48 protein-coding genes (2 of these 48 only partly in view) are annotated in these 57,671 nt (G+C 32.8%); 20 read left to right on the forward strand and 28 right to left on the reverse strand.

Translation table 11 applies throughout. From position 1 onward, the window contains the following. Positions 1–1,090: the 3' portion of a translational GTPase TypA gene (gene typA / locus DK441_RS17110; protein ID WP_109851777.1), read on the forward strand. It extends 710 nt beyond the left edge of the window; only the last 1,090 of its 1,800 coding nucleotides appear in the window; its start codon lies off the left edge, out of view; the stop codon is at positions 1,088–1,090. Positions 1,091–1,502: 412 nt separating this feature from the next. Further along, the gene (locus DK441_RS17115; RefSeq protein WP_109851778.1) at positions 1,503–1,844 is read left to right on the forward strand and encodes a tRNA-binding protein; all 342 of its coding nucleotides are present in this window, start codon (positions 1,503–1,505) and stop codon (positions 1,842–1,844) included. A 98-nt stretch (positions 1,845–1,942) separates the two neighbouring features. Here the strand turns inward: DK441_RS17115 and DK441_RS17120 are convergent, their stop codons facing one another. Further along, positions 1,943–2,626, reverse strand: coding sequence for a cell division ATP-binding protein FtsE (locus tag DK441_RS17120; protein WP_024768942.1), 684 nt, complete (start codon positions 2,624–2,626; stop codon positions 1,943–1,945). A 411-nt stretch (positions 2,627–3,037) separates the two neighbouring features. On the opposite strand from DK441_RS17120, the gene DK441_RS17125 reads away from it, so the two are divergent. The 5 genes from DK441_RS17125 to DK441_RS17145 all read left to right on the forward strand — a co-directional run bounded on the left by DK441_RS17125 (position 3,038) and on the right by DK441_RS17145 (position 11,343). Beyond that, positions 3,038–6,055, forward strand: coding sequence for a tetratricopeptide repeat protein (locus DK441_RS17125; protein ID WP_109851779.1), 3,018 nt, complete (start codon positions 3,038–3,040; stop codon positions 6,053–6,055). A gap of 29 nt (positions 6,056–6,084) precedes the next feature. Continuing rightward, positions 6,085–7,863 carry a TonB-dependent receptor gene (locus DK441_RS17130; protein ID WP_235015785.1) on the forward strand — a complete coding sequence of 593 codons (1,779 nt, stop codon included), beginning with the start codon at positions 6,085–6,087 and terminating at the stop codon, positions 7,861–7,863. A 182-nt stretch (positions 7,864–8,045) separates the two neighbouring features. Next, positions 8,046–8,858 (forward strand): M23 family metallopeptidase, encoded by an 813-nt coding sequence (locus tag DK441_RS17135; RefSeq protein WP_109851781.1) that lies wholly within the window; start codon positions 8,046–8,048, stop codon positions 8,856–8,858. Between the two features lie 171 nt (positions 8,859–9,029). After that, positions 9,030–9,386: a hypothetical protein gene (locus DK441_RS17140; protein WP_109851782.1), complete on the forward strand. Its 357-nt coding sequence runs from the start codon at positions 9,030–9,032 to the stop codon at positions 9,384–9,386. A gap of 163 nt (positions 9,387–9,549) precedes the next feature. After that, complete coding sequence (locus tag DK441_RS17145; RefSeq protein WP_109851783.1) at positions 9,550–11,343, forward strand: DUF885 family protein; 1,794 nt, start codon at positions 9,550–9,552, stop codon at positions 11,341–11,343. A gap of 97 nt (positions 11,344–11,440) precedes the next feature. Here DK441_RS17145 and DK441_RS17150 read toward each other — a convergent pair whose 3' ends face one another. Both DK441_RS17150 and DK441_RS17155 read right to left on the reverse strand, forming a co-directional pair. Then, the gene (locus DK441_RS17150) at positions 11,441–12,541 is read right to left on the reverse strand and encodes a hypothetical protein (protein ID WP_109851784.1); all 1,101 of its coding nucleotides are present in this window, start codon (positions 12,539–12,541) and stop codon (positions 11,441–11,443) included. Positions 12,542–12,714: 173 nt separating this feature from the next. Continuing rightward, positions 12,715–13,914 (reverse strand): hypothetical protein, encoded by a 1,200-nt coding sequence (locus DK441_RS17155; protein ID WP_109851785.1) that lies wholly within the window; start codon positions 13,912–13,914, stop codon positions 12,715–12,717. A 232-nt stretch (positions 13,915–14,146) separates the two neighbouring features. On the opposite strand from DK441_RS17155, the gene DK441_RS17160 reads away from it, so the two are divergent. The 3 genes from DK441_RS17160 to DK441_RS17170 all read left to right on the forward strand — a co-directional run bounded on the left by DK441_RS17160 (position 14,147) and on the right by DK441_RS17170 (position 17,186). After that, positions 14,147–15,190, forward strand: a complete 1,044-nt coding sequence (locus tag DK441_RS17160; protein ID WP_109851786.1) for a sensor histidine kinase — start codon at positions 14,147–14,149, stop codon at positions 15,188–15,190. A 42-nt stretch (positions 15,191–15,232) separates the two neighbouring features. Further along, positions 15,233–16,006 (forward strand): LytTR family DNA-binding domain-containing protein, encoded by a 774-nt coding sequence (locus tag DK441_RS17165; RefSeq protein ID WP_109851787.1) that lies wholly within the window; start codon positions 15,233–15,235, stop codon positions 16,004–16,006. Between the two features lie 64 nt (positions 16,007–16,070). Beyond that, positions 16,071–17,186, forward strand: coding sequence for an AraC family transcriptional regulator (locus DK441_RS17170; protein ID WP_109851788.1), 1,116 nt, complete (start codon positions 16,071–16,073; stop codon positions 17,184–17,186). A gap of 12 nt (positions 17,187–17,198) precedes the next feature. On the opposite strand, the gene DK441_RS17175 is transcribed toward DK441_RS17170, so the two are convergent. From DK441_RS17175 to DK441_RS17185, 3 genes are read right to left on the reverse strand one after another with little or no spacing between them, the layout of a single operon-like run. Continuing rightward, the gene (locus tag DK441_RS17175; protein WP_109851789.1) at positions 17,199–19,424 is read right to left on the reverse strand and encodes a carbohydrate binding family 9 domain-containing protein; all 2,226 of its coding nucleotides are present in this window, start codon (positions 19,422–19,424) and stop codon (positions 17,199–17,201) included. A 28-nt stretch (positions 19,425–19,452) separates the two neighbouring features. Further along, entirely contained in the window at positions 19,453–19,956 is a 504-nt protein-coding gene (locus tag DK441_RS17180) for an ankyrin repeat domain-containing protein (RefSeq protein WP_109851790.1), read from the reverse strand. Positions 19,957–19,980: 24 nt separating this feature from the next. Next, the gene (locus DK441_RS17185) at positions 19,981–20,982 is read right to left on the reverse strand and encodes an SMP-30/gluconolactonase/LRE family protein (RefSeq protein ID WP_109851791.1); all 1,002 of its coding nucleotides are present in this window, start codon (positions 20,980–20,982) and stop codon (positions 19,981–19,983) included. 235 nt (positions 20,983–21,217) lie between these two features. Between DK441_RS17185 and DK441_RS17190 the strand changes: the two genes are divergently transcribed. Beyond that, positions 21,218–22,234, forward strand: coding sequence for a sensor histidine kinase (locus DK441_RS17190; protein WP_109851792.1), 1,017 nt, complete (start codon positions 21,218–21,220; stop codon positions 22,232–22,234). A 31-nt stretch (positions 22,235–22,265) separates the two neighbouring features. Then, positions 22,266–22,961, forward strand: coding sequence for a LytTR family DNA-binding domain-containing protein (locus DK441_RS17195; RefSeq protein WP_109851793.1), 696 nt, complete (start codon positions 22,266–22,268; stop codon positions 22,959–22,961). Between the two features lie 17 nt (positions 22,962–22,978). Here DK441_RS17195 and epsC read toward each other — a convergent pair whose 3' ends face one another. The 5 genes from epsC to DK441_RS17220 form a co-directional block, all read right to left on the reverse strand. Continuing rightward, the gene (epsC, locus tag DK441_RS17200; protein WP_109851794.1) at positions 22,979–23,716 is read right to left on the reverse strand and encodes a serine O-acetyltransferase EpsC; all 738 of its coding nucleotides are present in this window, start codon (positions 23,714–23,716) and stop codon (positions 22,979–22,981) included. Between the two features lie 10 nt (positions 23,717–23,726). Continuing rightward, positions 23,727–24,140, reverse strand: coding sequence for a DoxX family protein (locus DK441_RS17205; RefSeq protein WP_109851795.1), 414 nt, complete (start codon positions 24,138–24,140; stop codon positions 23,727–23,729). Between the two features lie 4 nt (positions 24,141–24,144). Then, on the reverse strand, positions 24,145–24,891 hold the full coding sequence (locus tag DK441_RS17210) for a DUF6503 family protein (RefSeq protein ID WP_109851796.1): 747 nt from the start codon (positions 24,889–24,891) through the stop codon (positions 24,145–24,147). Positions 24,892–24,933: 42 nt separating this feature from the next. Beyond that, entirely contained in the window at positions 24,934–26,310 is a 1,377-nt protein-coding gene (locus tag DK441_RS17215; protein WP_160112145.1) for a nuclear transport factor 2 family protein, read from the reverse strand. Between the two features lie 72 nt (positions 26,311–26,382). Continuing rightward, positions 26,383–27,213, reverse strand: a complete 831-nt coding sequence (locus DK441_RS17220) for a bifunctional 2-polyprenyl-6-hydroxyphenol methylase/3-demethylubiquinol 3-O-methyltransferase UbiG (RefSeq protein ID WP_109851798.1) — start codon at positions 27,211–27,213, stop codon at positions 26,383–26,385. Positions 27,214–27,516: 303 nt separating this feature from the next. On the opposite strand from DK441_RS17220, the gene DK441_RS17225 reads away from it, so the two are divergent. Further along, positions 27,517–29,139 (forward strand): amidohydrolase, encoded by a 1,623-nt coding sequence (locus DK441_RS17225; RefSeq protein WP_109851799.1) that lies wholly within the window; start codon positions 27,517–27,519, stop codon positions 29,137–29,139. On the opposite strand, the gene DK441_RS17230 is transcribed toward DK441_RS17225, so the two are convergent. Next, a complete protein-coding gene (locus tag DK441_RS17230) occupies positions 29,136–29,807 on the reverse strand; it encodes an RNA polymerase sigma factor (protein ID WP_109851800.1) in 672 nt (223 codons plus the stop codon). The genes DK441_RS17225 and DK441_RS17230 overlap by 4 nt on opposite strands. 112 nt (positions 29,808–29,919) lie before the next feature. Between DK441_RS17230 and DK441_RS17235 the strand changes: the two genes are divergently transcribed. Continuing rightward, positions 29,920–30,294 (forward strand): hypothetical protein, encoded by a 375-nt coding sequence (locus DK441_RS17235; RefSeq protein WP_109853550.1) that lies wholly within the window; start codon positions 29,920–29,922, stop codon positions 30,292–30,294. Between the two features lie 103 nt (positions 30,295–30,397). Here the strand turns inward: DK441_RS17235 and DK441_RS17240 are convergent, their stop codons facing one another. Then, on the reverse strand, positions 30,398–31,168 hold the full coding sequence (locus DK441_RS17240) for a hypothetical protein (RefSeq protein WP_109851801.1): 771 nt from the start codon (positions 31,166–31,168) through the stop codon (positions 30,398–30,400). Positions 31,169–31,612: 444 nt separating this feature from the next. Between DK441_RS17240 and lodA the strand changes: the two genes are divergently transcribed. Genes lodA through DK441_RS17255 form a run of 3 tightly spaced genes read left to right on the forward strand, consistent with a single transcriptional unit; the run spans position 31,613 to position 36,472 of the window. Beyond that, positions 31,613–33,661 (forward strand): CTQ-dependent lysine 6-oxidase LodA, encoded by a 2,049-nt coding sequence (lodA, locus tag DK441_RS17245; RefSeq protein WP_109851802.1) that lies wholly within the window; start codon positions 31,613–31,615, stop codon positions 33,659–33,661. Continuing rightward, a complete protein-coding gene (gene lodB, locus DK441_RS17250) occupies positions 33,624–34,805 on the forward strand; it encodes a lysine-epsilon-oxidase maturase LodB (protein ID WP_109851803.1) in 1,182 nt (393 codons plus the stop codon). The genes lodA and lodB overlap by 38 nt, the downstream gene beginning before the upstream one ends. Further along, on the forward strand, positions 34,805–36,472 hold the full coding sequence (locus tag DK441_RS17255; protein WP_109851804.1) for an FAD-dependent oxidoreductase: 1,668 nt from the start codon (positions 34,805–34,807) through the stop codon (positions 36,470–36,472). The genes lodB and DK441_RS17255 overlap by 1 nt, the downstream gene beginning before the upstream one ends. 189 nt (positions 36,473–36,661) lie before the next feature. On the opposite strand, the gene DK441_RS17260 is transcribed toward DK441_RS17255, so the two are convergent. Continuing rightward, on the reverse strand, positions 36,662–37,372 hold the full coding sequence (locus tag DK441_RS17260; RefSeq protein WP_109851805.1) for a bifunctional 2-polyprenyl-6-hydroxyphenol methylase/3-demethylubiquinol 3-O-methyltransferase UbiG: 711 nt from the start codon (positions 37,370–37,372) through the stop codon (positions 36,662–36,664). Positions 37,373–37,442: 70 nt separating this feature from the next. On the opposite strand from DK441_RS17260, the gene DK441_RS17265 reads away from it, so the two are divergent. Further along, positions 37,443–37,937, forward strand: coding sequence for a YkgJ family cysteine cluster protein (locus DK441_RS17265; protein ID WP_109851806.1), 495 nt, complete (start codon positions 37,443–37,445; stop codon positions 37,935–37,937). Positions 37,938–38,032: 95 nt separating this feature from the next. On the opposite strand, the gene DK441_RS17270 is transcribed toward DK441_RS17265, so the two are convergent. Continuing rightward, complete coding sequence (locus DK441_RS17270; protein WP_025666636.1) at positions 38,033–38,713, reverse strand: Lipl32 family lipoprotein; 681 nt, start codon at positions 38,711–38,713, stop codon at positions 38,033–38,035. Positions 38,714–39,112: 399 nt separating this feature from the next. On the opposite strand from DK441_RS17270, the gene DK441_RS17275 reads away from it, so the two are divergent. Beyond that, positions 39,113–39,496 (forward strand): YkgJ family cysteine cluster protein, encoded by a 384-nt coding sequence (locus DK441_RS17275; RefSeq protein ID WP_109851807.1) that lies wholly within the window; start codon positions 39,113–39,115, stop codon positions 39,494–39,496. 140 nt (positions 39,497–39,636) lie between these two features. On the opposite strand, the gene DK441_RS17280 is transcribed toward DK441_RS17275, so the two are convergent. From DK441_RS17280 to DK441_RS17340, 13 genes are all read right to left on the reverse strand, one after another. Further along, a complete protein-coding gene (locus DK441_RS17280; RefSeq protein WP_160112146.1) occupies positions 39,637–40,893 on the reverse strand; it encodes a hypothetical protein in 1,257 nt (418 codons plus the stop codon). A 309-nt stretch (positions 40,894–41,202) separates the two neighbouring features. Then, positions 41,203–41,850, reverse strand: coding sequence for a hypothetical protein (locus DK441_RS17285; protein ID WP_160112147.1), 648 nt, complete (start codon positions 41,848–41,850; stop codon positions 41,203–41,205). 8 nt (positions 41,851–41,858) lie between these two features. Further along, the gene (locus DK441_RS17290; protein ID WP_109851810.1) at positions 41,859–46,637 is read right to left on the reverse strand and encodes a hypothetical protein; all 4,779 of its coding nucleotides are present in this window, start codon (positions 46,635–46,637) and stop codon (positions 41,859–41,861) included. A 213-nt stretch (positions 46,638–46,850) separates the two neighbouring features. Further along, positions 46,851–47,288, reverse strand: coding sequence for a hypothetical protein (locus DK441_RS17295; protein WP_109851811.1), 438 nt, complete (start codon positions 47,286–47,288; stop codon positions 46,851–46,853). A gap of 170 nt (positions 47,289–47,458) precedes the next feature. Next, positions 47,459–48,346 (reverse strand): hypothetical protein, encoded by an 888-nt coding sequence (locus tag DK441_RS17300; RefSeq protein WP_109851812.1) that lies wholly within the window; start codon positions 48,344–48,346, stop codon positions 47,459–47,461. Continuing rightward, positions 48,300–49,370: a DUF6620 family protein gene (locus tag DK441_RS17305; protein ID WP_109851813.1), complete on the reverse strand. Its 1,071-nt coding sequence runs from the start codon at positions 49,368–49,370 to the stop codon at positions 48,300–48,302. Before DK441_RS17305 ends, DK441_RS17300 begins: the two co-directional genes overlap by 47 nt. Before the next feature lie 32 nt (positions 49,371–49,402). Beyond that, positions 49,403–50,440 (reverse strand): SPFH domain-containing protein, encoded by a 1,038-nt coding sequence (locus DK441_RS17310; RefSeq protein WP_109851814.1) that lies wholly within the window; start codon positions 50,438–50,440, stop codon positions 49,403–49,405. 21 nt (positions 50,441–50,461) lie between these two features. Further along, positions 50,462–51,226 carry a hypothetical protein gene (locus DK441_RS17315; RefSeq protein ID WP_109851815.1) on the reverse strand — a complete coding sequence of 255 codons (765 nt, stop codon included), beginning with the start codon at positions 51,224–51,226 and terminating at the stop codon, positions 50,462–50,464. Positions 51,227–51,251: 25 nt separating this feature from the next. Continuing rightward, on the reverse strand, positions 51,252–51,455 hold the full coding sequence (locus DK441_RS17320) for a hypothetical protein (RefSeq protein WP_025666644.1): 204 nt from the start codon (positions 51,453–51,455) through the stop codon (positions 51,252–51,254). Between the two features lie 110 nt (positions 51,456–51,565). Next, entirely contained in the window at positions 51,566–52,249 is a 684-nt protein-coding gene (locus tag DK441_RS17325; protein ID WP_109851816.1) for a Lipl32 family lipoprotein, read from the reverse strand. A 41-nt stretch (positions 52,250–52,290) separates the two neighbouring features. Beyond that, a complete protein-coding gene (locus tag DK441_RS17330; RefSeq protein ID WP_109851817.1) occupies positions 52,291–52,905 on the reverse strand; it encodes a hypothetical protein in 615 nt (204 codons plus the stop codon). Positions 52,906–52,935: 30 nt separating this feature from the next. Then, positions 52,936–53,280 (reverse strand): zinc-ribbon domain-containing protein, encoded by a 345-nt coding sequence (locus DK441_RS17335; protein ID WP_109851818.1) that lies wholly within the window; start codon positions 53,278–53,280, stop codon positions 52,936–52,938. An 85-nt stretch (positions 53,281–53,365) separates the two neighbouring features. After that, positions 53,366–53,788, reverse strand: a complete 423-nt coding sequence (locus DK441_RS17340) for a hypothetical protein (protein WP_109851819.1) — start codon at positions 53,786–53,788, stop codon at positions 53,366–53,368. Positions 53,789–54,049: 261 nt separating this feature from the next. Between DK441_RS17340 and DK441_RS17345 the strand changes: the two genes are divergently transcribed. Continuing rightward, positions 54,050–57,671 carry the 5' portion of a gliding motility-associated C-terminal domain-containing protein gene (locus DK441_RS17345; RefSeq protein ID WP_109851820.1) on the forward strand. The gene runs 1,841 nt beyond the window's last position, so only the first 3,622 of its 5,463 coding nucleotides appear in the window; its start codon is at positions 54,050–54,052; its stop codon lies off the right edge, out of view.

A 57,671-nucleotide genomic window follows, 5' to 3' on the forward strand; every position in this document is an offset into this window, starting at 1 on the left:
GGTAAAACGAGACGGAACAATAAAAAAATCTAAAATAAAAGAACTTCACACTTTTGAAGGCCTTGGAAGAATGAAGGTAGAAAAAGTAGAAGCTGGTGATATTTGTGCACTGGTAGGACTTGAAGGTTTTGAAATTGGAGATACTGTAGCAGATATAGAAAATCCCGAAGGATTAAAGACTATTGCTATCGACGAACCTACGATGAGTATGTTGTTTACAATTAATGATTCTCCTTTCTTTGGAAAAGACGGAAAATTTGTAACATCCAGACATATTAAAGAAAGATTAGCAAAAGAACTAGAGAAAAATTTAGCGCTTAGAGTTAATGATACAGATAGTGCAGATAAGTTTTTGGTATTCGGACGAGGTGTACTGCATTTATCAGTATTGATTGAAACCATGCGTCGTGAAGGATATGAATTACAGATAGGACAACCACAAGTAATCATTAAAGAAATAGATGGTACTAAATGTGAACCAATCGAAGAATTAACTATTGATTTACCTGAGCATGTATCAGGAAAAGCTGTAGAAATGGTAACTATGCGTAAAGGAGAAATGCTTAGTATGGAAGCCAAAGGAGATCGTATGGTATGTGAATTTATGATACCATCTAGAGGAATTATTGGTTTACGTAATCAATTATTGACAGCAACTGCAGGTGAAGCAATTATGGCGCACCGTTTTAAAGAATATCAGCCACTTAAAGGAGATATTCCTGGGCGTATTAATGGTTCATTAGTTTCTATGGAAAAAGGTTCTGCAATACCATATTCTATTGATAAGTTACAGGATAGAGGGAAATTCTTTGTAGATCCGGGAGAAGATATTTATGAAGGACAGGTGATTGGAGAAAATTCCAGAGGTGATGATATGACGGTTAATATCACCAAAACAAAGAAATTATCAAATGTACGTTCTTCTGGAGCAGATGATAAGGCTAAAATTGTACCAGCAATCAAGTTTTCATTAGAAGAAGCTTTAGAATATATCCAAAAAGATGAATACGTAGAAGTTACTCCTAACTTTTTGAGGTTACGTAAAATTTACTTAACCGAAGTTGAACGTAAACGAAATAAAATTGTTTAAACTCTTTTAAGGTATACATATAAAAATAAAAAACCCCCGAGAACCTCTTGGGGGTTTTTTATTACAGTAAGTCAAAACTATAACTGGTATTAAAAATAAAATCCCGAGTTAACTCGGGATTTATCGTCGATATTTTGGGGTATGCATTGGGGTATTTGGGGCTAATTCTATATTTTGGGGCAAATTATTGTATACAATATTTTGTTTGTATAGTACAAATGTAAGAATAATTCCTGTAACTACGCTTGTAAAAAACAACAAAATATCGGTAAAATACAATTAATTACGATCAAATACGCAAAAAACATTGTTTTGATACGGTTTTTACTGCTCTTTTGAAGGATCGATACTTAAAGTGTTATTTTTTAACAGAACTTCAATACTTTTAAGAAATAATTTGAAGTAAAAAATAATGGATCGAGATTTAGAATGGAAAGAATTTATGAATGTAGATATGCGAGTGGGCACTATAATACATGTAGAAATTTTTAAAGAAGCACGAAATCCAGCCTATAAAATGATTGTTGATTTTGGCGAATTGGGAGAACGAAAAACCTCTGCGCAGATCACGAAACTCTACCAACAACCCGAAGAACTCATAGGAAAACAAGTCATAGCAGTAGTTAATTTTCCGCCAAAACAAATTGCTAATATAATGAGTGAATGCTTAGTCCTAGGTGCAGTAGGAGAAGATAAAGAAGTAACTTTGTTAAGTCCTGATTTAAAGGTTGAAAATGGATTACGAGTTGGGTAGTCACTCTAGGTAAATGTATTCTTCTTAATGTTTATGTAGAAAACAGATAACAAAATCAACTTGAAACTCTAGATTTATTAAAACATATAGATCTCTTTTTACCCTTTTCTTTGTACCACTTCGAATACCTTATTTCCATCACATTTTAATGTTTTAGAAGGATATTTAAGCAATAATGCATAATCGTGAGTTGCCATAAGTATAGTATTACCATTTTTATTGATATCCCGTAGAACTTCCATAACTTCGACAGATGTTTGCGGGTCCAGGTTTCCGGTAGGCTCATCGGCTAATATTAGCTCAGGATCATTAAGTAATGCTCTGGCAATAGCAATACGTTGTTGTTCTCCTCCTGATAATTGATATGGATATTTAAAATCCTTGGTTTTCATACCTACTTTATCCAATACATCATCAATTTTACTGTCCATACCTTTTTCATCTGTCCACCCTGTAGCTTTAAGGACAAATAAAAGGTTACCTTTTACAGTTCTGTCATTAAGCAATTTAAAATCCTGAAATACAATACCTAATTTTCTGCGTAAAAAAGGAATTTGATTTTCTTGCAGGGTAGGTAAATCAAAGTCAACAATACTCCCTTCACCTTCTAACAAAGGAAGATCCCCGTACAACGTTTTCATGAAACTACTTTTACCTGTACCAGTTTTACCAATAAGATATACAAAATCCCCCTTATTTACTTCTACATTGACATCAGAAAGAATTAAGCTTTCGCGTTGATAAATTGAAGCATTTTTGAGGCTTAATACCGTATTAGACATAGTTTATGATTCTGAATTAATATACTTTGGTAAAAGTAAAAAGTTTTCTGTTAAAAAAATCAGGTATGGAAATAGTTTTTAATAGAATTCATCTAAAACTTTCACTCTAATTAAAAAAGTTTAAACAAGTTCCTTCACTTTAAACAAATAACAGAGTTTCATAATAAATATTTTAATTTCTAGAAACCCAATACTTCAAATTGAAGCTAAAACTATCAATTTTATTGATCTGTTTCTGGCAAATTATGCAAAAAGTAAAGTTTTAATATTCATAAAGTATTCACAATTCTAAATTTACTATGTAATTATATCTAAAATATTTCGTTATTAAAATGAAGATTAGGGTATCTTTAACACAAAATTTATTCGCGGGAAACGATATTTACTTTTTAGATTGTAATACTTACTTAAATGAACAAATACATCACCTCGATGCTTTTTGTGATTGTTCTGTCTACATATATGTCTGCACAGCAATCCGCAATTTACACCAATGAATTAGTACTGTATAATCAGGCTCTCGAATTGTATAATAATAAACAATTTCTGGCCGCTCAAAACCTATTTGATAAGGTTAAAGATGCCTCTACAGATGAAAATATTGATGCTGATTGTACTTATTATATTGCAAATTGTGCAGTATGGTTAAATCAAAAAGGAGCAGATCAACTTTTAGAAGATTTTGTAGTACAATACCCTACAAGTATTAAGCGTAATGCAGCATACCTTGATGCAGCAACATACTATTTTGATAATGGTAAGTATGCATACGCACGTAAATGGTATGACAAAGTTGATGAAGGTAATTTAGGCCGAGCAGAAAAGGAGAAATATAATTTTAATAATGGGTATGCCTATTTCAAAATTCAACGATTTAACGAAGCGAAGAAATTTTTAAATCGCGTAGAAGATTCTCCAGAGTATAGCGCTAAAGCAAAATACTATCTCGGATTTATAGCCTACGAAGGAGATAATTATAAAGAGGCTGATAAATTGTTTGATGAAGTAAAAGATCTTGATCAATACAATAAGAATTTATCGTATTTCCAGAGTGACATGAATTTCAAATCAGGAAATTTCGAAGAAGCAATTAATGAAGGATTGGTACAATTACCTAAATCGAAACGTTCAGAAAGATCAGAGTTAAATAAAATTATAGGAGAGAGTTATTTTAACCTTGGTCAGTATGATAAAGCAATTCCATATCTTAAAGAGTATAAAGGACGAAAAGGCAAATGGAACAATACAGATTACTATTTATTGGGTTATGCGTATTATAAACAAGGAGCGTATGAGAATGCAATTTCAGAATTTAATAAAATTGTAGATGGGCGTAATGCTACTGCCCAAAATGCATATTATCACCTGGCAGAATCTTATCTTAAAACAGATCAAAAACAGCAAGCACTAAATGCTTTTAAAAATGCTTCAGAAATGGATTTTGAAGCTAAAATCAAGGAAGATGCTACCTATAACTATGCAAAATTGAGCTATGAAATAGGAAACTCTTTCGAGAGTGCTCCAAAAGTTTTGCTATCCTATTTAGATCAATACCCTAACACAGAATTTGAAGAAGAGATCAAAGAACTACTGATCAGTTCGTATATCACATCAAAGAATTATAAAGAAGCGATGGATCTGCTCGAAGGAAGTAGAAACTTTGCAGATAAAGAAGTATATCAAAAAGTAGCTTTTTACCGTGGGATAGAATTGTATTCTGAAAATGATTATCCAGAAGCAATAGTCTATTTTGATAAATCTCTAAAAGAACAAGTAGATCCTGCATTTACAGCAAAAGCTATATACTGGAAAGCCGAAAGTGATTACTTACTAAACAATTTTGATGATGCTTTAATTGGATTTAAACAATTTCAAGGCAGTACAGGAGCGTCATCGACTAGTGAGTATGAACATATAGATTATAATTTGGGGTATACTTATTTCAAGCTGAAACAATATCCCCAGGCGGCTCAATATTTTGAAACGTTCTCTAAAAGTAACCAAGCCGATGAAGCAAGACAAACAGATACCTATCTAAGATTAGGAGATAGCCATTTTATTTCTAGTAAATACTGGCCGGCAATGGAAGCCTATAACCTGGCAATTAAAAAGAATGGACCAGATTCTGATTATGCACATTATCAAAAAGCAATTAGTTATGGCTTTGTAAATAAGCATAATAAAAAAATCCAAGACCTAGAAATGTTCTTAAAAATGTACCCAAGATCCACATATCGGGATGATGCTATGTTTGCTCTTGGCGATGTGTATGTTTCCGAAAATAAAACACAGCGAGGTATTGATGCTTATGATCGTCTAATTAGAGATGTACCCAGAAGTTCATATGTGCCAAAAGCATTGCTAAAGCAAGGACTAATTTATTATAATGGAAATCAAGGAGACAGAGCTTTGTCTAAATTTAAAAAGGTAGTTGCAGAATATCCCGGTACTGATGAAGCAATCCAGGCTGTGAACACTGCAAGATTAATCTACGTAGATTTAGGAAGAACAAATGAGTATGCTAGTTGGGTAAAAGGATTAAGTTTTGTAGATGTTAGTGATGCCGATCTGGATAATACGGCTTTTGAAGCTGCAGAAAAACAGTTTGTAGAAAATAATGATAATGGTGCGATTAGCGGTTTTGAGAAATACCTCAGTGAATTCCCTAATGGTTTGCACGCTCTTAAAAGTCATTTTCACCTGGCGCAGCTGTATTTCAAGAAAGGAAATAAAGATGCAACAATCCCACATTACGAATTTGTATTGCAACAGGATAGAACCGAGTTTACAGAACAAGCACTGGCAAGACTCTCACAAGTATATCTGGAGAATCGTAAATATGAAAAAGCAATCCCAGTGTTAGAACGTTTAGAAAGTGATGCCGATTATCCACAAAATATTATTTTTGCACAATCTAATTTGATGAAGTCTTATTATCAATTGTTGAATTATCAAAAAACTATCGAATATGCTGATAAGGTTTTGGCGAATCCAAAAATTCAAAATGATGTAAAAAGTGATGCTAAGATTTTTACTGCCCGCGCAGCATTTAAGACTGTAGATATGCAACGTGCAAAGAGAGCATATGCCGAGGTACAAAAAATTGCTACAGGAGAATTGGCTGCCGAAGCATTATACTATAATGCATATTTTAAAAACCTAGATGGAAACTACAAGGTTTCTAATGAAACCATTCAAAAATTGTCTAAAGATTTTCCCGGATATCGATTATATGGTTCTAAAGGACTGGTACTTATGGCCAAAAACTTTTACGGACTTAAAGATGCGTATCAAGCCACATATATTTTGGAAAGTGTAACTAAAAATTTTACCGATTTTCCCGAGGTAATCGATGAAGCACAAACCGAACTAAGAAAAATCAAAGCCGAAGAGGCAAAAACAAATTCATCCATCCAAACCGAACAGTAATAATCAGTTAGTAAAACGAGTTGTATTGTATGTTTACATATTTTAAGAAATTGAATAGACCTCACAGGTCTTCAAGACCTATGAGGTCTAGAGTGTTACTTTTTGTGTCAATTTTTATAATTGGAATAAAGGGCGTTGCCCAGGAAAAAGAAAATGAAACCCTGGATACAGAACGTGTGGTTATTGTAAAAGCATACACACCAACAATTAGTGATGCATTTAAAGTAAAATCTACTCCCGTTCTTAATGATTCTGTGACACAGCAGAAAAAGCAAATACGATATAGTATTTTTTCAGTACCAGTAGCATCTACATACACACCTGCAAAAGGAAGAGCCGCCAATATCGATAGACCAAAACCCATAGATATCTATGATAACTATGCTACACTAGGATTTGGGAATTTTACATCGGTTCTTGCAGAGTTTTACAGTAATTTTCAACTTAACCGATCAGATAATATTGGATTGTATTTGCACCATAACTCATCACAAGGAGGTATAGAAGAAGTGCAATTAGATGATAAATTTTATAATACCTTTTTAGATCTTAATTATACATCTCGTACAAGAGATTATACATATGGGATAGAAGTAGGAGCAGAACACCAATTATATAATTGGTATGGATTACCAGATATTCCTTCATTAACACAAGAACAGATTAATGCAATTGATCCACAACAGAGTTATTTTGGAGCAAAACTAGGAGGGAAACTTCAATTTGATGATCTGTATTTTAAGAAAGCTGTGTTAAACTATAGATATTTTGGTGATGCTTTAAGCTCTGTAGAACACCATGTGATAGCAAAACCTACTTTTGAGTTCGAAATAGGAGATAACCTAATCACAACTAATTTTATTGCAGATTATTTAAAAGGAAGTTTCGATCGTGATCTTGCGTTCCAAACGCCTAACGAATATGGTATTTTAAATGTTGGAGTTAACCCAAGTCTTGTGATATTAAGAGATAATCTTACTGTAAATCTTGGGGCAGCAGTATATTATAGTATTGATACAGAAAATAGTGATAATGATTTCTTTATTTATCCCAAAGTAACTGCTTCCTATAGATTATTAGAAGAAGCTGTTATTGCTTATGGTGGACTTGAAGGTGATTTACAACAAAATACATACCGGGATGCGGTACAAAAAAATCCTTTTGTATCTCCTACTTTGGTCATAGAACCTACAAACATGTTGTATGATGCGTATATAGGATTAAAAGGAAAAATATCTGATGTAGTGAGTTATAACTTTAGAGGAAGTTATATTTCAGAAGATGAAAAACCTTTATTTGTTAATAATGTTAGACCAACATTACAACGAGAAGGGTTTGATTACGGAAACTCATTCTCGTATCGCTATGACGATGTTAATACCTTAATAGGGTATGGAGAGTTAAATTTTGAAATTAGCAAAAAATTTAAGCTAGGAGCTTCTGGAGAATATTTTAATTATAGCTCAGAAGACGAACAAGAAGCATGGAACCTCCCTGAACTAAAAGCTTCAGTACTTATGGATTACCAAATCAATAAAAAATGGTACATAGGTGCACAGTTGTTTTATGTTGGTGAACGAAAAGATATTAATAATCAAGTCGTTTCTTTACCTACAGTTCCAGAATCTATTGTAACTCTGGATTCTTATTTTGACGCTAATGTAAATTTGGGATATCGATTAAGTGATAAACTATCTTTCTTCATTAAAGGAAACAATCTGGCAGGAGATAATTATGAACGTTGGGTAAATTTCCCGGTTCAGGATATACAAGTTTTAGGAGGAGTTATGTATAAATTTAACTACTAAATTTAACCTAGAATTAGATAAATTTAAAATTTTTGGTACCTTATAGTAATAAAAAAACCAATTGTTTATTCATATATTGGATATATTGATTTGGTTTTTTTATCAATGATATCTGGTTAATCGGTTGATTAACATATTGCTATCGGTATAGTTTTTGTAGTTGTTTAGATAAAATAAAACTTATGAAAGGTACTTTACTTCTTATTTTTTACCTGTTTTCTATAGGTATGTTTTCCCAGGATAATTTTAAACTCTATTATGAAGAAACAGAAAATGGGTTTAAGATTTTGGCAGATAATGATGAATATACTCCGGTATCTGCAAAAATAGATTTCAGGTTAGAAAACCTAACATCTACTAATGGTAGTGATAAAGTTTTTGTAGTACCGGCAAAAACAAAAAGACATACGATTACAGATCTAAAGGTAATTGATAGAAAAAAACGCATAAAACTGGGATACGAATCTATCTATAATCATGGGGATCATAACCAAAAAAAATACGATACCAGTTTTAAATATTACTTACCTTTTAAAAAAGGAGAAGAATATTGGTTATCTCAGGGATATAACGGAGCTACTTCTCACCAAAATGAAAATGCATTAGATTTTAAAATGCCTGTAGGAACTAAGGTTTATGCAGCACGAGAAGGAGTAGTTGTAGATATCGAAGAAAGTTTTAGTAAAAGTTGCACTTCTGCAGATTGTGCCAAGTATAATAATTTTATTCTTATTTATCATAGCGATGGTACTTTTGCCGAGTATACCCATATTAAAAAAAATGGAGCACAGGTAAACATCGGTGATCAGGTAAAGATAGGTCAATTTATTGGGTATAGCGGTGATGTTGGTTGGGCTACAGGGCCACATTTACACTTCATTGTATTTTTTCAAAGACTAAAAGAAAGAATTACCTTAAAAACGAAATTCCTAACCGGAAACGGAAAACAGGCTATTGCACTTAAAGAAAAAGAAAAGTATCGCAGAGAATATTAATGTACTTTTGATAGATTCTAAATATATTATACCGGTAAATAGGGTATAAAACATCCCTGTTTTCAGTACCCTAATTTTCATCGTTTACGGTGTTTTGTACCTGCTTAAACGGCTATATCTTGCACAGTATTAAGAACAGTTTTATTATAACTTTTAATACTAGATATACAGATGAAAAAGATTAATATACATACATATATTGTTATATTTATTTTACTATATGTTTTAGCAGCAATATGCAGTTTAATTGGGTACGCCAACAATGAAGGAACACTTGTTTTGACTCCTACAACAGAATTTTTACTAAAATTACATTCGATAATTAACCTTCCTACAACTACTATAGGATATGCTACATTAGGTAAAGGAATTTATGCTGTAGTAGGGAGATTAATCCTTAATGTATTGTTGTATTCTCTTGTAGTTGAGCGTTTTGTTTTTTGCCTAATAGCCCTGAAAAGAAGTGTTTTAAAAGCAAAATTTGTAACTAAAAAAAGCAAACAAGCTATTTTACTTATAGAAAAATAAGCCTACCAAAACCGTATCAAAAACCCAATACATCATTGACCTCGCAGGTTTCGAAAACCTGCGAGGTCACTTTTGTTTAGAGAAGTTACTACATTGTTAAGATGTATTTCTTTTCGTGCTAATTTTCCTATCTTCCATTCCTAAATCAAAAATATACCATATCATGATCAAAAAGATGCTTTCTATAGCTTGTTTTGCTATGATTTTTACAGCTTGTAAAAATGAAGCTACTACTACCAAAGAACCTGTAGAAAAGGTAGATGTAAGTGCCAAATTTAATGAGATGCTAGATAATTATTATGAAGAAGGTTTACAGCTCAATCCGGTACAAGCTACCTTTGCCGGTGATAATAGATTTAATGATCAATTTCCTAACCCTCTTGCAGAGGAAACAGTAAATAAAACTAAAGCTTATTTTAAAAAATACAAGGAGCAATTGGGGCAATTTGATGATGCTACATTATCAGAAAGCGAGAAGATGACTAAGGCAATTCTTAATTGGGAATGTGATATGAACTTAGAAAGCTTTAATTTTAAACAAGACTATTTTCCTATTGATCAAATGTGGTCTATTAACCTTGTTGCGGGGCAATTGGCGAGTGGTGCTAGTGCACAACCTTTTAAGACTGTCCAAGATTATAATAATTGGCTAAAACGTCTGGAAGGATATATAGATTGGATGACATCTGCCGAAGCAAAAATGAAAGAAGGTATGGCTGCAGGATATGTGTTACCAAAATCGTTGATCGTAAAAGTGCTTCCGCAATTAGAAGCATTAACAGTTGAAGACTTAGATCAACATCTTTTCTATACTCCTGCTAAGAATTTTCCAGAGGATTTTTCTGATGAAGATAAAAAACAATTAACAGAAGCCTATAGCAAAATGGTTTCCGAAAAAATTATTCCTACCTATAAAAGTCTTCATAAATTTATGAGTACAGATTATATGGAAGCAGGTAGAGCCAGTTCTGGAATCGAAGGTATTCCTGGTGGAAAAGAATTTTATCAATATCAAATCAAGTTGTACACAACAACAACTATGACAGCCGATGAGATTCATAAGCTGGGACTTTCTGAAGTTGCCAGAATCTCTTCTGAAATGGAAAAAATAAAAGAACAAGTAGGATTTAAAGGAGATCTAAAATCATTCTTTGATCATGTGCGTAGCAAAAAAGAATTGATGCCATTTACAGAACCACAACAAGTGATCGACAATTTTAATGCAATCCATGATCGCATGAAACCACAGATTGAAAAACTGTTTGATGTAAAACCAAAAACACCATTTGAAGTACGTAGAACAGAAGCTTTTCGTGAGAACTCTGCTAGTGCAGAATATAATCCAGGATCATTAGATGGTACTCGCCCTGGGATTTTTTATACTCCAATTCCAGAAGTAACCAAGTATAATACCTATAGTGATGAGTCGTTGTTTTTACACGAAGCCATACCAGGGCATCATTATCAGATTTCGTTAACTCAAGAAAGTGGAGAATTGCCAAAGTTTAGAAAAACATTATGGTACAGTGGTTATGGAGAAGGTTGGGCATTATATAGTGAATCTTTGGGTAAGGAACTAGGCTTATACACAGATCCATATCAGTATTTCGGAATGTTGGGAGCAGAGATGCATCGTGCTATTCGCCTTGTTGTAGATACAGGATTACATTCTAAGGGATGGACACGTGAGCAGGCAATTCAATATTCATTAGATAACGAAGCAGAATCAGAAGCAGGAATTACTTCAGAAATCGAACGGTATATGGCTAATCCAGGTCAGGCATTATCATATAAAATCGGACAATTAAAAATAAGAGAGCTTCGTGCCAAAGCCGAGGCAGAACTGGGAGATAAGTTTGATATTCGCCAGTTTCATAATCAAGTGTTAGAAACTGGATGTGTACCATTGGCATTGCTAGAAAATAAAATCAATACATGGATTGCCAGTAATAAATAACAAGTCGGTAAAACGATATTCTAATCCATAAAATAAAGACGCACATAAAGTTTATGTGCGTCTTTATTTTATGTAAGGACCTTACAACTACTCTAACTTACTTTATTAAACTTGTTTTACTTTCAAAGCCCTGATCCTTGACTTGATTTATTTTGATGTCAATAAAATCGTACTTATATAAATCAGTACCTTGAATAAATGTTGATTGTTTAAAAACAGAGATTTCATTTATTTTCCCCCAATCTTTAAAAATAACAGTCACCAAATCTCCTTTTTCATTCGTATTGATATCAAAACCTAACGGAAGAAAGGAATTGAAAGCGTAATAAAAGTTAACAGGTCTATTAGCGTTATCCTTAAATTGAATATGAAATGCAGTTTGATTCTGAAATTTGGTAAACCCTTTTAAGACAGGATTGGTATATCGAGTTTCGGGTTTAAGGCTTAACCAATGTAATTCATGACCTTGTACAAATATTTGCATTTCAGTATTTAAAGACTCTGTAAGTGATTGTGTATTTACGTCATAATACCATGAGGTGTTTTTTCCATGTTTTATAATACTATGGTCCTTGTTATTAACTTGTTCCATTCTCCCATCGGTTTCTCTAGATAGTATAAGAGTTTTAAAAGAATTCTTGGGGCCTTTACAATCTGCTAGAGCATAGATAGAAGCTATATCAGAGTCGCCAGAAATACCCAAATTGGTTCTTACTTGACTCAAAACTATTTCTGCAGTAGTATGCGCATCGGCCTCGGTATTGGCAGTGCTAATGATTTTCCATTCGTTATTGATTTTTTTTAGAACACTTTGCCAGGAAACTACCCAATATACAGGCTCATCTCCTAAAACCCCTTTTACCGTTACCGATCCAATATAACTGGCCATAGTACCATCATCAGATATTTCAATAATAGGATCATCACGTTTAACCAGTTGGTGAAATTCCATAGTATCCAAATATGATTGAGTACCCGAAATCCTATCCGATTTTTTTATTCGTTGTACACTACCTTTTCTAACATCATACCATTCTTCTGCATTAGGTTGATAAAACTGGTTAGCATCTTTGTTAAAATGAGCTTGTTCTACCAGATCCATTAATGACTGGATTTTTTGCTTTTCAGCTTCAATGTCAACTGATTTTTGACATGATAAAAAAGAAAGCACTAATAATACAGCAGTTATTTTATTCATAATATTGTGATTAAAGTATCCCGAAAATAGTTCTCTTACATTCTTAAAAGTAACAATTCCTTGTATAGGTAATTAATAAAGGTTTGTTAAGGAAAATTTTATAAATTCGATAAATAAGAGGAAATTTTACAATATTAGAAGTAATTTACAGAATAAAATATAGTGTCAAAGTATCAAAAACCCTTAAACGCTTCAGCATTTTGTACCAGAACAAGAACATCATATCTAAAGATGGTTTTCTTAAAGGCATCAGAAAAATTAGCATAAGCAAGAGGTCTTAAGGAAGCTAAATCCAGAACATAATATTTTTTGGTTATAGTTGGTATAACCTTTTGAATTTCTTCTGGAAAATCTTTGATATTATCAAATGGCACTACAGGAATAGGTGAAAATGGATTTCCCATAGCAGCTTTTCCAGTTATACCCATCACCATATAATGCAACGAATGCATTTTGTTGGTAATAGCCAATTCACTAGCCATATTAGAAATATCATAAACATTAGTTCGATTTAACCCTTTTGCCGCATGATTGGCTCCTAGTTTAAAGATTACTTTTGGAGTAGTATTATCGACTTTTGCTGTGTTGTAATAGTTTAAAAAATTGCGTTTCATTAATTGACTTCGCGTATTATTATTTTTATAATACTCTTTGGTGATCATATTATAGGCATATATTTCCTTAGTTTTCCAGAGTTGTTTTAAAATTTCGATTTCTTTGGCATCAGTAGCTAGTTCTAGTAACGATTTGTGTAAAGCTTCATCATATTTAAAAATGTAAGTCGCTCCGTACTTTTTATTAGCTATAGCATATCGGTAACTTTCATCGGCTTCCTTTTTTAATTCCTTTAGTTTTTCTTTTAAAGGTGTATTATCTGTAGTAGAAATAATATAATCAAAATTAAGGCGAAACTGAACCATAAAAGTCTGATCAACTCCCCAGAGCGTTCCTTTCTTTTTAATTACATTGGTAAACAGATCATAATCATCCTCATTATTATAAAAAGGAATAGCGAAAGGAAACTCCTGATGTAATTTTTTTGCATTACCTATAGGGTCATTAGAAGAGGCTATGGTAGTTATTTTTTCTGCAGCTATAGCATCTGTCTCTATACAGAGTGTATGATAACCAAAAGGTTGAGCTATATCGTATATTGTGTTTGTAAAAAGCCCTGCTTCTTTAATGCCATGCTGCTCTCCTACAAATACAAATTGACTGTTTTGTAATCGCTGTTTTGTGAAGGATAAAAATGTATCATTTTTGAGATTCTCTATCTGAAAACTGTACTTTGATAAATCAATTTTATCCTGTGAGTATATGAATGCAGTAGATAAAAAGGTAATACTTAGAATTAAAGAAAATATAGTTTTCATTGCATATTATTTTGAGATTGATACCTCAAAAATACTTCGTTTGTATTGTATTTTTTTGAAGAATATCATGAACCCTAATATTATACTCTCGAACTTATTTTTTTAAAGGATAAACTATGCAATATAGGATATGAACATGACGATACGATTATGAAAAGGTAGAGTAAATCTGCTTTCGTAAAATAGATTTTGCCTTCAATTGCCTATTTTTATTAGTGTAAAAAGATTCGATATGAATATAGAAACACCTAAAATATCACTGGGATGGCGACTTGTTATCGTTTTTATTGTGGGGATGGTTATGTTTAGCATTATAGCAATTGCATCAAAATTTAGAGAAGCTCCTAAAGTAAATCTACTTTTTTTATTGTTATGGATGTCTATTATTTACTTAAGTTTTGAAGTAATTCATCGGCTTCAGAAAAAGTTGGTGGAAAAGAACCTAAATTCTATTTGGATCTTTTTTGGGAGTAGTATTGGAGGAACAGCTATCTATACGATCTTTTTTTATTTTTATAAATGGTTAGACTATTTAATCCTGGGTAGTGAACCTCCTATGATACAACATGTGATATTTTCTGCTTTGACCGGGCTGGCAATTTGTATGATCTTCGGCCTTATTTTGCTAACATTTAACTGGAAAAATCAGTACTACATTTCTCATATACAAAATGAACAATTTAAAAAAGAAATTATAAAGGCAAATTTATCAATTCTTAAAAACCAACTTGACCCACATTTCATGTTCAATAACTTTAATACGTTATATTACTTAATTGATGAGGATGGTGAACTGGCACAAAGATTTCTGAAAAATATAGCTTCGGTATATAGGTATATTCTCCAAAATAATGAAAAGGCAATCATACCTATATCGCGTGAATACGAGATGGCACGACAATATCTTTTACTTATCGAACAACGCTATAAGACTGCTCTAAAAGTACATGATGTAGTAGATTCAGCATTTTTTGAATATAAAAGCGTTCCTCCATTAGTGTTACAACAACTTATTGAAAATGCCGTAAAACATAATAGAATAGATGAACGATCACCGTTACACATTCACTTTGAAGTAACAGCAAACTACTTTACAGTAAAAAATAATAATAATCCTAAACGTACAGCTGGTACTACCGGCACTGGATTAGAAAATATCACAAAACGATATGATTTCCTAACCGAGAATAAGGTGATTATTTCGAATACCAAAGATGAGTTTAGAGTGTCTATACCTTTACTACCAACAACCAATGAAACAAACAGCGATGTTTAAATTTTTTCATTTAGTATCAATAGATTATAAAAAAATAAACGTGTGAAAATTAAAACTATCATATTAGAAGATGAAGCAACTGCCAGAGATCATCTCATAAAGCTAATTGCTAGGATCAGTACAGATATTTCTGTTATTGCTTCAATTTCTACAGTAACAGAAAGTATAGATTGGTTTCGGTCCAATGAACATCCGGATCTACTTTTTATGGATATTCACTTATCCGACGGGATCTCTTTCGATATATTGAAAGAAGTTACCATCGATGCTCCTATTATTTTTATTACCGCTTATGATGAATATGCCATCCGAGCCTTTAAAACAACAGGAATCGATTATTTGCTAAAACCTATCAATAAAGAAGATTTACAAAATGCATTACAAAAATTCTTTAAAAGCCGAGTCAAAGAAGCAGATGAATGGATGATTAGAAATATAGATTTACTTCAACGTATACAAAAAGAAGAAAAACCTGAGTATAAGGAACGTTTTTTACTAAAATCGGGAAATAATATGACTCCGGTTAAGATAAGTGATATAGCATATTTCTATCGAGACGAACTAGTTTTTGCAAAACTTCTAGACGGAAAATTATTTCCTTTGGATGATTCTTTAAATCAATTACAAGCGATGATTAATCCTAAAGAATTTATTCGATTAAATAGACAACTTTTAGTAAACATAAATGCCATAAAGAAATTAACCCCTTCAAAACCCGGTCAATTATCGGTACTGTTAACTCCAGAATATCATGATGAGATTTATTTGAGTCCAGAACGGTCGAGGTGGTTAAAACTTATCCTTGATGGAAAATAGGAGATAAACATGATAAAACTTTTCTTTTTATGAGGATAAAAAAAGAAAAAGCTATTTTTATATAATGTATCATTGGAATGAGATTTTTATTGGTATCCAGCTATGTATTACAATTCAATTAGTAGTAGTAGGCTCTTTAAATGTATTTACAAAAAATACAAAAAATGTTTTCCTGGGTATATACTGCCTTCTTGTGGCTAATGCCCATATAGCCCTTATTTTTAGTGATTTCTTCAAAAAAGAACCTTATATGTATGCTTTTTTTGGAGGATGGAAAGGATATTTTTATGGGCCCGTTTTATACCTTTATTTAAAATCGTTAAGTAAAAAATGGAACCATAAAAAAGAATGGATTCATTTAATACTTCCATTTGCTTTATTTGGATTGTCTCTTTATCGTTATTTTTTTATAAGCCAGGAAGATTCAATGATTGTAAGGTTAAAAGCGGTGGGATATTTTTTCTATTGGAGCTTGTTAATTTCTTATTTCATTTTAGGGATAAAAGAATTTAAACAGCATATAAGAATAAACTTAAAAGAAAAATCAAAAGTTAGATTTCAAAGTTTTTATACCATAGTAAATACTCATTTACTGTTTACCATTATACCAGGATTCATATTATTTCTTAGTATATATACCGATGTTAGCATCATTGAGAACTTAACAGAAGCCGTTGTATTACCTTATTATGAATATTGGGCTGTTCCTATATATATGCTTCTTTTTATATTCTTACTCTTTTATGGGATTACAGAATTACAATGGGTGAAAAAATATTTCCTGATGGCTTCTATACATCAACCTGTGAATGACTTTCAAAAAAACGCAGATGTTTTTATGCATATTAAAGAATTTTTCTCTGCCAACGAGGTGTTTAAAAACCCAAACCTTACTATAGACGAATTATCTCTTTCTTCGGGGATTACCAAATCTGCAATTCGATCTGTTTTGATCGAAAAAGGATATCCCAGTTTTACTGATTTTGTGAATGAATATAGAATTAGAGAATTTAAAAATAATCTGAAAGAAGAAAAGTATAATAATTATGACCTGGCCAGTATTGCTTTACTATCAGGGTTTAATTCTAAAGCAACATTTTACAGAGTTTTTAAGAAACACACTGGTATGACTCCTAATGAATATAAGGCAGATGTAATACGTAATAAATTATTAGAATAGATTAAAGAGGGGTCACCGTATAAAGGTTTTAGAAAATTTGATGATGAGTATTTGATTATCTGTAAATGGTAATCTTGGTTGTAATGCGTTTCTATTAGTATTGGCGTTATGATTATAGACGACATATAGATCAGTACCTTCTGTAGGGTTATATCTAAATCTAAGGTTCCATCCTAGCTGATCACTTCGCGTATCATATTGCACATAAGAGTTTAATGATGTTTTGGAGGATAAATTAAATTTCAACCTTGAAAAATACCGACTTAAATTTAGTTTTCTAGATGTTTCATCAACATAATTTTCGGGAAACCTAAGACTATTGTATGTGCCACCTAATTGTGCTTGAACAAGAGTGCTAAAATCATATGAAACGTTGTATGACATAGTAAACTGGTTTCCGCCATAAAATTCTCCTATTTCTGTATCTAGTGTAATTTTATATGGCTTTGCATTCCCTGAAATGAAAATAGGATTAAATTTCCACATCTTGTATTGTGCTGCAGGGATAGTGACTCCTTCTGCTATTTCCCAATCACTATATAAATTATCTTCCTGATAGATAGGAAAAAACATAGTTAAACGATGCCCTTTTTTATGTATCGCTGTCATGTATAAATTCGTTTGAAAAAAATCGTGATGACCAGAATTAGACAACCAGTTTTTTCTGAAATAGTGACCTATTGAAAAGAATTGCAAGAATGAATGATTAGTGAATGACTTTCTCCATCCATGGTTTAGTGTTAAACGTTTGGTATTGGGTTGAGAAACAAAACCTAATTTGGGATCAAAGTTTTCTGTGTACTCCCGAAATCTGTATTGCAGCCCAAAACCATTGTTTTTAAAGGTGTTTATTGAAGCACCATACATTGGTTTCCAATCTCCCTTTTCGTTATCAAAGGTTGTACCTACTGTTAATTGAGTTCTAACAGTATTAGTTAAACGAATATTTGCATCTACAGCCATGAGATGATTATAGTTTTCACTGCTTAGTGAATTGGTATTTATAAAACCAATATATGACCCTAGTTCTCCTATGTTTTTTTTAATTCGGGTTACACTTTTATTAGCAGAAGCTGCCACTTCATCTACCTCATGTGTTTGCATTGATAAAAGCCCGTATTGCCATTTTGTATTTCCGCCTGTAAATCGAACACCTCCTATAATAGGGATGGAAGCACCGTCCTGAATACCAATTCGTCTGGAATGAAATAATCGATGATCAAATTGATTAGAGTTGAATATATCTGCATTTTCAAGGAAAAACAATCGTTTTTCATTTAAAAATATTGGGAAACGAGAAATGTTAACGATTCGATCATCTGCTTCTACTTCTGCAAAATCTGTGTTTAATGTAAAATCTATTGTATGATTTGCATTAGGTTTAAATTTTACATCCAACCCCAAATTACTTAATACTTTATCTAATATTTCATGATCTGCATATTGTTTGCGCTCTAAGATGATAGTATTACTTTCATACGCTGTACCTTCTTCGTTAATGAGGTTTTCCCGAATAGCATTTGCCTTTATATACGGAGTTATATACAGCGGTTTTGTTACCGATAAACCTGTAAAGCGTATTTCCTGTGCATTTGTAAAATGATGTGATGCATTACCGATATCGATATTTTTGAGATGAGACGTTATACGCTCATTGATCTCTTTGTATTTTACAGTTGCTTTAAACCTCATGATATTCTCAGAAGATTTTTCATATCGTAAAGATGAAAACGGAATTCTCATTTCAGTACTCCATCCTTTTTCAGTAATAATCGATTTAACATCCCAAAAGGTATTCCACGAAGTATTAAACTCTTCACCATTACGACTTACTTCCATATCCTGTCGCGCACTCAATGGATTTGTTCTAAAAATGAGTGTGTTTATTTTATCATTGTAAGTGTCGATATGTATTTGAAAATAATCGTCTTTTACTTGAGCTACATCTCTTTCTAGTGTTGTGGCGAATATTTGAGAAGGATCTCTAAAATTAATAATTCCACCTACATAGAGGTATTCCTTATCGTATAGAATTTTTACGATTACCTGCTCCGATGCTGGAGTTCCTATATTAGGATCTATTTGCTTAAAATCAGAAAATTCTAAGGCGTCATTCCATGCGTTCTCTTCTAATTTTCCATCCAAAATAATAGTGCCATTCCCTAAAGGAACATCAATAATTTCTTGTGCCGATGATACTACGCTCACCAGCATACATACAATAAAAATAGACCTCATTTGATTTTTCTGTTCGTTTTTTGATTGTTTAAAAGAGGTCTATTTTTGTTTTTTTTAGACCTAAAGATTTTAGATACTCGGTAATTTCTTTTGATTCTTCACCTCCTCGTTCTGCATGATGAAGAAGAGTATATCCGTGCGGCCCTTTGGCATGTAGTGTTCCGGGAGAAAATTCTAGTATCGATTTGATGATGTCGATTTTCCCGAAAAGAGCAGCAGTAAATACATTAGCTTGAGCTCCATGATCTAATAGGTATTGAGCCAGTTCTTTATATCCAACATGGCTTGCGGCTCCCAAACATGTTTCAAAATCTCCACCTCTCCAATCATGTGCAGCATTGATCAGTGTAGGGTGTTCTGCTAATAGTTCTTTTACTGTTTCCAAACTTTTATGTCCGGCACCAACAAAATTTTGCACTATTTTTTTGTCTAATTGTGGTTTTTCTTGTTCTTTCGAAAATATCACATGCGGAGCTGCAATATATAGTCCAGTAGTTAATACACCAGTAGTTAAAAATTGTTTCCTGTCCATGATTACTGTTTTTATAAGATGGTATTAGTCATCTAGTTTTACTTTTAAAATGGTGGGTTCATATAATTTTTCCATGGAGAATAGGGATCCATCTTTATTAAAACTTCCAAATTGAGCGTTTGCGATATAATACAATTCATTATCTACCAAAACTCCTGTAGTAGGATTGTTCATCATGGGATGGTTATATTCTAGAGGTATAGTTTTTATAATAGTATTTTGTTCTGCATTGAGTACGAATTTTTTAACCGAGTTTTTACCAGGTTGTATACCGATCAAAGAATTTTTAAAAAAATATAACCCATCTATGCTTTCGCTACTGGTTATATTATTTTCGGGATGTTGTATGTTTTGTTTTTTTCCGGTTTTGATATGAATGCGAGTAATTCCTTTAGAATGTGCTACAAATAAATAAGTTTGGTCATCAGAAATAGTAATGCCATTAGGATATTTTATTTCAGAAAGAGGGGTTAAGATTTTTAATTCATCGTTATCATTTTGGATTGTATACAGTATTGGGTTAGAAAACATATGTGTAGTATACAGATTTCCGGATGTATCCAAAACGATGTCATTAAAGAAATGAACCTCTCCCGGGATATCGATCCAATATTTTTTGATGAGTTTTCCTGTTTGCAGATCATATTTAAAAATCCCTGCTGGGCGTCCTTCGTTTTTATCTTTTCTACTATATCCAATAAGGTTATTTCCTCCAGAGCTACATACCCAAAGATATCTTCGAACCGGATCAACTTTCATCCCGATAATCATATGTAAACCGTCTTGTTGTGGTTTTACAAAATCACGATATGTCCCGTCTTTGGATCGTTTTATAATTTTTCCTTTTCGGGTACTTCCTATATAAAAAGACATATCTGTGGGATCATAAGCCACGTTTTCTGGTAATAGATCTTTTTCGGGAATCGTATAGGCTATAAAACTTTTGTTGAATTGCTCATTTGGTTTTTGTGCGATACCGTAAAAACCGAATCCGGTAAAAAAAATGATATAAAAAACTGTTTTCATCTATTTTGTTTTAAAAATAAAATATGTGAGGTGGATAATGTTTAGTATTTTTCTTCCTAGACGAATGTATTTGATAAAGGAATTGAGAAGATCGATTTTATATTAAACTCTTCTTTTTTAATGTGTAATTGTATTGTACTTATGTGAGTTGATTACACATAAGTAAATTATAGATTTACATAAATTATGGATTTGGGTAGGACTGAAAACCAAAAATCATATAGCTTTGTTATCAATGAAGATTAAAAGCATTTGGTTTCATATTGGTTTTTGGATTGTATATACCGCAATATTTACTATTGTTGAAGCTAGTTATAAAGGGAAATATACCGAGGCATTGGCTTTTGAGCTTATGAATATGCCGATGCGACTTATTATCGTATATTTTAATTATTTTATTCTGTTGCCAAAACTCTTATTGCAAGGTAAAACGGTAAAATATTTTGTGTATACTATACTCACATTAATAGTCTCTGGATTTATTCAACGAATTATTAATTATGAGGTGCTATCTATGCTCTATCCTAATATGACGGATTCTGGAATGTGGCTACCGTATAAGTTTTTACAGGCTTCTATGATCATAGCTTCTCCTTTAATTTTTATTATTGGAATTTCGATTATTTGGAAAGTAGCAGAGTTACAAAAGAGGGCTAAAACTCTTGAAAATGAAAAATTGCAATCAGAATTGAAGTATCTAAAATCACAAATTAATCCTCATTTTCTTTTTAACACTTTAAATAATATCTACGGACTATCTTTAGAAAGCTCAAAAAAAGCTCCCGAACTTATACTTAAGTTATCAGATTTCCTTAGCTTTTCTTTATACGAGAGTTCTCAAAAATTTATTCTTTTAGAAAAAGAAATTAGTTTGCTAAATGACTTTATTGATTTAGAAAAATCTCGTTTTGAAGATAGGGTAGATGTACAGGTTTCTATTCCCGAACATATAGATCCGGTATCTATTCCTCCTCTTATTTTGGTGCCATTTGTAGAAAATGCATTTAAACATAGTTTAAAAAACGAAACCAAAATTGCTCATATAATTGTTAAATTAGAGGTAGTAAATAATCAACTAATTTATGAAGTTATAAACTCGAAACCAGAAGCTACTGTAGAAGATTCTTCACTAAAAGGAATTGGTTTACAGAACATCAAAAAAAGACTAGATATCCTATATAATGATCGATATCAATTAGATATTAAAGATGAAGAAAGATTATATACTATTGTATTAAAAATTGCTATTTGATAAGGTAAGTTGCAAAAAATAAAAGAGACAGATGAAGCTTCGATGTATTATAGTAGATGATGAACAGACTGCAAGAAATATTTTAAAAAAATATATTGGAGATGTCTCTACTTTGGATCTAGCAGGAGAGTTTAAAAATGCTCTTGAAGTCTTGGATTATATCCAGAATCATTCGGTAGATGTGATGTTTTTAGATATTGAAATGCCCAAGCTTTCGGGCTTAAATCTAGCCAAAATTGTAGAGCATAAAATTAAAATCATATTTACAACTGCACATCGTGAGTTTGCTCTAGAAGGCTTCGATTTAAGTGCAGTTGATTATCTGTTAAAGCCTTTTTCTTTTGATCGATTTTTAAAAGCTATTCAGAAAATTAACCCTGATTTCTCAAATACTACTGTTACACCTGCATCTGTAGTTGATCATATTTTTGTGAAAGCTGATAAAAAAATGGTTAAAATTAATTTTTCAGAATTATTATATATCGAAGGCTTAAGTAACTATGTCAAAATTCATACGACAGAACATACTTTGGTTGTCTATGAAAAGCTGAGTGATCTCGTACAACGATTACCTTCTTTTTCTTTTATGCGCATACATAGATCTTATATTGTAAATACCGAAAAAATAAAAACATATACCAAAGAGTATGTAGAAATTAAAAAAAGACATATCCCAATAAGCTTAACATATCGAAATGCATTATTGTCTTTTTTAGAGAAGTCCTAAGGTTTCTCTTGAGAAAATTATTGTATTTTATTTGCCTTTCCTTTAGGTTTTGCTGGTATTCCTGCAACTGTGATGCCTGGTGCTGTATCTTTTAACACTACAGCTCCGGCAGCAATATTAGAATGTGCCCCTATAGTTATATTCCCTAATATCGTAGCACCCGCTCCAATAACTACGTTAGAACAGATTTTTGGGTGCCGTTTTCCTTCTGTTTTTCCAGTACTACCCAAGGTGACATTATGAAAAATAAATACATCATCCTCAATTTCGCAAGTTTCTCCTATAACAACACCTATCCCATGATCTATAACCAATCCTTTACCAATTTTTGCAGCAGGATGTATATCGATTGCATAGGTTTCAAAAATTCTATTTTGTAACCATTTGGCAGTTATCAGATTTCCTTTTTTGAATAATTCATGAGAAAATCGATGCGCTTGTAATGCTTGGTATCCTCTTAAAAAAAACAATACTTCAAAATAATGAGTGCACGCAAAATCTCTTTCGAAATAAGAGGTGAGATCTCGCTTAAAAGTATCCTTTAGTTCTATGGTATCAGTGAGAATTTCCTTAAAAATAGCGGCTAACTCGTTAGAATTTATAAGATCATCAGAAAGCTTTTTACTTAGTATGATAGTTAAAACATCTGCTGAGTCCTTGCATTGTTTTTGGTATTGATCTAAAATTTTCTTTGCAATTGGTTCCGAAGTATTTTCTAATTCTAATCGAATTCTATCCCAAATATTGTCTGTCATTTTTTAGAGCTTAAGGTTTACTTATCGATAGTTTACCCGATCCCATAAAGATAAAGGCAAGACAACAGAATAATATAGCCAATGCTGGTGTCATGGCCTCAATGCTATCTCCAAGGCGTATATGTACTAGTACTGCTATTATAAAGTTGATTACCAGAACTAATGAAGCTAATCGTATATGATAACCGATAAGAATCAACAAGCCTCCTATAGCTTGTATATATACAGATAGTATAGCACTAATTACAGGAAAAGGAAAACCGTTGATATGAAGGAAACCAGAAAATTCTATCATTCGTTCCCAGCTAATGATATTGTCTATTACTCCATATAATAAACGCAAACCCACAAAAATTCGTAGAATGAAAATCCCAATATATGCTCTGGAGCTTAATTTTTCTTTCAAATCATATGTTCTACTCATATATTTACTTATTTAGAACTACCTCTTTTACTATGATATCAGATCCCGAATAAGCATCAGTATCATATTCATGCCAATGTCGTATTCTTGGGATTTTAACTCCTTCAATCGTAATCTCACCAGAAAAATAAAGGCGCTCTCCTTTTGCAGTATCATCAGGAAATACAATTTCGATACCTAGTAAAGTATAATCTTTTTGAGAAATAAATACATTCCAGTGTTTAGAAAAAACAGTTTCTTTTAACACAAGTTCAATTTTGTAACTATCTGTGTCATTAAATACAGCTTTACTTGCTTTACCAAAAGTATCAATAGTAGCATCATTTAGAGACATTGGTAAACCAATTAAATGCTGATAAAATTTTTGGTAGTTAAGATTTCGTTCAGGTTGTAGTCGATATTTTTTTATTTGAATACTATCTGTATTAATCTCTCCATTCAAAAGTGTTCTTGAGATTCCTTTTTCATCTATGATATGTGTAGATATATGCTGATCTCTATTTCTTGTTAATTCGAAGCTATTGTCATTATTGTTCATTTTTAAGATAGAATACCGGTGAGGGTTGGATAAACGAGGTTCTTGAATATGAACTTTGAGATTTGTTATCGACCAACGATTATCGGGGTCGTATGTTTTTATGCTTTTTTGAAGAATGACTTGAGTATCTAGTTGTTGTTGATCTTTTTGAGAGTTACAACTTAATCCAATACATACGGTTAGGATTAAGATATAATATAATTTGTTATACATGATCTTCATGTTTTTGTTTTTATGAAATTTAAGTTTTTATTTTTAATTCGATTCAATTTTACTATCATGAAATCCTGCGCGTTTCCATAGATTGCTATCTTTTACCCATACATGAGATACTCTATATTGACTTTCTTTGGTTTTTCCATCTCGAATATCTGAAGTTATTATTTTTGCAGTAACAATTGCAAAGTTGTCATATAGCTCAAGTTGCGTTTCTTTCATTTCATACTTAGTAACTACCAAATTACCGTCATCAATATCTTTTTTTCTATTTTTTAAATACTCTAACCAGGCTGTTTTTCCTATTGATTTTGATGTTCCGTTAGTATGCCTATAATTATCGGTTATCAAGCTCTCGAGTTTTGTAACATTACCTTCTTTAAATGCTGTATTAAAAGTAGTAATTGTACGTGCAAGCTCCAGCTTATCAGATACAGAATTAATTACGTTTTCTATTGCAATATCCAGATCGGTATCTTCAACAAGATAAGAAGTAAAATACTTATGTATTGCATTATGATAAAAACTAAAAACATTCTCACGGTTCATATATAGCGTATAGTCATTAATTCCTTGTCCTAAAAATGCTTCCTGGCTTACTTTCCCTGCTGTATAGAACAATATAGCATGCCAGAGACTTTTTGGAGGCTTTATTTTTAATTTCTCACTTACTCTATTTATGCTTTCTGCGATAGCTCCTTTTTGCCTTTTTATTACAGTATGACTTGCTTCGTGAAATATGGTTTCTACCCAATCACCTGCTATTTCTGGATAATTAATAACAGTACTTAATACAATAGAGCTGGGAGTTCGACTTAATGTAAAAGCGCCGCCTCCCGGACTTTTTATCGAAAGATCAATGCGTATTTTGGTATCCTGCCATTTTGCCTGAGCCAATTTTGCGATTCGAGAAATGATAATATCTTCTGTTTTTTTGATAAGATCAATATTCTCCTGCAACTTATCGGTATTGATTTGCCGATGAGTTTTCCAAAAATGAGTACTATAGATTGGTTTAAATTCGTTAAGGTTTTTTATAAAAAGAATTTCGAACCTGGATTCGGGAAGCATGTCCTGCTTAGTATAGTTAATGATCCATTTTCTAAACCCTATCAATTCCTGGTTGAAATGATTTTTTAAATCTATATGATCTTTATAGTAGGTTATGGTTTTTTGAAAAACTACTTTTTCTTTTTGACTAAGTTTTTGCCAAACCTCTTTTTTAACCAGCTTATCTAATGATTTTTCGTAGGATGCAGCAGCAGTTTCATACAAATAGAAATGAAGATTAATCCAGAAGTTATTATGAAATTCAAAATACGTAGTGGTTTCAATACCTGAAACTTTAGGTTGCGCAATCAAAGAATAATTGAATACCAAAATAATATATAGTACAACAATATATCTACATTTCATGTATTTGCTCTTTTTTATCATTTAAAGTATTATTAATAGTATGAGGTATAAATTTTGGAACTACCCAATTCCTTATTTTTCTGCTACAATAAACATTTTCTTAGCATCTGTAGTATAAGGTTCTTTTTGGTGACCACCTTCTATAGTTTTTATGTTAAACCCGACTTGTTTAAGCATTAGTTTAATTTCAAATGGAAATATAATACGCCATTTCATACTATAATTTTTGCGTTTTACTGTACCGTCAGAAAGTACTTCGTCATACCAGCCATATAATTCCTGAACTTGGTTTTTATTCATAGGTCCTGATGCTGCAAATCTTGTATACGAATTACCGGTGTGAGAATTTTTTCTTGTAAAAAATGGTTTAGGTATGGCATCGCCAGATAGGTTTAAAATAAACGGATTCATAAGATCTATTGCTATTAATCCACCTTTAGACATATGATTGTAAATACTAGATAAGGCCTTGCATTGACTATCAAAATCAGGAATACACATTAGACTATTAAACGCACATATTACCAATTTGTAATCTGTTTTATCCAGATTCAATGTGGTTATATCCTGTTCTACCAGTTGTATGTTTTGACGGATGTCTTCATCTTCTCTTTGTAAATTATGTTCAAATTGTTCTAATATACCTCTGGAGTTATCAACTCCAGTAACTCGATGACCAGCTTTGGCTAATGGTATGGTTACACGGCCAGATCCACAACATAATTCGAGAACCTCTCCATTATTTTTTGTTGAAAATTCAAGAAAACGATCGACATCATGTTTAAGACCTTGTGAGGAAACAGTATCATCGAAGTTTTTAGAAAAAACAGAGTGTTCTTCTGAAGGGTAATCACTATCATAATATTGTATTGAAGGATGATCCTTTGGTAAGTTTGTATTCATAAATTTGTTTTTAAGGTATAGCCGTTGCCAAAAGACTATGTAGTATCTCTATTCGTTTTTTGATTGATTCTTTTATGATGATTGTGAGTATTACGATCTCAAAAGTATCGTTTCCTTTTATGAATAAATCGTGAGTTTTGGTATCAAACGGTCTCACTTTTATGAAATGAGACAACTCTTAACAGTTTTTATGAATTTGAATACGGATATGGTTTAAAGTAGGGTTCTTATTATATTAAGAAAACCTTAACCACTACACCCGTAAGATATATTTACATTTAGAGCTTTAAAAACTCGACAATAATGAAAAAATCATCCTTACTATTAGTTATTACTGTATTACTTTTTTCTTGTAAAAAACCAGTTGAAGTAGACGTATTGGTTATTAATGCAAATGTATATACTGTAGAGGATACGAATCCAAAAGCAGAGGCATTTGCTATAAAAGGGGGTAAATTTATTGCTGTAGGGAGTAACGATGAAATCTTAAAGGGGTATACGACAACTAATACTTTGGATGCAGGAGGAAAAACAATAGTACCTGGATTGATTGATGCACATTGTCATTTTTATGGCCTTGGGTTACAACAGCAAAAAGTGGATCTTGTGGGAACCAAAAGTTATGCAGAAGTATTGGATCGTATTGTAGCTTTTCAGAAAGAAAAAAATGTATCATTTATTACCGGAAGAGGATGGGATCAAAATGATTGGGAAGTAAAAGAATTTCCGACCAAAGAAAAATTAGATAGCTTGTTTCCTGATACTCCTGTGGCAGTAACCCGAGTAGATGGCCATGCAATGATAGCAAATCAAAAAGCATTAGATCTTGCTAAAATTACTATAAATACCAAAGTAGAAGGGGGAGAGATACTTCAAAAAGATGGAAAACTTACTGGTGTATTAATCGATAACCCTATGAGGTTGATCGGTGCAGTTATCCCTAAGCCTACAGTACGAGAGCAAATACAGGCTTTAAAAGATGCCGAAAAAATTAATTTTGGGTATGGATTAACAACTGTAGATGATGCGGGATTGAGTCCCGAAGTGATTACACTAGTAGATAGCTTACAGAAAATAAATGAACTTAAAATAAGGATGTATGCTATGGTAAGTAATGTACCCGAATATGTAGATCATTATCTAAAAAGTGGAGTACATAAAACAGATAAGTTAAATGTTTCTTCTTTCAAAGTATATGCAGATGGAGCCTTAGGATCTAGAGGAGCTACACTAAAACGACCATATGCAGATATGGAAAATCATTATGGAGCTATGGTCATCGGAAATGATGATTTTAAAACTCTGGCAAAACGATTAGCAGGATCACCTTTTCAGATGAATACTCATGCTATTGGGGACTCGGCCAATGCAGTAGTAATGAAAACGTATTATGATGTGCTTCAAAATAAATCGGATAGAAGATGGAGAGTAGAACATGCCCAGGTGGTGGCTCCCGAAGAATTTGAAATCCTTAATAATAATCTGGTTATGAGCGTGCAACCAACTCATGCTACAAGTGATATGTATTGGGCAGATGAACGATTAGGAGAAGAACGTATAAAAGGAGCATATGCTTATAAAAAATTATTAGAAAAAACGGGTAGAATTGCTTTGGGTACAGACTATCCTGTAGAGCATGTAAGTCCATTCTATACTTTTTATGCTGCGGTAGCCCGAAAAGATCTAAAGCAATATCCAGAAGGTGGTTTTCAAAAAGAAAATGCACTTAGTAGAGAAGAAACTCTAAAAGGAATGACGCTTTGGGCAGCTTACAGTAACTTTGAAGAATATGAAAAAGGAAGCATTACCGCAGGTAAATTTGCAGATTTTGTAATCCTTGAGGATAACATCATGGAAATTGATGAAGATCAAATCCCAAATATAAAAGTGAAAGCTACTTATATTGATGGAGAAAAGGTGTACTAGATAGCATTCATTACTTTATCTACGATAGTATCACATTTGCTAAATCCAAATTCGAAAATGTCAGTATCCAGGGAGAGTTCATAGAGTTCTTCTCTAATCATATCTTTGGCACGATGTAGGCGAACCTTTACATTAGAAACTGTTAACCCTAAACAATCTGATATTTCTGCCATACTCATACCTTCAACCTCTCTAAGAACATAAACGGTTCGGTATTTTACATCTAATAGATCAATAGTTTTTTCTAAGATCTGTTTTGCTTCTTGTCGTATCATTTTTTTTTCGGGATTTAATTGTTCAGTATCAGGAATCTCGAGAACAAAATCATTCGATACGCTATTTTCAGATTTATATAAATTAAGATATTTTCCTTTTGTTTTTAATCGAGCTAGAGTTTCATTTATTCCAATTCGTATCAACCAGGTAGAGAATTGCGAGTTGTGCTTAAACTGGTAGAGTTTTTCATAGGCTTTTAAATATGTGTTTTGCATTATGTCTTCAATTTCTGCAAGATCATTTATATAACTTCGAATAACTCGATATAGTTTTTGGTTATTTCTTCTTAGCAAGATTTCATACAACTCTTTTTCTCCAGAATGAATACGGCATATTACATCAGAATCTGATATTTTATGAGTTTTATAATCATTGATTTTAATGGGTTCCATAGCTTGTTATTTATAGCTTAGATGAAAAACTGCATAAAAAGTTACAAAACTTTGTAACCAAAAAGTGGATTTTTTATCTAAAAACCGAATAACAAAAAAAATATTTGAAATTATGGATTCGCAGATTAAGACAGTTTTTACACTACTAAAATATACATATGGCCTTGTGCCCATAGTTGCCGGATTAGACAAATTTATCAATATACTTACAGATTGGAGTCAGTATGTTTCTCCTGGGTTCGCAGCTATATTACCTTTTGAAGCCAAAACATTTATGAGTATTGTGGGAGTGATCGAAATTATAGCAGGTATTTTAGTGCTTTATCGCCCCAAAATAGGTGGATATGTGGTTATGGGATGGCTATTAGCTATAGCATTAACTCTTCTATTTAGCGGACATTATATTGATGTAGCGGTAAGAGATATTGTGATGGCAATAGGAGCATTCTCACTAGTAAAATTAGCAAGTTCTATAGTCGAACAATAAAAATTATAAGCAGATTAAAAAAGAGAAAGATTAGCGTATTAGGAATGCCAGTGATTTTTTTCAAGAAAGCATCATCAGTATAAAAAGGTGGTGCTTTCTTATTTTACTTTCCTCCATTTGCTTGCAGATCGGCAATGCATTGGGCATCTAGTTCTGGAATTACATCACCCATACCCATCATCCCACTACCAAATTCTATTGCGGCTTCCATCAAACAGTTTGATACATTACAGTGATTACTTGCATCCGGATCTTCATGTTCAGATTGTAAAGGAGTACCCAGATTTACCAGTCCCATTAGATGACAAAATTCATGGTTTAGCGTAGCAGTTTCTATAGCGCTAAGAGAAGGAGAATTTGGCCTTGCACTTAATGCACGTAATGTACCTTCATAAATTACCATCGAAGTATTTAGATACGCAGAACCTAAAGTTACTTGCTCATTAGTGTCATTTTCTTTACTTCCATCTGCAAAATATACATATACAGTGATATCATCTTCCTTATTAAATAGTGTTCTGGTAGCGTTTTCTATTTCTGCAATCTCTTCAATAGAAAAAGGGGCTTTACCAGAAGAAGGTATAGAACGTTGTGTGATTGTAATTCCGTCGGGCTTAAATAATCGATCTTGTAAAAACTCTCTAAACCCTTGTATTGCTTGTGAGGTAGGTTCGAATCCTTGTACAGCTATTATCTCTATAGTTATGCTATTAAAATTGGTTGCGCTTAGCAGATCATTTGCAGAGCTACCCAGAGGTTTCATGTTGTTTGCTTGTAAGGCGCTTGTAATTAGTGTATTATCGTCGTCGTCAGAACATCCAATGAGAATAAAAGAAGAGATCAACAGGTAACCAAAGAGCTTTGTTATTTGCACAGGATTTCTTTTTAAAGAGGTTATGACTAGTAAGTAAACGAATTTATATTACGTCTTATTTCTAGTTTAACGTTGTTTTGTTAAATGATTTCTTTGCCACAAAGATTGTACCATCAATGTTGTTAGGAAGGCTTTGGTCTTTGAAAGCTTGTGTATATATCTGGTTTTAAGAAATTTACGAGTATGGGGTTAAATACAAACCTATAACCGTATTTATACGTGTTTTTAGAGATAAAGCCATTTTTTTAGAATTTTCAATAGTATGGAAGGCTGATTTTTAAGTACATTTAGTATAAGAATACTTTTCATATCAAACTTATGAAAGTCTTACTTTTTTGAAAAATGAGTATAGTTACAAACATGTAAATAGCATTTTCTAAAAAAAACCTTTTTAAACATATTCTAGATCTTAAAACCAAAAATTAACCAAAAAATTAAAATCAAATGCAATTATCCATTCACCCATCTATTGGAGTTGCCCGATTAGGAAACAGTACAACTGAACTTTGTTTATCACCAGATCAGATAGGAGGACTTCCTTTTGATTGTGATGAACATGGGAATCTAACAGGGCCAATCAAAGAATTTAAAGATGCTAAAGGTCTTATCAAAAGACAGGGGCAACCTTTTAAAATATTTGACGAAAATCAGAATGAAATCACTCTGGATTCTGAGCATATCAAATCTATTGAATGGACAGTGCATTTGGCGAATAAAAAAGCTGCCTGGTATCAGTTTAGTGAACTTGAAGGGAATTTATTATTCGGTACTGAAAACAGTTATGAAAATCGTGGAGTACCTTTGCGAAACCCTGATACGACCGATAGACAAACCTTAATTATAGATCCGGGACCTAGAACTATTCTGGGAAAGAATAAATCAATCGCTTTTGATGAGGAAAATGTACCAAATGGATATCCAGCACGATTCCCTCCTTCAAAGGTGAAATATGGATTACCTGTAGAAAAATTAGGAGATTTATTGACAGATGATAAAGGACGACTCATTGTATTTGGTGGATACGGGCATGCAGGAGGAAATGAACCCTTAACAAGTTATGGAGGCTCTAATACCTGGCACGATGATATTTCAGATGGAACGGTATATTGTACCGTTACAGATACAGATGATAATGAATATGAGCTTTCAGCGTGGGTGATTATAGGATCTCCTGATTTTGCTCCAGAGATTGTAAATATTTCTACCCTAAGTGATACGATGTTTGATGTTGGGGTGCGTAATTTTGATTTGGATTCAGATATGTATTCAAAGACTACAGGTGAATGGAATACCAGTTTTATTGTAGATTTTAAAAGAGACATACTTCCTATTATCAATAGGATAAGTCGTTACCAATGGGTTTCCAACGTTCAGTCGATGATGGCATTTACTAGTAACATTTTTGATTTTTCAGATCCATCAGAAGGAAATAAAGAAAACCGTAAGCAATATCTATCTTATTTCAGAAACAATGATGCCCAACCGCCAGTGCCTCCACATTTACCACAACAACAATTGTTTAAAGAAAATGGAGGTGATATCTTTCCGATGATGCCATTGAATTCTGGTAGTAATTCTGTAAGCAATATCAATGTCAATAAATTTATGGCATTAAATGAAACCCAATTGTTTTTATTAGGACAATGGGCAGAAGGAAAATTTGTTAATAATGAAACTCCACAAGAATATCCTGTTAACCCAATGGATACGGTAGGAGTAGGAAACTGTGTAGGGTTACCGATGTGTCCTGGTATTGAAGTTACATGGAGTATGCAAAATGATGTAATTTATGAGGCACCATATGTAATCAAACAGTATGAAAATGAAGAGTATTATGCGCAACATGGATTGAACCCTTCTAGAGATGAGAGTGAAGGTGGTGGTTGTGAACCTGGAGATTTAACCAAAAGAATGGCATGCCCATGGCAAGCCGACTTTTTTCAATGTACAGTCCAGTATATCAATTTTACCGTACCCTCGATCAATAAAATAACACTTAGTAATGGGACTAATGTTCCGTTACCACCTACTTACTATACATATTGGTGGCCGCCACAAAGCCCTTGGGATGTGATCGTAGGTGAATTTACAGATAAAGGACAAGGACAAACGCACTTACCTGCGGGACAACAGGTCAATTATGCCCGTGGTATCAACAGTTTTGTGCAAATGGTTGAGTATTGGTACGCACTTGGGTTTATCAGAGATAAAAATAGGGCAACTCCAGGATATCCATATATTGTAGAGACCGAAAGAAATAATGAACAATTCTCTTATAAAGAAGTGCCCGTAGGAGAGATCACTGGAAATGATGCTGATAATGACACCACTATACCTGTATTTTTTATTGAGGAGAATAAGCATGCAGTAAAGAAGAAAAGCAATAAGGCAAAACTATTGATAGAGCACTTAGAAATGGTCGTGTTTAATAAAATTGAAATAGCACCAGAAGGGCTTGAAATGCCTAGATCAGGAACAAGAAGTAGAAGGTGAAATGGCATATCATTTTAAAACAGATGTACTTATTGTAGGTGGTGGCCCGGCAGGAGCTTCCACCGCATTAAGTGTATTAAAATATTCAGATCTTAAGGTAATGATCGTTGAACAAAGTGATTTAGATACCTTAAGGGTAGGGGAACAGGTAAGCCCGGCGATATTTGACTTACTTGCTTATATGGATATCCATCGAACAGATTTTGAAACAAACAGTTTTATATATGGTTATGACCATGTAGCCGCCTGGGGAAGTGCTAACCTGTCCTCGAGACATTCTATTTCAAGTACAGTAGAGGATAGTATACAACTGGATCGGAAAGCTTTTGATTTGTTATTATTGGAACGAGCTGATCAAAGAGGAGCAAGCATTTTACCCAGAACCAGGTGTATTGATTTTTGGCAAACCAAAGAAGGAGACTGGACTATTGAACTTAAGCATAAAACCAAAGGTGATATTTTGGTAAAGGCAAACTTTTTGGTCGATGCTACAGGGCGGCAAAATGCTGTGTCCAGAAATTTGGGATTAAAACCGCTAAAAAGTGATGAATTAGTAGCAATAGGGACCTTTATAACTTTTGAAAAAGGAAAAGTGCCTGCACAAGAAGTGTTATTAGAAACAGTAGAAGAAGGTTGGTGGTACTGTGCTACCTTACCCAATGACAAAATAGGACTAACACTATTTACAGATGCAGGAATTGCAAAGGAAAAACAACTTCAGAAGACACATCAATTTAATCAATTACTTTTAAATACTAGATATATCAAAAATAAAATAAAACAAGGGGTTTCATATCAATCGCCTTGGGTACGGAATGCTTTTTCAAAATTGATAGATATTACTCCTATAAAAAATTATATCGCTGTTGGTGATGCCATAGCATCTTTTGATCCCATTTCTTCTATGGGAATTGGATTTGCCCTTAGTTCGGCTTGTCACGCTTCTAAAACGATCATTGATTTTGAAAATAGCGGGGACGATACATGTAGATTAGATTATCAACACAATATCAATGCTATTTATAAAGATTACCAACAGACTAAAAATCAATTTTATGCAACAGAACAACGTTGGAAAGAATCCGAATTTTGGCAACAAAGACTGATGAGTAATACTATAAAATCAAAAATAAAATCATACTGATGATACAAGAACCTTTACACACAGTTTCAGAACTACTGAAAGACAATATTGATGCATTTTTAAAAGAACTGAATAGCCATCTTCCATCAAATATAACAATATCGACCAATTGGGGAGAATTAGATAACGTATATAAACATAATAAGAATAGTCAAATTTTTAATAGAAGACTTCAATACAATCCTTTTGTTATCGTGTACTGCGAAAACGAATCTGATGTAGTAATTACGTATAAAGCAGCTATAGATAACAAATTACCAATTCGGGTTCGTGCTGGGGGACATGATCATGAGGGAGAATGCACGGGGACAAATGTGGTATTGATTGATGTTTCAAAAATGGCTTCGTTAACTATTGATCCGGTAACCAAGATTGCCAGTATAGGCCCAGGGATTCGCTTTCAAACGCTTACTTCTAAGCTTGCAGAACAAGATGTAATGATTCCACATGGTACTTGTGCCACTGTAGGAATCGCTGGCTTTACCATGGGAGGCGGCTGGGGCCCCTGGACTCGTAAAATGGGAATGTGCTGTGAACATCTTGTTGGGGCCAATATCCTATTGGGTGATGGAACCCTTCAAAAGCTGGATGTAAAAAATGGTTCTGTGCCTGAATTATTATGGGCACTTAGAGGAGGTGGAGGTATGAGCTATGGTATCATAACCGAATTACGTATACAAACCTTTACCTTACCCGCTGTACTACATCGTTTTGAGGTAGAATGGAATTGTTATGAAGATCAGAAACCAGATGCATTAAATGAAGAGGTGCCAACAATTGAAATATTGCAAAAATGGGAAGAGTTAATCGAGTCACCAAATACTTCAAACCTTATAGGAACTAACTTGAAAATAAATGGGAGACCATGGGATACAGGAGAACCTGTAAATATCAACACAGTATATAATAATTGTGTTTTTTATGGATATTGGGAAGGAGATGAGAATAGCTTATGCAAGTTTATAGATGATTATCTTAAAGAAAAAGTTTCGCCTTATACTCTTACCATAGAACCGGCAACCGGAGCAGATTATGCACATAAAAACCAATATGGTTCCCATTTAATGGGGAACTGGGACCGGGAATCACACAACAAAATTTTAAATAAATTAGGGTTGCTTAGAGAAGGAACCCCTTTACAACCAGATTATGATATTCCTGCTCCTCATAAAATCACATCAAGATTAGTCAATACTGATGGATTAGATGCTCAAGGTAAAAATGGATACAAAGCCTTGTTCGAGAGCTTATTTTCTAATCTTATTTTAGATGGTAACAGAAAGTTGGGACTATTTACTTATGTGACTTTAGGAGCTATTGTTGGAGATTATTATATGAAACATGCAGAAAATACGGATAGTGCTTTTCCTTATAAGAACAAACTATATACTATACAATATCAATGCTGGTGGAATACGAAAAAAGAGGAGAAGGAAGAATTTCAAGATAACTTTGTGTATGATAGAACAAACCGTTCATTGGATTGGATAGAAACCAGTCGGGATTTTGATATTCCTAATACTTCAGGGGCTTTTATAAGCTTTAAAGATAGTTCAATCCCAACTAAAACTTATTTTGATAAAAGTTATGAACGTTTAAAAGAAATAAAAGAAACCTATTCCAAAGATCCATATAATCATTTTAGAACCCGAAAAACAATTATCTAAATAATGAAGTGCGATAAATTTCACTTGTAACTACAAGGGGATTTGCCAACGCTTCATCTCACCCATCGCTATCTCGCTGTCGTGTTGCAATTCCTTGTACTTCGCAAAAAAAAAAGCTCAGGCTGTGGGATTTTCACTGTAATCCTTCACGCAAAACATTTAGGGTTTCTATACTTTGCCAAAGTAAAATTATGCTAAGGTAAACTTAGCCAGGTAATCGTTGTTTTCTCCTTCAACTATTAATTCTGATAGTAAACCGTTGGCATTAGCAGCGTTTTGAAGGGTATTATAATCAATATATAACCAATCAAACCATTCTGATTCTTGTTCTTTGTATTTTAATTTGTATTGCATTTCTCCATAATATCCAGCAGAGGCATCTACCCAAAAACCTCCATCGTCATCTTGAAAAAGATAGGAAATATCTGATGAATCCATTAAAATTTGACCTCCCGGAGCAAGAAGTGTTTTAATATGAGTAAAAAAACGATCAATGTGATCCAAAGTACCAATAATACCACTACCATTCATTAACAATAGTATGGTATCATACGTGGCATTAGTATGATCATAGATATCTTGTGCCATAGCATGATGTATCCCTCTTTTTTTACAAATTTCGATAGCGCCTTCGGATATATCTATAGCTTTTACGTCTAACTTTTGATCATTTTGAAGAAACAAACTATGGCTTCCGGCACCACAACCTACATCGAGTACTTTTCCGTATGAAAGCTCTAATGCCTTTTGTTCTATTTTTGGCATTTCGGTATACCCTCTAAATAGGTAAGAAATAGGGATATGATCATCATCAAAATCATTTGCCTGCACAATAATATCTTCAGTGTATTCTTTATTGTAAAAATCTTTGATGGCTTTTCCGAAGATATCTGTATTCATGAGGTGCAGTTTGTGATTATAGGAAACGATACTTGGTAATCAGAACTCTCAAAAGTCTTACTTTTGTACTATGCAAGAATTTATAGACCAATTACCAAAACTGGCCAAAGATAAACATAACGAGAACAAAAAGTTCTTTGCTAAACTTAAAAAAAGACCGCCTAAAAAACTAGACCATATCATGCAGGAGTTACATGATGAAGAGTTTAGTAACACAGATTGTTTAGAATGTGCGAATTGCTGCAAAACTACGGGGCCATTATTTACAGATAAAGATGTAGAGCGGATTTCAAAATTTTTTAAAATTAAACCCAGGCAATTTGAAGATCAATACCTGAGAACAGATGAGGATGGAGACTTGATATTACAACAAACTCCATGTACTTTTCTTGGAGCCGATAATTACTGTGCAATTTATGAGGTAAGGCCAAAAGCATGTCGAGAGTACCCACATACAGATCGTAAAAAATTTCAACAGATATCTAATTTAACTTTAAAAAATGTAGCAATTTGTCCTGCAGCATACAATATTGTAGAAAAAATGAAATCTAAACTACCTTTATAGGTATATACATAAAACAAGTATTCCCATATATTCTTTTAAGAAACATATGGGAATAACTGCAAGTGTGTGTCTATTAAATTAGGGTCTATATATTATTATCCTTTTTTTAACTCTTCGATAGTTTTGGCCATTATTACTCCTGGTAATTTGATAGGAGCGGCAACCTGAGCTAAGAAAGTACCTTTTACTTCACCAGTTTTGTATGTTGTAAAACCAATACGGTATAATCCAGCAGTTAATGCTTTAAGAGGATCACCAACTTCACTTTTATATCTTAATAGCGAATTGTAACTACTTCCACTAGGCTGCTTAGGCATTTCACTACTGTCATCATTACGTTCTAGAACAGTCCAGTTAGCACTTTTTACAGCTTCCCCGGTAATTTTATCTTTACTTATAATATCAGAACGTTCTAACGTAATATAAGTATCAAAGAAATCACTAGAACTTGCATTTTCTGTATATGCAGCAGATGCAGTAGCTCCTTTTATTTTGTTTTTACCTACCGGAGACATCATTCTTATACCAAGCTCTGGAGCCACAGCAGGAATCCAAACATAGATATAATAAAATTTCTTACCATCTTTTACCTCGTCTTCATTACCAGGTGCAGCATAACCAAGATATGTTACAACATCTGTATAAGGCACCTTTATAGTTTTTGGACCTATCTTTTTTTCGGTTAAACCACCAAATTTCTTCAGTTTTTGCGCTTGAGCATCAATAGAAGTTCCTAAAGCAAATATGCTTAGTAAAATTAAGATTTTTGTTTTCATAAAGAATTGATTTGATTTTAGTGATAAATACACACACTTCTTATCACTATAGGTTAGTGTTATGATAATCTATGATTATCAATTTAATTGCAAATATGAGAGTTTATAATTAGAATAGAATGACGTATTTGTATTTAATCATTCTATTCTAACAATGGATTCTGTTTTTCAGTAGATTATATAAAAATAGTCTCTACTTATTCTTAATATGTAAAATAGACTGATATCTTAAGCAATTATAAGAAGATATTGGTATAGGATCTTTTATCCAATTGATCATATAAAGAAGGTTTAGATGAATTGGTAGTTTTATTAGAACTTGAGTATTTATATTTAGTGCAAATGTCGATTGGATTATGATAAAACTTAAAAAAACTATTTAAAAAACTAGACCATATCATGCAGGAGTTACATGATGAAGAGTTTAGTAATACAGATTGTTTAGAATGCGTGAATTGGTGTAAAATTATTGATTCATTATTTAGTGATAAAGATGTAGAGGGGATTTTAAAGTTTTTAAAAATTAACCCCAGGCAATTTGAAGAACAATACCTACGAACAGATAAGGATGGAGACTTGATATTACAACAAACTCCATGTACTTTTCTTGGAGCCGATAATTACTGTGCGATTTATGAGGTAAGGGCAAAAGCATGTCGAGAGTACCCACATACAGATCGTAAAAAATTTCAACAGATATCTAATCTAACGTTAAAAAATATAGCAATTTGCCCTGCAGCTTATAATATTGTAGAAAAAATGAAATCTAAAATATCTTTATAGATAAGCGTATATACAATTACTCCTATATGTAATTCATAAACATATAGGAGTAATCTTGAATATGGGTCTAAGCAAATAATTGTTTTCTTATAAGTTTTTTTTATTTCTCACAAAAAAAGCTTAAGGATTTAGAGACCAATTTATTTATTAATGTTTTTACAATTTATTTCAGATATATGAATATAACTATTATATCTAGTGCCTCCATATTTTCCACCTCCTTCATAAGTGCGAAATAATTTTCCTTCATATACTTGGCAAGTCCCATCCTTTGCTTTAGTAGCGACTTGTACGGTAATCCTTTTCTCTAAAGGAACTCCTAAAGCATTTTTTTCTACAATCCAATTGCTATATAAAACAACACGTTGAATTGCCCCGTATTTAGAGGTATTATGGTGTTTCTGTTTAATAGTTGTTATTAAACTGGCATTATTATATCCTGGAGTTTCCATTCTAAAAGAATCTATTATGCGCTGTCTGTACTGCTCAAAATAACGATCGTATTCGCCACTATCTATATAAGTGTTCAACTTTTGTTTTTGTGTGATGAGCATGTTTTTGATATCATCTACCCATGATTTATCCTTCACTCTTTGATATATATAGGCATCGTCCTGAAATAATTTTAAAGTTTTATCTACTACTTGTATAGCTGTTTTAGGTCTCATTTTCCACTCATCATCATTAAATGATTTATACGCTAATTTCTCTCTTACATATTTTTTGAACTTAGGAGCTATTTCATTTGTTAGCGTAGTTGCAAAGTAATTATCTACGTTAGAGATGTAAGTTTCCACTTTAGGGTCAGAAATCCCCATGTTTTGATAGGCTTCTTTATGCGCCTGATATTCTTTGTAATTAGGGAATGATGAAAATTGCTCTACTAATTTATTTATTGGTAGTTCCTTTTTTACTCGATCTACACTGTTACTAGTATTTTCTAAATTCCACAAAGAGTTATTTCCGCCATCTCTTAGAGCAATTTCATCATCGACCAATTTTTTGTATTTATCGTACTCTGTTGTGAATTCTGGAATCCTCTTACTATCTGAATAGAAATTATTGAGAGTGGTTAATTTTTGATCTAATGCAAATAATGCATCCTTTATTTCTTCTTTCGTATGTTTCTTAACATTTTCATTAGAAATGAAAATAGATTTTAAAACATCTATTTTTTCTACTGTTGATTTTTCAATTTTTAAAGTTTTTGGATCTGTGCTGGAGGCATTTTGATTCAATGAAACATTTTTTGTTGAAGTTTTAGATGAATTGGTAGCTTTACCAGATTTTTTTTTAAGAATTTTTGATGTTTTCGGTTTCTTAATTTTTGGAAATTGCGCATTTACATTTAGTGCAAAGGTTATTAATATTAAGGTAAGAATAATTTTTAATTTCATTTTCATCTTTTTATTTAGTGGGCTGTAAATGTTGATTTGATTATCATGAAACTTGAAGCTTTTTTGAATTACTGTGATTATTATAACAATAAGATCAAAAAGTATACAATTATGATATTTGAAATATGCTTTTTCAAAACATTTACTTCATATTATATTTGATTCAATTTTAGTTAAATTTTTATATAATTATGAAGTCAAATCCAGACTTTGTGACGAATGCCTTATAATTAGTGATGAATTGTTTTACTTAGGAAATAGACACCTTTATTTAGCTACTCAATACTGTGAAAATACAATAGAGTTCTTTTATTTGTTATCTATTTCTATAAATTTTTCTTCCTCTAAACTGGGAGTTTCTGGTGCAGGATCATAATGTCCACTCAGAGTAGAAAGAATTTCTCCTGTTTCTTTATGTATTTCTTCAATATACTCAATTCCTCCCTGATCGGGATTTCTGGATGTGGTGTATACCAGATAATGGTTTTCTTTTTCATAAATAGAGATAACAACAGATGATTTATTGCCTTTGTTAAACACATTATTATTAGTCCCATTACGGTTTAGAATAAAATTGATAACATTCATATCTTCTGCTGTGGGGCGATAAAAAGTAGTGTTTCCTCCTTTATTATTGTCACTGCTTATAGAGATCGATTTAGAAGGAAATTCTACAATTATGTCTGTATTGTAACTACTGTTTTTTGGAAAATAGATTACATTGTATCCAAAATGAACCTTGATCCTTTTGTTACTGGCCAGTATTTGTATGAAGTGAAAATCATCTTCAGTTACCTCTGGCGTAGTGATAGAATGTAACTCTTTTATAGCCAGTTGAATAATGTGATTTTTCCCTAACTTCTTTAACTCTAATATTTCTTCTTGTGGAGATGTGGGTTGCGCACTCATAAATAAGACGGGTAGTGAAACAAACAGCAAACGAATTAGTACCTTCATGGGCTTTCTTAATTAATGATTCCTTTATTGGTAGAGATCTCATCCATCATTTCTGAAGAGTGTCCATTTTGTTTAGCTTTTTGTACATAGTTTAAGGCTTCTTTTGGATTTTTAAGTTTATAATATATCTCTGCGATATTGGCGAGATACATGGGTTCATTGGTTGCGGTTAGTGCGGCATTTTTAAAATAAGGTAATGCTTCTTCATAGCGTTTCTCAACATCTAATGCACAACCAGTAAGGTTGTATAACCGTGCGAGTGTTGCTGCGTCATGAGAAGCTTTTTTGATATACTCTTCTTGTTTTTCGAGATAAGTAGGAATTCCCTCTTTTAACCAAAGTAAGCGAGCTTTTAAGAAATACACCTGGCCAAATTCTGGGTCTATTTTTAGAATAGCATCTCCCTTTTGCTTTGCCAATTCGAGATCTTTATTTTTTAAATCATTCCAGGCAGCCTGGAGTAGTGCAAACTTACTTTTTTCTTTGATGTTGTATAAATCAATTTCTTCAGAGAATTTGTCTTTGTTACTAGTGATAGCTTCGACAATGGTTTCTGCAATACTTGCCAGTTCTGGTCTTTTCTGGATATGTTTGTAGGTGTAATGAATGAAGTTAAAAGCTAATAACCTGTCGTGATCATAATTTTCATCTTTAGCGATATTTTTCGATAGTTTTTGGATGAACATATTCTTAAAATCTTCTCCATAGATGTGTTCTCCTTGTTCAAATAATAGATCTATAGTCGTATACCATGATTTTTTATAAGGCTCTGGGGCTATAGTATTATTCCAAATAGGTTGTTCTTTCCCATATTCAAAACTTTGTAGTATGCGTTTAACCTGTTGTTTTCGATATAACTGTAATATGAATGTTTCTTCGTCTTCATAATCATCATCAAAAAGATCGTCATCATATTGCTCATTATATTTTTTACTTGAATTTGCTCTAGAAATCAATTCCTCTGGAAATTTTTCGTGACCTAACCTGATAAGCATATCGCATACAGGAACGATCATATTTTTTATACGATGATTTTGTTTTTCATCAGTATTAGACTCAAATTGCTCAAAAATTTCTAATAATTCCTTTTCAAATGGTCTTATTGCTACCAAAGGGAGTTTGGAGATATTTATTATACTTCTATGACTATCACCGATATAGTTATAGTAATCAAGAACATCATAAGTATCGGTTAACAATTTTTTGATATAATTGTAGATAGATTTATGAGAATATATTTTATAGCGATAGGCCAACTTGGCTCTTAAAGATTCATCATTTAGCGTATCTAGAATATCTAATAAGAATGCTTTAATTTCGGGATCTTCAGAAAATTCATCCCATAAACCATATCCGTTATTAACCAGGATCGATACGTAACCTTCTTTTATATTTAGAGTATTTGGTGTTTTTTCTAATACAGGTTTTGGGATACCGTATTTTGCACCATTAAACATGATATTCCTAACAATTTTTCTGTCGGTATGAGAAGTAATAATTTGAAGGGCCTGAAGCTTTAGTTTTTGAATAGTAACTGAAGAATCATCGTTCTCTTGTTTTGGTTGAAAAACTGGTCCCTGAATATACGTCGATGTTATTTTATGGTTGTCTGAAGAGGTGAGAATGTTTTTAGTGTTGTCTTCTGGCTTTTTTAGATTAATTAATTGTAGTAATTCTTCAAAAACACCTTCTTCGGTAATCATTCTATCTTCTAATTGTTTAATCAAATTATCATTACTACTAAGTATGATATCTTTAACAGTATCGGGATCTTGCGACGAACTGATTTCGCGATAAGGATTCCAGTTATGATCCGGGAATTCTAAATATCTGGATTCATTATTTATAAGTATCGAAACATGTTTTGAAGTCATTGTATTAAAACTATCATTCGAGATGATTTTATCTACGACACGATTAAGATCGTAATTCATTTTCATGAGCTGAGGATCAAAATTCATATCCAAAGTATCAGAGAAATATGGATAAATGTTAAAGTTAGAGTAGACCATAGAGAGTCCAGATTCCTCATGAAAACTAGATACTATTGCAGGACTTGAGCATTCCTGAAAAGAAAGTGATATCACTCCATAATCAGGTTTGTGCTCCAGAACTACTTTTCCAATACTAAAATCGGGATGATGTTCTACCAAATGTTCAAAACACTCAATAGCCATCTTTTCTAATATATCCTGAATGTCAAATTCTTGTTTCTGTTGAGCAAGGTTTTTATCTTTTTCTAAAATACAGATATCATATTTTGTAAAACCTATAACAGTATCTTCATCATACATTGTTGCTATGTTATAGGTTAATCGTTCACTATATAAATTCTCCTTGTTTAGACTTTCTAACCAATTAATGAGTGAAATCTTACCATTATCTTCTTTAGAAAGCGTGGTAAATAAAAATTCATCGCCTGTACTACATAATAGTATATTGGGTTTTTCTGAAAAATAGTAAATAGGAGCAAGGTCGTCCCAGTTATGACAGATAAATTTTGGGTCAGCAGGATTACTTATATCTATCACAGATCGGGTAACCATATAATGCTCAAAAAACGCTATATGCATATCTCCTGGTGTTTTATCTTCTATAATACTAGATAAATAAGTTGGATTGCTTTTGTCCTTAATATCTAGTAGTAGAACCAAGCCAGCACCGGCACCCACAACTAGCAGGTTATCGTTAATATGAAGACTATACCCACTTTCTATAAATACATCTGAAGAAATCAGGTTCGCATCGGGATTAGAAAGATCAAAGATTTCGAGATACTCATTATTACAAACGTACAAATGGCCATCTGAAATATTGAGATTACCATATTTTGGCACTTTTTTAGTATTTCTAATACTACCTTCTATAGGAATAATAGTATTTCTCTGGATTTGATATCTTAGAATTCCTTTATCATAATCTGATATATATACTACTTCGTTATGGTAAGAATAGTGGTATCTTTTTTCCTTATCTAAGGCAATTACAGTATGTTTTATGATCTCATAAGTATCTGTAATTTCTCCTATAAAAAGTTCTTTATCACCATTTACTGCGATGAATTGATTTTTACTAATAGGCACAACCCAACTTAAATCAACATCTTCGATTTTATGAGTTAGGTAATAACAATCTTCATAAGGTACTTTTTCTATTTCTTGTTTATCGGTTTCGGGAATAACAAGAGAAGATACTTTTACTTTGGATTTAAAATCTTCTTTTTCTCTCTCTTTTGCTAAGTAATCATCATACGCTTGAAGCATATAGGGAGAATCCGTAAACTCTTTTTTAAATAATGTATTGTGAATATCACTAGAAAAGGAAATGCTCTGAAAACAGTATAATGCATTTTCTTTTTCTCCAAGGATTGTATATAAACGGGTTAATGCTATCGCTGCTCTGCTTGCCGAAGAATACCCATTATTTTCTGACATAAAAGAAATGAGTTCATCTTTTAGCCTATTAAGTTCATCTCTCTGATCTTGATATAGCTTGATATCAAATAACCACTTTGGTAATAATGCATCTTTTTTGGCACTTTTGCTTTCAATTGAAGCATAGCACTCATCAAATTCTTCTTTACGGTTTAGGAAATATAAATTTTCTAATAGATGTACTTTATAATGATCTGATAATTGTTTTATAGATTTAAGGATTGCTGTTGATTCCTCATATCGTCCTTCAGAAAATAACCTGGCGGTCAAGAATTTTTGAAGATCAGAATAGTTTTTATTGGTATCAGGTAAAAATTCTAGTGTTTTTCTGAAAGCTTCTTCACCATAATTATAAAGTTTTTCTTCAGCTTTGTATGAGATGTCCAGATTATGTTTTTGTATAGTATTTAGCCATTTTGTAAAATTGGATTCGTTATGGATTGGATCTGGAACCTGCGAAGGGTCAATTATTTTATCCGGAAACTGTACCATGAATTTATCAAAGGCACTAAAAAAAGCTTCTTCTGATAAATCACCTTCTTCTTCTTCGATATGGCCCCCATCTAGTTTCCAATCTTCGAATTCATCGGTTAATCTAAAGGTAGCTTTTTCTCTATGTTTGGATTGTATAAAGCCATACTCGATATTTTTGATATCATAAGTGTATATATTACTTTCTTCTTCAGATCCTTCGTATATATTGCTTTTGGGATAAAATAAATAAAAACCAGTGTCATAAAACTTTAAGTAGGGATAGGTTAATTTTGATTGAGGCAACGCAAGCATCACATTATAAAATGGATCAGAACCGTTAGGATGATTAAAAGCCAGTATTCTTACATTATCGTCCTGTTTAAAAGTGAGTTTGTGCGTAACAAAACCAACAACATGTTTGAAATCTTTTTGAGTATAAGAAGTAGCTACTTTTTTTATAGCATTTTCAATTTGTAAAATCAATTCTTCGCGCAAGCATGTTAAATAGCTTTTATATAATTGGTCAGATATATGATTAAAAGTAAGCGCAGGTTTTATTTTTGTATATTTTCTGTCGTGTTCTACCGCACGATCTATATAAAGAGCATCTAACCCTTCTCTTTTCTCAAAAGCTTTATCTGCAATATCTAACCATTCAGATATTGAAATTGTACCAATATCCGATGCATCATCATATTCAGATCCATAATAATACTCGTCCCAGGCATTGTTATAGGTTACTTTAAGTACATCAAAAGTCTTATTGGGCGAAATGATAATCATTCGTAGCTTTTCTGGATTAATTTTTCCTGAAGTAACAGCCTGATCTATGATTTCCTTAAGCTGTTTTTGGATTGATGTAGTGATGTTTAATTGCATAGCGTTTTTTCTATAGATTAGTGCTGTAATAATTTATAATCTAGTTGCAAAATATGAGAATTTATTATTAGAACTAAATACCTTTTTGTGTTTAATTATATTGCTATCGATAAATATTAAATTGATTCTAAAATTGAAAACAATTTTAGAAAGATAGTTTGATTTTATAGGTTCTAAAAGAGGGTTTGCTTGTTCTCTATTTCTATGTTCTTACTACATATAGAATAAGAAAGAGGCTACAATCTGCAAGCAGCCAATAATGATTCCTAAAACTCCTAACTTACGTTGTTTTGATGCTGATTTTTCTCTTAATTGATTTGCTTTTTCTTTTGTAGCTCCATTTTTGAATAAGAAAAACTTGCTAATTGAGCGAAAAACTAACATGAACCCTAATAGAGCTTCCATAATATTCCCAACTAACATGGTGATCCACTGGATAGGATAGGTTGTTATCCATTCTAGATTTAAAGTTGCCGAAATAACTCCCCATACACCCCAGAAACAGAACATAAGTCCGATTATAAATCTGATCAAGCTTGGCAACGGTTCGATTTTTTCTAAAAATTCTTTTACCTCTGGTTTTTTTGATAGCAATAATGATGGTGCTGCTACTATAATACTTAATAAAATTAATGTGATTCCGAAAATCATGGTTTTTAGTTTTAAAGTGTTATTAATACTTATTTTTTTAATTTTATAAATGATTTTTTATATCTATATTTTTTTGATCCCTGTTTTGAAGCCTAAAATTCACAGTACAAAGATGATAGGTATAGGTTTTGAAGTTTTTTTTAAACTATCTTTTATAAATTATCGAGATACTAGATCATTTTTTCTAACTCAGGAAGCTTGGTGTCAATTTGGATTTGCCTTTCTCTGCATTCTTCAGATTTATTGCTTTCGGGATGATTAGCAAGAAAACCGTTAAGCGCCATTTGCATATCTTTAAGGTATCTTATTTTTAATGAAATTTTTTCAGTTCCGTGGTATTTTTGCCATGCTTCTTCAACATATTTATATTCTAATTCTTGCCGTTCTAATTGTTTAATTTCCTTCCATTTTGGTAATAGATTTATTAATTCCTGAGAATTAGGAAAGGCTTTAATGGTATCTTCTAGGTCTGGAACAGCAGCATATGCCGGCCTTAAATTAGTATCAGAAAAGAAAGCAATGACTTCTTTTTCACTATCTCCAAGGAAAACGGCTAAGATTTCATTCCACCCTATCGAAATAAACAAGAAACTACCATCGGGTATTGTGGTATCAGTAGTTAGTTTATACATATTTTCTTTTTCTAAAGGCTCTATACCAAAATTTACATCTTCATTAAATCCTCCTAATGCTAGTTTTCTCGCTTGAGCCACCAAAGATCCACTTTCAAAATTTTGAAGATATACAATAATCTCTATGTGATCATTTTCTCGTAGTACCGACGGAATCTTGTTAAGGTGTCTAAACTCAGGGAAACTGGTGTTATTGATGGTTGCAAATGATAGATAACTATCTTTACTTTTAATATGTATTCCGAATTGTTTGATGTTCTTTTCTATGATTTTTTTTTGTTTTTTAAAACAAGATGACCTGATTTCATCAAATTTGCAATGTAGTGTAATTGGGTTGCAGATGAATCCCAGGCCATCTATACATAAAATGTTATTGGGATTAAAAATCGATATCGTCTCCTGCCTTTGCCGAAGCAAATTCTGCATTATATTTTTCCATTAATTCTCCCATTTTTAATGCCATACGAGTATCTGTAGCCATTTTTGGAGTCCAATGCATACCTACAGAACTCCAATCAGTAACTGTAAGTCCGTATTCTTGTAAGATTGAAGCAGCATCTTTTCCTTGAGCCGCTCCCATATTTTGATGACACATAACTTTAATATAAAGCTCGAAATCTTCATAAATATCATTGTTACCCGCAGAAGAGTCAGCTTTAGATTCTTGATTGCTTTCTGCATTGGCAAATTTTCCAATGTTCGAATTCATAAAAGCATCACCATATACCTTAGAAATCGCAAAAGTTGTGTCTTGAGACATTCTTGCTGTCCATTCTGCAGATACTTCATCCCAGATTGGTTTTTCTGTTCCTACAACTTTAAGTACTTCTTCTAGATCCATACCTCCAGCTATTTTTGCATTAGCAGCGGCCCAGGTTTCCATATCAATGCCATTAATAGGATCTAATAATCCACCGGCTTCTGCTGCTTCTATATGGGCATCCATCTGTGCATCTAGTTTAGCTTTTTGCTCTTTTAGAAAATTATCGGCATCGTCGTATGCTTTTTCTTCGGCAGAGTTGAGTAAAGCTATCCCCCATAAAAAATGATTTTCATCAGCGAACCCATATTCACTAATCTGATCATTAAATTCTGAAAGGTCACTATCTTTTAGGTTTTTAATATCATTAAGGATATCGGTAGCATCCTCGTGAGAAAGTTCACGAACCTGCTCTGGCATTTCTAATTTATTTACATATCCGTATCTTCTGATACCAGATTTAAATTGGTTATTAAGATCCACCCAATGTGGTTCATTTAGGTTAGGTTTAAATGGCCACAGATCATAATCTTCGCCTTCTTCAAGGTCCTGAAAAGAAAGATCTGCACATGGCCATGTCATGTAGTCATAGCTGTGCCAATCCATGCGATCAATAATCGCTAGGTAGTCTCTGTATTCGTCTTTTTGTTTTCCTGAAACGTCTTGATATAATTCATTAACTGTACTCATATGGTATAATTTTTAAAGATTGATTTTTGTTTTTAGAATTGAGATAATATTTCCTGTTTCTTCAGTTTGTATTCCTGTTCGTCGATTAGGCCAGCATCAAATATTTTCTTAAGTTTTTCTAATTTTTGAACTGGGTCGTCGTTTTGGGGTTGAGATTGAGGTTGAGGAGGGGTATTTTGTTGAGGTGTAGACTGCTGTCCTTGATTATTCATCATATTTCCCAGCATTTGACCCATTCCCAGGCCAGCCCCCATTTGCATACCAATATTACCACCGCCTTCATTTTTTGCCATATTTTTTAAGGCCTCGAGTTGTTGGTAATCCTGGTAGCTTACTCCAAGTTCTTTCATTGCCTGTGCTTCGGCACTCATATCTGCAATTCGACCAATTCTTGTTTTGGTTTCTTCATCAAAACTGGTTCCTTCTATCCTAAAATCAAGGAGTTCAAAACCTAGTTCATCAAAGATTTGTGCGCTCGAATTCTGAGAGAATGATGCAATTTCATTACGATGTTTATCAATTTCTACATAACTAAATGAAGCGTTAGCCAGGAAATCACTGATAGGCTGAGTAATTCTGGATAGAATAACTTTTTGTATTGCCTTTACAGGATAGTAGTCGTCACCTGCAATAACGTTGGTGAAAAAATCAACTGGTTTAGTGATTTTGAAAGAAAAATTACCAAAAGCACCTAATCCTACAGGAAAATTGTAAACAGGATCTTTATAGGTGATAGGAGAGGGGGTTCCCCAGCGTATATTTTGCATTTCTGCTTTTCTATAGAAAAAGATACCTACTTTATGAGCAGACTCAAAGGTGTACATGATATTCTTGATGGTCGTCCAAAAAGGAATATTCCCTGTTTTGAGATCGTAAAGCCCTTCTTCTTCAAAAACGCCTTCTACTTTGCCCTCGTATACAAAAAGACACCCTTGTCCGGGCCCTACGATCAATTTTGAAGCATTTTTAATCTCGTCACCATTTTCTGTCCATTTTTCAAAAAGAGTTTCGGGTTTAGGATTTTGCCATTCGATTACCGAACGAAGTTGACTTCTAAATGAATTTGACATATTTTTTTTCTTTTAGGATTACTAATAGTTAGTTAAGAATGCAGTTTTAGCCTTGAGATCTTTTTCATACCTGTCTTTATAATCTGGTATGATTTCGATTCTCTTCTTTAAGTAGGTCTCTACATATTTTTGATATTGAGGTGTTAATTCCTCTTTGCTATACGTTTCAGAATCTTGTATGTAATTTTGAAACTTAAATTCTTCATACTGCAAATAATGCTCTAAAGCAGCTTCTTCTCCAAGAGCATGGATAGCAAAATGTTCGATATTTCTGGCTTTAGTTCCTGGTTCGAATGTATTTACCGTTTGGCAATATTCACAAGTACTGTAATACGATCTAAAAAAATTATCTTTTACCGGTAGTTTAGCTTGACATTGGGTACAACAAAAATCTTTGGATAAAGTATCTTTTACTTCTTTTAGTAATTTTTTTGCAGCATCTGCAAAAATTTTCACTTCGTATGATTTTAGTTTTTGTTCAAGTTTAAATTTTGCTAGATACCCTTTATCTCTTTCTTGTATAAATTTTTTAGAGCCAAATTCTGCTCCTGCATCTTCAAAAGCTTCTTCGACTTTATCTTCCCATGTGCTATCTATTTTCCAGATAAGTTCATTAGCTTGAGAATAAATTCCTTGCCAGGCATTGTGAAATGTAGTAGTTTCAAAATCAGTTGCTTTAAATAATAGAGGTAATACAGCTTCTGTTTTTTCTAATATCTCCTCGAATCGATCTTCGATTTTCTTAAGGAATCCATCCCATCTATTTTGTGTTTCATTAAATGACATACTTTTAAAGGATTATTATTATTATTTAATAGAATTGGTCTCCACAGAAATCACAGTATTTAAGGTCTGTGTCTTCGGGTCTAGCTGCGCCACAGCTTTTACATCGTTTGGTTTCGAGGCCAGCATTTGTTTCTTCATATTTTTTTGTAGAAGAAAGTGCATTAGCCAGGATATCATCAAGAAGATTTTTTTCTTCTTCTTTAGAATTTTGTTTATCGTTTTCTTGCATCTTAAAATTGGTGGTTTAGAGAGAAGACATGTAGAAAAGAGGTTATTCCCATATTTTTTGAAACAAAAAACATAGGAATAACCGTAGGTGCTACTATTCCAATTTACGTTTTATAGCCCTTTTTTTAAGTCTTCGATTGTTTTAGCCATTACTACTCCTGGTAATTTGATAGGAGCGGCAACCTCTGCAAGGAAAGTACCTTTTACTTCACCAGTTTTGTATGTAGTAAAACCGATACGATACAATCCAACAGTTAATGCTTTAAGAGGATCACTTGCTTCACTTTTATATCTTAAGAGAGAGTTATAACCGCTTCCGCTTGGTTGCTTTGGCATTTCGCTGCTATCATCGTTACGTTCTAGAGTAACCCAGTTAGCGCTTTTTACCGCACCTTCATTAATATTATCTTTGCTAACAATATCTGAACGCTCTAAAGTAATATAGGTGTCAAAATAATCAGTTGATTTTGCATTTTCTGTATATGCTGCTGATTGTGTTGCTTTTTTGATTTTAGTTTTCCCTACAGGAGACATCATTCTTACCCCAATTTCTGGAGCAACAGCAGGAATCCATACATAAATGTAATAGAATTTCTTACCGTCTTTTACTTCATCTTCATTACCAGGTGCAGCATACCCCATATAAGATACAACATCTGTATAAGGCACTTTTATGGTTTTTGGACCTATCTTTTTTTCGATAGAACTACCAAATTTTTTTAATTTTTGAGCTTGAACATTTAGATTGCTTCCAAAAGCAAGGATAACAACTAAGATTAAAATTTTTGTTTTCATTTTTTTGATTTTATGTGTTTATTTATTGATATACACCGTTATTATTCTAGTGTAAAAGTTACTTTTACAAGATGTTTTTGAATTTCTTCTGGTTTATGCATATTTATGTATTGCGTTCTGGAATCAGAATTTTCAATTTTTATAATATGCCCCAATTTTTTATTGAGATGATCAGCAGTTTTTTTTGCTTTCACTTTTGCATCTTCAATTGCAGTGAGTGTTAAAGCGGCCCATTCTGTATTGCTTTTTTCTTTGGCTACTGCTTCGACCTGCATAATTGTTAAACCATTCATCCTCTGTTTGGTGATTTTGATCACCTCTTCTTCAGAAGTTGTTGCATAACTGTAATATGAAATATCATTTACTTCTGAGTAAGATGCATACAATTGATAAAGAACATTCTTTTGAAACTTACTAAAATCAACTCCTATAGTCTTTAACTTATCACTGTATAATTGTTTAACCTGTGATAAACTTTTGGGTTCAAGTTGCTGATATCCATTTGCAACGAGTTGTTTTAGCGAGATGGTAAGAAAATAGTTGTTAACTTCTATTTGCTTGTTCGCTTCTCCTACAATAGTTAGGGTCGCATTATTTTCTTGTGAAATAACCGATGTAACCGTTAAGAGGAGTACTATAAAAACAAGTTTTTTCATTTTAAAAAATTATATGATTTTACGTGATTTCTATTTTACCAAATAAGGCAGTACAGTAAGTAATGCAATAAGCACAACCAGAATTGTAAGCCCTGTAAAGTGATACCATGGAGTTTTTATTTGATTGTTTTTAAAATCGTTAAAACTCTGTATCAATTGCTGATTCTGAAATTCTCTTTCTTCAAAAGCTCCTTTACAATGACCGCAAACCGAGTATACTTTTTTTCCGATAGGAAAGAACGGTATCCAAAACACATGAAAATATTTTCTATATCCTTGTATCCACATATTGTTTTCTGTATTACAATATGGGCAACTTCCTCCTTCTAATTTTTTGGGATGAATGATTGAAGAACCTGTTCCAAATATGATCATGGTGTACTTGTTTTTTTGGTTGTTTGTTTTTTGATAATACCAGAAGAGATAAAAAATCTTGAATTTAATTATCTCTATATGCTTATTACATAAAGAATAAGAAAGAAGCTACAATCATCCAGCAACCCACTATGATTCCTAAAATTCCTAGTTTACCTTGTTTTGGGGCTAATTTTTCTCTTAGCTGATTCGCTTTTTCTTTGGCAGCTTCATTTTTAGATAAAAAGAACTTGTTGATTAAACCAAAACCGAGCATAAAACCTAAAACAGCTTCAATAATGTTTCCTGCTAATAAGGTGATCCACCAGATAGGATATGTTGTAAGCCATCCAAGGTTTAAAATTGCCGAGATGATTCCCCATACTCCCCAGAAACAAAATACAAGTCCGATCCAACCTTGATATGGTTCGATTTTTTCCAAAAGTTCTTTTGCGTTTGGTTTTTTAGATAACAATAGTGATGGTACTGCTATAATACTTAATAGAATTAATGTGATTCCCCAGATCATAATTTTTAGTTTTAAAGGGTTAGTATTTATTTTTTTGTGATTTTATATATGACTTCTTATATCTGTTTTTTTGATACATGTTTTGAAGACCAAAAATCACAGTACAAAGATGAGCGATACAATTGCTGATAAATACACCTTTTCTGGTGAAAATATTTACCCTGAAAACAGGGGGGTATTTGTATGTGGTAAAACCCTTTTTATAGTGAACTTTAATACTAAGGGAAAATATAGTTTTGAGGTAAACAATTTTTTTCAAAAATGAGAAATAGTAGGATTCAGTTTACAAGAAAATTAGAGTTTAGTATAAAGGTGTTTACCTTTTGTTTAATGGTATTAGGAAATGTTTTTATGTCCTATAGCCAAGGATGCCCCGATGTGCCAATATCTATTTTAGATGGTACTAATGGTTTGGTAATTGAAGGCTTAAATTCACAAGATGATTTAGGTTATTCAGTAAAAGATGCAGGGGATTTAAATAGGGATGGTATTGCTGATATTATTATAGGAGCCCCATTTGTTGATGGTGTTGTAGAAGATGTAGGTGAAGCTTATGTCATATTTGGAGAATCAGGTATATCTCTTACTTCTTTTGATTTAACAACTCTGGACGGCACTAATGGTTTTGTAATAAGAGGAACAAATCAGAACGATCGATTGGGTAGATCAGTAAGTAGAGCTGGAGATTTTAACGATGACGGATTTGATGATATCATAATAGGAGTCATTTCTTCTACAGGTTTAGGAAAGGCTATTATTATTTATGGAACTAACTCTGGGTTTTTACCATTATATCTCGAATCTAATATTAATGGAACTAATGGAATTATAATAGAATCTGATGTGATTGCAACTCAATTTGGTAATTCTGTTAGTTACGCTGGAGATATTAATGATGATGGAAAGGATGATGTAGTAATTAACGCACCTTTATATGATGGTGGATTTAGAAATTCTGGACGTTCCTACGTAATTTTTGGAAATTCATCTATTAATAGTATGAGTGTTTCGGTATTAAATGGAATGAATGGCTTTGTATTAGAAGGTTTAACACAAAATGATTCGGGTTATGAAACTAAAGTAAGTGATGCTGGAGATATCAATGGTGATGGATTTGATGATATTATCTTAGGTTTCCCAAGATATGATGAGGGAGGAACTCGAGATGCGGGTAGAATATGTGTTATTTATGGAAATAATATTGGTTTCTCTGCTTCGATTGACTTGTCTTCACTAAATGGAAGTAATGGATTTTCTATTCTGGGAGAAGAAGAAGGTGCAGCTTTAGGTTTTTCAGTGAGTACAGCAGAGGACTTCAATAATGATGGAGTTAAAGATTTTATAGCAGGTGCTCCTAGAAAAGATGTTAATACTCTTAGAGATATTGGAGAAGCCTATGTTGTGTATGGAAAAAATGTATTTCCATCTTCGTTTAGAATTTCAGATTTAAATAACACAAACAGTGTAACTATTAGAGGTGATGAAGGATATGAACCCTTTATTGGTTCTGGTTATAACAATTTAGGTTATGCTGTAGATGGATTGAATGATGTAAATAATGATGGAATTACCGATATTATAGTTTCTGCAACAGGTGGAGGAGCCGGTCATCAAGGAGGAGCATACATTCTTTTTGGTTCAAACTCTCATTCAGGGGTAATAGAGGCAGATGATATAGATGGAGTCATTGGTTATCAGGTTTTTGAAGATACTCGGTTTAGTAGACAGCGTTTTGGTTATTCAGTAAGTACTTTAGGAGATTTTAATGATGATGGCGCCTCAGATTTTGTTGTTGGAGCAATTCGGAGGTATACTAGTGCAACTACTAACGGAAGAGCCTATGTTTTTTATGGAGAAACTTTTGATCTTATAGATACCGAACTTCCAACAATAAGTTGTCCTTCAAATCAAGAATTATATTCTAATTCGGTATTACCAAATTATGTTTCGTTTCTGATTGACACCAACGATAATTGTACTTACCAAGGAGAACTTACCTTTACTCAAAACCCACCTCAGGGAACCATAATAACCAGTGATACCAATGTTACTGTCTTTGTGACCGATAAATCAGGAAATACAAATTCCTGTAATTTTTTAGTAACTATTAAAACAACAACATCTACTATAGAGTGTAATACAGCTTCTTTTCCAGTTAGTGATCTTAATGGGAATAATGGTATTGTAGTATATGGGGAAATGGCAATGGGACGAGCTGGTGGAGGAGAAAACCTAGATGTAGATACTGCAGGAGATGTAAATGGTGATGGAATACAAGATTTTATTATTGGAGCGACGGGTACAGATACAGCTTTTGATGGTCCCTATAATAATGAGAGAATGACAATGGATGGTTCTGCATATGTAGTATTTGGAACAAATTCTGGTTTTCCTCCAAATATTGATTTAGCTCTTTTAGATGGTACTAATGGTTTTGTAATTAGGAATGACACACCATTTACAAGCCAACCTGCTACGGGTGCTTCGGTGAGTAGTGCGGGAGATGTAAATGGAGATGGTGTCGATGATATTATGGTGAGTGATCCATTTAGAAAAACGGCTTTGGGATCAGAGTTAGGGTATACATACATCATTTTTGGTAGAAGATCAGGTTTTTTAAGAGAGTTTTTAATTTCTACTTTAGATGGAAATAACGGTTTTACCATTATTGGAGTTGACCCTTTTGAAAGACCTGGTTATGCCCTGGACAATATAGGAGATTTTAATGGGGATAACATCGATGACATAGCTTTGTTAGAAGGTTCAGGAAGTGGTAGTGCCTTAACAGGGAAGTGTCATATTCTTTATGGTACCAGATCTGCATTTCCTCCAGTCATTCGAGTAAATGAGATAAATGGACGTAATGGCTTTACTATTGTAGGAGATAACGTAACAGCAGGTAAAATAGGTTATCATGTTTCTGGTTTGGGAGATGTAAATGGCGATAATATAAATGATGTTATTATTGGAGGGAGAAAGGATAGAAAATTTGTTGTATTTGGAAGTGATAGCCCTTTCCCAGTAACACTAAATGTTTCGAGTTTAGATGGAGCTAACGGTTTTGCTGTTGAACACAGTTCTGAAAGATTGTCAGGATTAGTAGGAAGCATAGGAGATATAAATGGAGACAGCTTCAATGATATGACTTTTAGTGGTCAATACGTGCTATTTGGAAGTGTTGGATTCCCTGCTGTTGTAGATCTCGCACTTTTAGACGGGACTAATGGGTTTTCTTTTGATGGAAGTTCAATAACAAATTGTGAATATGCCGGAGATTTTAATAATGATGGAATAGATGATGCTATCTTAAGCCAAAGAAATTCAGTTTCTTTGCTTTATGGAAAAAACAATTGGGAATCTACAATAACATTAACTTCTCCTTCGGTTTCAGTATTGCCTATTAGATTAGATTTAGGAAGCAGAAGAAATATTTCGGTAAGCCATGCTGGTGATGTGAATAACGACGACATAGATGATATTATCATAGGAACAAATGATGTAACATTTCGTTTTGATATAGATGCTCCCGCTCCAACCATATTTGTTATTTTTGGTCAGAATATTCCTGACATTGATGCACCAAATATTAGAACTTGTCCTGGTAATCAAACACTAAGTTCAGGATCTCCGTTACCTGATTATACAGGTGATGTTGATGCTACCGATGATTGTGATACCAATCTAGAGATTACGCAAGACCCTATTGCAGGAACCTTATTTACAGCAGATACAACAGTTACCATAACGGTAACCGATAATAGTGGGAAAGAAACCCAATGTAGTTTTGATGTAAGAACTCCTACTCTTACTCCTACAGTGAACCTTTCAGTTTCGTCAAATACAGGTACAGAAGCAGATGAGACAATAATAACAGTTAGAGCTA

Origin of the sequence: Aquimarina sp. AU58 (assembly GCF_900312745.1) — a bacterium.
Lineage (GTDB): Bacteria > Bacteroidota > Bacteroidia > Flavobacteriales > Flavobacteriaceae > Aquimarina > Aquimarina spinulae.

Excerpts from the sequence above, each read along its gene's own strand:
- DK441_RS17210 (WP_109851796.1), bottom strand. The coding sequence starts at position 24,891 with ATGTATAACAAATTATATTATATCTTAATCCTAACCGTATGTATTGGA.
- DK441_RS17325 (WP_109851816.1), bottom strand. The coding sequence starts at position 52,249 with ATGAAAACAAAAATTTTAATCTTAGTTGTTATCCTTGCTTTTGGAAGC.
- DK441_RS17225 (WP_109851799.1), top strand. The coding sequence starts at position 27,517 with ATGAAAAAATCATCCTTACTATTAGTTATTACTGTATTACTTTTTTCT.
- DK441_RS17285 (WP_160112147.1), bottom strand. The coding sequence starts at position 41,850 with ATGAAGGTACTAATTCGTTTGCTGTTTGTTTCACTACCCGTCTTATTT.
- DK441_RS17265 (WP_109851806.1), top strand. The coding sequence starts at position 37,443 with ATGCAAGAATTTATAGACCAATTACCAAAACTGGCCAAAGATAAACAT.
- DK441_RS17310 (WP_109851814.1), bottom strand. The coding sequence starts at position 50,440 with ATGTCAAATTCATTTAGAAGTCAACTTCGTTCGGTAATCGAATGGCAA.
- DK441_RS17150 (WP_109851784.1), bottom strand. The coding sequence starts at position 12,541 with ATGAATAAAATAACTGCTGTATTATTAGTGCTTTCTTTTTTATCATGT.
- DK441_RS17260 (WP_109851805.1), bottom strand. The coding sequence starts at position 37,372 with ATGAATACAGATATCTTCGGAAAAGCCATCAAAGATTTTTACAATAAA.
- DK441_RS17300 (WP_109851812.1), bottom strand. The coding sequence starts at position 48,346 with ATGCAGAATTTGCTTCGGCAAAGGCAGGAGACGATATCGATTTTTAAT.
- lodA (WP_109851802.1), top strand. The coding sequence starts at position 31,613 with ATGCAATTATCCATTCACCCATCTATTGGAGTTGCCCGATTAGGAAAC.
- DK441_RS17160 (WP_109851786.1), top strand. The coding sequence starts at position 14,147 with ATGAATATAGAAACACCTAAAATATCACTGGGATGGCGACTTGTTATC.
- DK441_RS17315 (WP_109851815.1), bottom strand. The coding sequence starts at position 51,226 with ATGTCATTTAATGAAACACAAAATAGATGGGATGGATTCCTTAAGAAA.
- DK441_RS17230 (WP_109851800.1), bottom strand. The coding sequence starts at position 29,807 with ATGGAACCCATTAAAATCAATGATTATAAAACTCATAAAATATCAGAT.
- DK441_RS17205 (WP_109851795.1), bottom strand. The coding sequence starts at position 24,140 with ATGAGTAGAACATATGATTTGAAAGAAAAATTAAGCTCCAGAGCATAT.
- DK441_RS17180 (WP_109851790.1), bottom strand. The coding sequence starts at position 19,956 with ATGGACAGGAAACAATTTTTAACTACTGGTGTATTAACTACTGGACTA.
- DK441_RS17155 (WP_109851785.1), bottom strand. The coding sequence starts at position 13,914 with ATGAAAACTATATTTTCTTTAATTCTAAGTATTACCTTTTTATCTACT.
- DK441_RS17280 (WP_160112146.1), bottom strand. The coding sequence starts at position 40,893 with ATGAAATTAAAAATTATTCTTACCTTAATATTAATAACCTTTGCACTA.
- DK441_RS17340 (WP_109851819.1), bottom strand. The coding sequence starts at position 53,788 with ATGATCTGGGGAATCACATTAATTCTATTAAGTATTATAGCAGTACCA.
- DK441_RS17215 (WP_160112145.1), bottom strand. The coding sequence starts at position 26,310 with ATGAAATGTAGATATATTGTTGTACTATATATTATTTTGGTATTCAAT.
- DK441_RS17290 (WP_109851810.1), bottom strand. The coding sequence starts at position 46,637 with ATGCAATTAAACATCACTACATCAATCCAAAAACAGCTTAAGGAAATC.
- DK441_RS17170 (WP_109851788.1), top strand. The coding sequence starts at position 16,071 with ATGTATCATTGGAATGAGATTTTTATTGGTATCCAGCTATGTATTACA.
- DK441_RS17130 (WP_235015785.1), top strand. The coding sequence starts at position 6,085 with ATGTTTACATATTTTAAGAAATTGAATAGACCTCACAGGTCTTCAAGA.
- DK441_RS17320 (WP_025666644.1), bottom strand. The coding sequence starts at position 51,455 with ATGCAAGAAAACGATAAACAAAATTCTAAAGAAGAAGAAAAAAATCTT.
- DK441_RS17185 (WP_109851791.1), bottom strand. The coding sequence starts at position 20,982 with ATGAAAACAGTTTTTTATATCATTTTTTTTACCGGATTCGGTTTTTAC.
- DK441_RS17235 (WP_109853550.1), top strand. The coding sequence starts at position 29,920 with ATGGATTCGCAGATTAAGACAGTTTTTACACTACTAAAATATACATAT.
- DK441_RS17145 (WP_109851783.1), top strand. The coding sequence starts at position 9,550 with ATGATCAAAAAGATGCTTTCTATAGCTTGTTTTGCTATGATTTTTACA.
- DK441_RS17295 (WP_109851811.1), bottom strand. The coding sequence starts at position 47,288 with ATGATTTTCGGAATCACATTAATTTTATTAAGTATTATAGTAGCAGCA.
- DK441_RS17330 (WP_109851817.1), bottom strand. The coding sequence starts at position 52,905 with ATGAAAAAACTTGTTTTTATAGTACTCCTCTTAACGGTTACATCGGTT.
- DK441_RS17255 (WP_109851804.1), top strand. The coding sequence starts at position 34,805 with ATGATACAAGAACCTTTACACACAGTTTCAGAACTACTGAAAGACAAT.
- DK441_RS17190 (WP_109851792.1), top strand. The coding sequence starts at position 21,218 with ATGAAGATTAAAAGCATTTGGTTTCATATTGGTTTTTGGATTGTATAT.
- DK441_RS17275 (WP_109851807.1), top strand. The coding sequence starts at position 39,113 with ATGCAGGAGTTACATGATGAAGAGTTTAGTAATACAGATTGTTTAGAA.
- DK441_RS17270 (WP_025666636.1), bottom strand. The coding sequence starts at position 38,713 with ATGAAAACAAAAATCTTAATTTTACTAAGCATATTTGCTTTAGGAACT.
- DK441_RS17135 (WP_109851781.1), top strand. The coding sequence starts at position 8,046 with ATGAAAGGTACTTTACTTCTTATTTTTTACCTGTTTTCTATAGGTATG.
- DK441_RS17125 (WP_109851779.1), top strand. The coding sequence starts at position 3,038 with ATGAACAAATACATCACCTCGATGCTTTTTGTGATTGTTCTGTCTACA.
- DK441_RS17220 (WP_109851798.1), bottom strand. The coding sequence starts at position 27,213 with ATGAATACAAACTTACCAAAGGATCATCCTTCAATACAATATTATGAT.
- DK441_RS17175 (WP_109851789.1), bottom strand. The coding sequence starts at position 19,424 with ATGAGGTCTATTTTTATTGTATGTATGCTGGTGAGCGTAGTATCATCG.
- DK441_RS17195 (WP_109851793.1), top strand. The coding sequence starts at position 22,266 with ATGAAGCTTCGATGTATTATAGTAGATGATGAACAGACTGCAAGAAAT.
- DK441_RS17335 (WP_109851818.1), bottom strand. The coding sequence starts at position 53,280 with ATGATCATATTTGGAACAGGTTCTTCAATCATTCATCCCAAAAAATTA.
- DK441_RS17120 (WP_024768942.1), bottom strand. The coding sequence starts at position 2,626 with ATGTCTAATACGGTATTAAGCCTCAAAAATGCTTCAATTTATCAACGC.
- DK441_RS17140 (WP_109851782.1), top strand. The coding sequence starts at position 9,030 with ATGAAAAAGATTAATATACATACATATATTGTTATATTTATTTTACTA.
- DK441_RS17305 (WP_109851813.1), bottom strand. The coding sequence starts at position 49,370 with ATGAGTACAGTTAATGAATTATATCAAGACGTTTCAGGAAAACAAAAA.
- DK441_RS17115 (WP_109851778.1), top strand. The coding sequence starts at position 1,503 with ATGGATCGAGATTTAGAATGGAAAGAATTTATGAATGTAGATATGCGA.
- epsC (WP_109851794.1), bottom strand. The coding sequence starts at position 23,716 with ATGACAGACAATATTTGGGATAGAATTCGATTAGAATTAGAAAATACT.